This window comes from Neorhizobium puerariae (assembly GCF_042429745.1).
In the GTDB taxonomy this organism is placed as follows: domain Bacteria; phylum Pseudomonadota; class Alphaproteobacteria; order Rhizobiales; family Rhizobiaceae; genus Neorhizobium; species Neorhizobium puerariae.
Map to the genome: position 1 here is coordinate 1 of NZ_JBHMAA010000027.1, position 55206 is coordinate 55206.

The window sequence follows — 55206 nt, forward strand, 5'->3', positions numbered from 1 at the left end:
GGACTGCCCGGACCCGCCGCACCCGTCTCCAGAAGATGCCGCGCAAACGCCCCCGTATAAAGCGACGTCGCACGCCCCTCCAGATCCTCAACAAGCCCACGTAGTCCACTCGTTCCGAATTTCATGAGTTATCCCTGAAGAATTCCAGCCAAGACTGTCCTAGTTTATTTCGTATGAAATGAAAGCCGAATTTGACGATAGCGTAAATCCGCGCCGTTTTCACATTTGTTGCTGTCCCGATAGTCCGGTTTACTCAAGCCGGAGATTGCGATTTCGATCGATCGCCAATTCTCCGGCAGCGCTTGGCCGGCTCCGGCCAATGGTGTTATCCTGCCTGCAGGATCGAACTTATCCGGCCTGCCTGAACTTTTGATGTCGGCCGGGTATCGGTTGCGGATGGAGCCCCATGATGGGACCGAATATCTTGAAGTCTGCTGCTTTCGCGGTGCCGCTTGCCGGCCTGGCGCTTGTCATGGTGGCCGGGGAGAGGAGCGGCGACGAGCGTTGCGCGGGAAGCCTCGCTTTCGAGAAGTCCCTCCAGATCGTCGAAGACCGGCCCGGCGTGGTCGGCATATCCTCGAAGAACTTTCGATGGATGGACGGCTGCCGGTTCGCCATGGACGGCTATGCGGATGTCGAGACCGTCAACGGTCCGGACCGAATGGATTTCGAACTCGTGGTGGCTTTCGATCCGGGATCGCGCCGGTGGCAGCAGATCAGCCTCTCGATGACGCAATGACCGGGTCTATTCCCCTCCCGTGAAGCGGATGCGCGGCAGCCAATGGCCGATCGTCCGCATCAGGCCGGGAAAAACATTCGCGGCGCCGTCGAGGAAGGATTTTTGCACGGGATAGGCGGAATCCATGCTGCCGGCCAGATATTCGATGATCGCGGCGTGCCTTTCGTCATCCACGATGATAGTGCCTCCGCCGACGGGGTCATTGTAGGTGAACATGCCGTCCTCATCCGGATACGGGAGTTGGAAATGGACCCCCAGGAAGCTCCAGTCCCGCGGCGCGATGGAGACCAGGTCGATGGCGACGGTCCGGCGATGCCGGATGAAATCCTCGTCATAGGCATGGTTCGACGCCAGTTGATCGAAAAGGAAGACCTGCTCGACGGGATCGGCGCAGGGACCGTGCTCGCCGATATGGAGAAGATTCAGCGGAACCGAGATGACGTCCCTGAAATAGACCTTCTCGCCCGGCGCGAATGCCCTCGAGCGGGCCGTCAGGTGGTTGAGGTCGATCAGGATGCCGAGGTTTTCCGTCTCCGGCGGGATGAGGCACCAGAAGGATCGCGCCCCCGCCTTGTCGTCCATTCCGATCTGGGCATGAAGCATGTACTGGTCCGGCATGACGAAATAGGCGCCGTGCCGATCGCGCGACAGATTGAAGGCCTTCACGTCCACGCATGCGGCGTCGGTGATGCGGGCAGGCGCCGCTTCGCCGTCGATGACGACGTTCTCGACGATCCGGTGCCTGTTGTAGAGGATGAAATCCGGGCGCTTGAGCTTCTGCTTCGCAGGTCCGTGAAAGGAAAAATAATCCTGTCTGATGGGCAGGAAAGGAACCCTCCCCAGATTCAGCCAGGTGGAAAAACGCGCCTCGGCAGCCTCCGATGCCCGGATCTCGACCATGAAGCGAAGCGCTTCATCCAGCGCGGCCAGCGTTTTCTGGTGTGCCTTCGCCTCTCCCTTTTCCTGCCGCAAGGTCTTTTCCACGAGGCCGAGATTCCGGATCACGGGACGCAGGGATGCGCGCATCTTCGATATGGCGGCTTCAAGTTCCGCCGCGGCGTTCCGGATGGGCTCCAGGCTGTTTCGTTCCACGAGGGCGAGTTGGGTTTCGGAGAATTTGAGATCCGGATGGCTGCGGTAGGTCTCCAGGATTTCGTTGAGGGTCGTGTCCAGGATACTGAGGCTGGCATAGGACGTTCCGTCCGGCCGAAATGGTTCCGTCATCGTCTTGCTCCAGACAGGCGCATGCAGCACCCGTGGCTTCTTTCGCCGGCAGGCGGATAGCCCGGCTTACTTTGAAATGCTTCGATTTGAGAGATCAGGTGATGGGTGAGATGGCGGGTCGCGCCGGGACGAAACGCCCGTCGCCCCGGCGCTTTTCGCAGATGCCTGACCTGCGCCCGGTCAGCCATTGCCGAGATTTTCGTGCAACGCGGCCGTTCTGTGGCGATGCCCCCAAAGCTCATAGCCCACCACGGAAACCGCCGGGGCCAAGCTGAGGATAACCAGGCAGACCGGCATGGACAGGCCCGCCCACGAGGCCAGGAACGCCAGGAGGACTACACACGCCGTGGCCAGCAGGAGCCAGCGATGAAGCATGTCTGCGCTTTCCACCAGATAGCTGTAGAGCGCGTAAAGCCCCCCAAGGAAGATGGCGAGCGGGACCGCGACCGTCAGCAAGGTCGCCATCGGACCGATATGGGCCTTGTGCTCGATGAAGTTCGCAGCCACATGCAAGCCTGCTCCCGTGGCGACGATCGACGCGATGATCGCCATGTGCCCATATCCCCACAGGAAAGACTTCTCGCGCTTCTCCTCCAGCGCTTCAGCCGAGGGAAGCAGATAGTAGATCCACCACATGCCAAAGGTCAGTCCGATCCCGGCCAGTCCCACAAGCCCGACGCCGGGCGAGAAACCTTCGCTGTCGATGACCGCCGAAAGGGTCGCGACCGTCCCGACGATCCCTTCGCCGAGCGCGATGATCGCGAACAGGCTGTAGCGTTCGGCGATATGGTGAGGATGCCAGGGGGTGCCCCCGCTGACGCGCTCCGCGATATAGGGGCCTGTCAATTCGATGACCGCAAGGATCGCGCCGAACACCAGGCTTACACCCAGGGAGAAATCGAAGACTATCTGCGCGATCCATCCGATCTGGGCAATCGAAATCGCCGTCGCATAGGCGTGGCAGGCGCGTCCCTGATTGTCTCCCTGCCTGGCGGCGCGCAGCCACTGAAATATCATGGCAACCCGCATGATGACGTAGCCGAAGACCATCACCGAATTGTCGAGATGCTCGCCATGTTCTATGGAGGCGAACATCCTCGGTATTCCGATGGCGAGAACGAGCACGCCCATCATCTGGATCATCGTGACAAGACGATAAAGCCAGTCATCGGTATCGAACGCCGATGCGAACCAGGTGAAATTTATCCATGCCCAGCATATGGCGAAACTGCAAAATCCAAATCCCGTCACTGCCGAGAGGAAATGGCCCTCCGCCAATCCGTGCGCAAGCTGGGAGGCCGCCACCCCGAAGGCAATGACGAATGTCAGGTCGAAAAGAAGCTCCAAGGGACTGGCCACACGGTGCGGTTCGTGAGGGTCCCTTCCATTCATTCGGATCAGGTGGTGACGTATCTCTTTGGGATGATGCGGAGTGGATTTCATTCCGGGCTCACTAGGATGAGTGATTGCAAGATTTGTATCGATTACAATTTTCCGGAAGCCAGCACCAGACGCAGACCTGTCATTTGCCAGGCTGCGATGGCAGCGATCATATTGCCATGGGTCGCAGATGGCATTTGCCGGCACGTCAACGGTGCCACGAACAGGCGGCTCAGCCGCGTTCCGCCTTCGCACCACTCCTCGCCATCTCGTCCGATGTTGGCGCGGCGCCCCGCTTTCCTCGACGGCGCCGCCACAGGTGAAGTCTTTCGCCGCGGCGATTCACGAAGGGCGTGGAATCGGCGATTCTCCATGCCGGCTGGTGTCATGCGGCGGGATCATCGGGACATGGAGGGGAATTGAGGGAGATGGCGAGCGGAGAGCGATGAAACAGAGAACTACGTCTACGCTATAGCTCTACCCAACTGAGTAGCTGCTGCAGGAGGATCGTCGGACTTTGGTGGAAATCAGACCGGCAGCTTCCGGATACATATCGCTGATAGCTGCTGTTAGTTCGATGGCATCGGAAAGAAGGTTTCAGTAGCACGGCGCATGCGTTCTATGAGATACCAAACCATGATTATCCGACCTGCCGAACCTAGCGATCTGCCTACCCTCCGGGATATCTTTTTAAGGTCTCGACAAGCAGCATTCCATTGGGAGCCGTCTTATTCGTTTGATCTTGGCGATTTCGACAGCCAAACCGAAGGCGAATTTCAAATGGTTGTCCTCAATCGCGAGCTGCCCGTGGGATTTATTTCTGTCTGGGAGCCCGACTACTTTATCCACCACCTGCATGTTGATCCCCGCCTCTCGCGTCGGGGGATTGGTCGCGCTCTTCTTTTTGCGTTGCCGGGTTGGAAGATCAATCGCTACCGGCTCAAGTGCGTGTCCACCAACGAGACGGCACTCGCTTTTTATCGTGCAAACCATTTCATACAAGTCGGCGAAGGCCATGCTAATGATCAGGATTACCTTCTGCTCGAGTCTATTGGAGTTGATTGATGACCGCTGACATGGAGTCCGATTTCGAGCGTAGGAAGCGCTCCTTCGTCGTCGGTAAATCTTCAAGATATGTCAGGCAGCAGCGTGGAATCGGCAGTTTTCTATGCCGCCTGGTGAGAGTGCGGCGATCGGCGGCAATATCGGGCGATACAGGGAAAGCGGCGGTAAATGGCGGGCGGAGAGCGATGAAACGGAGAACTATGTCTACGCTATAGCCCTCCAAAATGACGCATGAAAATCCACCGGAATCCGCTGCAATCACAGCAGGTTTCCAGTCGCGTCCGTCAAGTTCCGCCTGTTTCGTATTCGGTGACGCTTCCATCGTCGCGTAGTGGGGGAGGCACGACCCGGCTCCGGTCCCTGCTGCCGTTGCTCGACCTCTGGAAGGCAATCACCGCTATCTTCCCTAATTTTCTCCGATCTTCTATATGCTTCCCCAACCACGAGTCACGGTGGGCGCATGACCGACGAAATTCTGACGATCCGGGAGGTGGCGGAACTTCTCAAGATCAATGAGAAGACCGCCTACAAGCTCGCCTCGGCAGGCAAGATTCCTGGCTTCAAGGTCGGCGGATCGTGGCGGTTCCAGCGGCAGGAAATCGCGAACTGGATAAAGCGCAAGGTAGAAGAGCAACAGGGGGGCAGCGGAGGAGCATGACGAACGAAGCCGACACATGCCGGAAATTCGTTGTGCCCAATCTGCAATCCGCCGGTTGGGATAACGACCCCCATTCCATCGCCGAACAGCGCACCATCACGGACGGCCGCGTCATTCCCGTGGGCAAGGGCTTTGTCCGCAAGCCGCCCAAACGTGTGGACTACCTGCTGCGCTACACGCGGGACTTTCCATTAGCCGTGGTCGAGGCCAAGGCCAGCTACAAATCCGCAACCGATGCTGTGCAGCAGGCCCGCAACTATGCGGAAATCCTCGGCCTTAAATACGCCTATGCCACCAACGGCGCCGAGATCATCGAGATCGACTATTTCAAGGGGACGGAAACGCGCGTCGTCGACTTCCCTACACCTGATGAGCTTTGGCGGCGCTATCAGGTCGGTAGCGGGATCGACACGCCAGAGAGCGTGAATCACCTGATCGCCCCCTACAACATGGTCGGCGGCAAACCTCCCCGATACTATCAGCAGATCGCCATCAACCGTACGGTCGAATCCATCCTCGCCGGAAAGAAGCGCCTGCTTCTGACCATGGCGACGGGGACAGGCAAGACCATAGTGGCCTTCCAGATTTGCTGGAAGCTCTGGTCGAGCCGCTGGAACAGGACCGGGGAGCATCGCAAGCCGCGTATTCTATTCCTCGCCGACCGCAACATCCTCATCGACGACCCGAAGGACAAGACGTTCACTCCCTTCGGGGATGCGCGCCATAAGATAGAATCCGGTGAGATCATCAAAAGCCGGGAAATGTATTTCGCCATCTACCAGGCACTGGCCGAGGACGAGCGCCGCGCTGGGCTTTTCCGGGACTATCCGCCAGACTTTTTCGACCTCATCATCGTCGATGAGTGCCACCGGGGGAGCGCGCGAGACGACAGTTCATGGCGCGTCATCCTTGAGCATTTCAAACCCGCCTACCAGCTTGGCATGACGGCCACGCCACTGCGCGAGGACAACCGCGACACCTACCTCTATTTCGGCAACCCGATTTACGAATACAGCCTGCGCCAGGGCATCGACGACGGCTTTCTCGCGCCTTACCGGGTGCATCGCATCGTCACCCAATGGGACGCGGCCGGATGGCGGCCGAGCAAGGATGAGGTTGACCGCTTCGGCCGCGCGATCCCCGATGACGAATACCAGACCAAGGACTTCGAGCGGATCATCGCCTTGCGCGCCCGCACGCAGGCCATCGCCCACCACCTGACCGACTTCCTCAAAAAGACCGACCGCTTCGCCAAGACCATCGTGTTCTGCGTCGATCAGGAACACGCCTCGGAAATGCGACAGGCTTTGGTCAACCTCAATGCCGACCTTGTAGCGCAGCATCCCGACTATGTGGTGCGCGTCACCGCCGACGAGGGCGCCATCGGTCGCGGCCACCTATCGAAGTTCCAGGACCTCGAAACCAAAACCCCGGTTATCCTCACATCGTCGCAACTGCTGACGACCGGCGTTGATGCGCCGACCTGCAAGAATGTCGTTCTGGCGCGCGTCGTCGGGTCTATGAGCGAGTTCAAGCAGATCATCGGGCGCGGGACGCGGCTGCGTGATGATTACGGCAAGCTGTGGTTCAACATCCTCGACTACACCGGCTCGGCGACCCGCATGTTCGCCGACCCGGATTTCGACGGCGATCCGGCCCGGATCACGGAAGAAGAGGTGAACGACGCCGGGGAAACCACCGCGACTATAGAGTTCGTCCCCGAGGGACAGGAACCGGAGCCTGCCCCGCCCGAGGAAGGCGAACCCGGCGCGATCGAACCGTCGACCGGCGAGCCGCGCAAATTCTATTTCGACGGAGGCCAGGTCGAAGTCGTGGCCCACTTGGTCCATGAGCTTGACCCGAACGGCAAGCAGCTTCGCGTCGTCAAATACACCGACTACGCCGCCGAAAGCGTTCGTTCGCTGGCGCCGACCTCCGCCGAGCTTCGCAGGCGTTGGGCCGATGCCGACCAGCGCGGCGAGATTATTGCCGCGCTGAGCGAGCGCGGCATTGACTTTGACGTGCTGGCCGAACAGACGGGCCAGACCGACGCCGACCCCTTCGACCTGCTGTGCCATCTGGCTTTCAACGCGCCGCTTCGCACCCGGCGCGAGCGGGCGCAGCGCCTCAAGGCCGAGCGCAAGGACTATTTTGAAAAATTCTCTCCTGAAGCGCGTCAGGTGCTCGACGAGCTTCTGGAAAAATATGCGGAACACGGCGACGCGCAGTTTGTCCTGCCGGACGTGCTCAAGGTTCCGCCGATCTCAACCCACGGCCAGCCCGCCGAAATCATCAAGCTGTTCGGCGGCCCCGACGAGCTTCGCCGGGCCGTAAACGACCTGCAAGGACTGCTCTATGGCACGAACTAAGAAAAAGAACGGCGCAGACGCCGCACCGATGACGACCTCCCAGATGCTCGGGAGCCTTCTCAAGTCCGCGCGCGACATCATGCGCAAGGACAAAGGGCTGAACGGCGATCTCGACCGTCTGCCGCTGCTGACATGGATCATGTTCCTCAAATTCCTCGACGACCTTGAGCAGCAACGCGAGGAGGAAACCGCGCTATCCGGCAAGAAGTTCAAGGCCGCCGTCGAGGCCCCGTATCGCTGGCGCGACTGGGCCGCCGATCCGCAGGGCATCACGGGCGATGAATTGCTTTCGTTCATCAATTCCGACGAAGCCGTGCGTGCAGATGGGACGAAAGGCCCTGGCCTGTTCGCTTATCTGCGCTCGCTCTCAAGCTCCAACGGCGACAACCGCCGCGACGTGATCGCCACCGTGTTCAAGGGTGTCGATAACCGCATGAAGAGCGGTTATCTGCTGCGCGATATTATCAACAAGGTTGGCGGGATTCACTTTACGTCGTCGGACGAGCTTCACACCCTCGGCGCGCTTTACGAATCCATGCTCCGTGAAATGCGCGACGCAGCGGGCGATTCCGGCGAGTTCTACACGCCGCGCGCCGTCGTCCGCTTCATGGTGGAAGTCACCGATCCTCGCCTTGGCGAGACCGTCCTCGACCCGGCCAGCGGGACGGGCGGTTTCCTGGTGGAAGCCTACAACCACCTTGAAAAGCAGGTGAAGACCGTCGCCGACCGCAAGCGTCTGCAAAACGACACCATCACCGGCTGCGAGCCCAAATCCCTGCCTTATCTGCTGTGCCAGATGAACTTGCTGCTGCACGGGCTTGACGCGCCGCAGATCGACTCCGGCAACGCTCTGCGCTTCAAGCTCTCGGAAATCGGCGAGAAAGAGCGCGTCGATGTGATCCTCACCAATCCGCCCTTCGGGGGCGAAGAAGAAAAGGGTATCCAGGGCAACTTCCCCGAAGACAGGCAGACGGCTGAGACCGCGCTGCTGTTCCTGCAACTCATCATGCGCAAGCTTAAACGCCAGCCGACACCGGCGGGACGCCCGGCGCGCGCTGCCGTCGTCGTGCCGAATGGAACGCTGTTCGGCGATGGCGTATGCGCGCGCATCAAGCAAGAACTTCTCAAGGATTTCAACCTGCATACCATCGTGCGGCTGTCCAATGGCGTGTTCGCGCCTTACACCCCCATCCCGACCAATATCCTGTTCTTTGACCGCGCCGGCCCAACGAAGGAGGTCTGGTATTACGAGCAGCCCTTGCCGGAGGGCCGCAAGAATTACACCAAGACCCAACCCATGCAGTTCGACGAGTTCGCGGGCTGTATGGCGTGGTGGGCAAAGCGCGAGGAGACCGATCAGGCGTGGAAGGTGCCGGTCAGGGAATTGCTGGACACGGGCTGCAACCTCGACCGCAAGAATCCGCATGCTAAGGTAGACTTCGAACACCTGCCACCGGATCAGCTTGCCGACGATATTCTAAAAAAGGAACTGCGGATCGCCGAGTTGATGGGGGAGATCAAGGCGGTGTTGGGGGCGATAGCATGATGCCGCCGTGGCCAAAAGCCCGGATGGGGGAAATCGCCCCTCTAGTGAGACGCCCTATTCTTCCCAAGGCCGAAGAACTGTACCGAGAAATCGGTATCCGCTCCTTCGGGAAAGGCGTCTTCCACAAAGCCCCAATTACCGGGCTGGACCTCGGCAGCAAGCGCGTATTCACCGTGGAGCCGGGCGACCTACTCTTCAACATCGTCTTTGCGTGGGAGGGGGCCACGGCCGTTGCCACCGAAGCCGAACGCGGAATGATTGGCTCACACAGATTTCTGACCTGCGTTGCCGATAGCGCAAAGGTTGATCCCAGCTTCCTCAAATATTGGTTCGTACACGCGGATGGGCGCGAACAATTGCTTCAAGCTTCACCGGGAGGAGCTGGCCGGAACCGAACACTTGGCACCGAGAAGCTCGCCGCAATTCACGTTCCCCTACCGCCCCTCGCCGAACAACACCGCATTGTCGCACGCATCGAGGAACTGACCGCGAAGGTGGAGGAGGCGCGAGTGTTGCGTGGGCGCGTCCTGGACGAGATGGACGCAATTCGAGCGTCCGCCGCCAATGACATCTTTTCCGATGCAAGTATGACGGGCGTTCCCATTGTCGAGTTGGAACACATCTCCGAAATTCGCGCGGGCGTCACTCTCGGCCGCAAGTTGACCGGCAAGACCATCCACCTCCCGTACCTTCGCGTCGCCAACGTGCAGGATGGGCGCCTCGACCTTCGGGTACTCAAGGAAGTCGAGATATATCCCGAGGAGCACGAGAAATGGATGCTACGCCGTGGCGATCTCCTGCTTACGGAAGGCGGCGACTGGGATAAGCTTGGACGCGGGACTGTCTGGCAGGATGAAATTCCCGACTGTATCCACCAGAACCACATCTTTCGCGTGCGCCTCGACCAGACGAGGTTCGATCCTTGGTATGTTTCTGCCCTCATGTCGTCACCGCGAGGAAAAGAGTTCTTTCAGGCGGCATCGAAGCAGACGACCAATTTGGCGTCTATCAATCAACGCCAATTGAAGTCCTTTCCCATATTTGACCTGCCTCTCGACAGGCAACGCGCGCTCGTTTCCGAACTCGACGCCCTGCAAGCCAAGGTCAATGCGGTGAAGCTGCTCCAAACAGAAACCGCCGCTGAGATGGACGCCATGCTTCCTGCAATTCTCGACAAGGCGTTCAAGGGGGAAATGTGAGGGCAACATGAGCGTCACAGCCACGCAATCCGCTCCCCTAACCGAAAAGGCTGCCCTCACAGACCTCGTGACGTGGTCGGAGAAGCGGCCCGCGTGGCAGAAGGACGCCCTTCGTCGGCTGGTCACAGGTGAAGTGCTGGACGATCAGGCGATTGCAGAACTTACGGAGCTTTGCGTTGATCCGGCGCGCACTCATACGCCGATTTCGCAATTGCACATCGTCGCCGAAACCAGTGCGGCAGAGCCAATTTCCCTTGTTTCGATAAGGAACCCCACCGCCATCAACGCGCTTGCCACCCAGCAGGAGCTATCCTTTGAGCCTTCTGGACTGACGGTGATTTACGGCGACAACGGTTCGGGAAAGTCCGGCTATGTCCGAGTCTTGAAGCACGCATGTCGGTCACGGGACGAGAAGTTCGCGATCCACAGGGACTTGGAGGACAAGACCGACACGCCTCAATCTGCCGAGATATGTTTCAGGCGGGGCGCGAACGCCGAACAATTCGACTGGACGCCTGACGGCGAGCCGCACGGCGATCTGCCATCGGTCAGCATCTTCGACTCCCGAAGCGCAAGCATCCACGTCGAAAGCACCAACGAGGTGGCCTATATCCCCCGGCCAATGCGGTTGCTGGAGGCGCTGGCCGACGCTTCCGACCGTATCAAAACAGCACTCGATGGCAAGATCGCAACGCTCAGGGGTCAGGTTCCGCTTGCGATTTCAAACCCCTCTATGAGCAGGGAAACGGCTGCCGGCAGCTACGTCTTCGGGTTGAGCGCGAAATCCAACGTCCCGCAGCTTGATAAGCTCGCCGCATTTACCGATCAGGAAACTGCCCGTCTTGCCACATTGGAAACCGACTTCGCTCAAGACCCCAAGCGCGCCGTGGCGCGGCTTGATAATCAGCGCGGGGAAGTGGAGCGTATTCAGACGACCCTCCAAGCCCTTATTGACGCTACGAACGCGGCAGCGTTCGCGGAAATCAATACGCTGCGAAAAACCCACGGCGATGCCGTGGAAGCCGCGTCGGTTGCGTCGCAGCAGCTATTCAGCGCATCGCCGCTGCCCGAGGTGGGCCAAGCCGCCTGGCAAAAACTATGGGAAGCCGCGCGCACCTACGCGGACACCGTGGCCTACCCCGGCAAGACATTCCCTTCTAGCGAACCGGACACGCTTTGCGTGCTTTGTCAGCAACCCCTCAGCGCGGATGCAATCGCGCGCCAGCAGACATTCGAGTCGTTTGTAAAAAGCTCGACAAAGGCTGACGAAGCGACGGCGCTCGCGAATCTGGACGTTGCACTTACGCAGTTGAAAGGGCGGATGCTCCGCCTTGGCGATATTCTGAAATCGAGAAAGTTCCTCGCCACCGAGATCGCCGATGCGTCGCTTGCGCAGCAAGTGCGCCGGGCCTTTGTCGTGGTGCTCTGGCGGCTTCGGGCGATGGTCAGAGCGCATGGCGAACCCAAGCCGCTTGGCGCTGATCCGCTCCAGGCGCTTGTGGCGCTTGCCGCCGATCTCAAAACACGCGCCGCGCAGCTTTCCGCCGATACGCAGAGCGACGACTACAAGAAACTGAAATCCGAATACCTTGAACTCAAGGAGCGCGCGGCCCTTGCGCCGCTGCTCCCAGACATCAAGGCGCACATCGCGCGCCTCAAGGAAATAGAGTCGATCAACACCGCGCTCAAGGCGACCGCCAAAAAGCCGATCACCGATAAGAACAAGGAACTCTCGGATCGCATGGTGACGGACGCGCTGCGCGGTCGGTTTGCGCGCGAGATCGGAAAGCTCAAGCTGTCCAGAATGCCGGTCGAGCTTCGCAAGGAGAAAGACCGGCAGGCCGTATCGTATTTTCGCGTTGCGTTGGTGGAGAATCCCAACGCCAAGGTCGGCGAGATATTCAGCGAAGGCGAGCACCGCTGCGTGGCGCTTGCCGCGTTCCTTGCCGAACTGGTCACGGCGCAGCGCTATTCCGGCATTGTTTTCGATGATCCGATGTCATCGCTCGACCACATCCACAGGGGCGCGGTTGCATCGCGGCTGGTGGAGGAAGCGGAGCACCGGCAGGTCATCGTATTCACGCATGACCTCGTGTTCCTATACGAACTTCGCCGCGAAGCGGAAAAGGCAAACCGGCCAATCGCATTTCGCAATGTCCGGCGGCAACAGGACAAGCCCGGCTACATTGAAAACGAGTTGCCGGACAAGGCGAAATCCGGGCTTGAGATGTGCAACGCACTGCGGTCATCGCTCAAAGCGGCGAAACCGTGCTTTGACAAGCTGACCGATACGCAGCGCACCATCTTTTGTAAGGGCACTATTGGTCAACTGCGCGATGCCTGGGAGCAAGCGATCTCCGACTATATCCGCCCCGTGCTTGAAAGGTTCGACAACAAGGTCAAGCCGACCTCGATGTTCAAGCTCGGCATTCTCACCGAGGACGACGTGAAGCGCGTGATGGCTGCCCAGGGAAGATTGTCCGAAGATCTTCATTCGTCGGCGCAGGCGTTGAATCCCGAAGCGGTATCGCTTGATGACCTGCTTAATGAGGTCAAGGCGCTGGAAGACTGGATTCAGTCTATCCGTGACCGCCAAAAGAATGCGGTTAAGCCTGCGTTGAATTAAGAAGCCATCGCTCAGTATAGAGACCAAAAAAGAGTAATACTATGTGTAGCGGCGAAAATCTGAGGAGACCACTGTTCCGAACTCGACATGCTTGAGAATGCGTCCGACCTCCCGCGCCGCCTTGATCGGCGCCGGCAGCTTCTGATCGAACTGCGTCGTATTCCAGTTCACCTTCGTCAGCGCGAGCACGTCCTTCGCCAGCGTCAGGATTTTGCTGTCCGAATTCTCATGGGGCACAAGGAGCAAAGGGCGCGGTACGCGCAGGCCGGGGAATGTCCCGTAGAACGGTACGCTGCCGCGCGTGTACAGTAGGCCCTTGCCGCCCAGATCGACGAATGTCCCGCGCAGAACGGGATAATTGCCATCCCGGAAGATGGCGATTGGGGAACTCTCCTGCACCCATACGAGGTCAGACATCTCGATGCCGAACTTCCCAAGGGCGGCGTCGATGCCCTCTGCCTCTTCAGGACGGAAGCGTGAGGTCTTCAGGACCACCAGCCGCGCAGGCACATGGCGGTGATGCGCTTTGTACGCCGCGATGGACTGCACCACGAGGTCTTCCGCATCTTTGGCGGTCAGATATGGATGACGCCCTCGTGTCTCCGTCTGCGCACGCGCCCCGCGCAAAATGAGACCGCGACCACGCTCATCGAACATCTGGGCGGTGCTGGTCCAGAGTTGTTGACCGTCGAGGTCACGATAAAATCCGATGCCGAGAAAGCTTGTGCGGTATTCCGCCTGATCGGGCAGCAAACGCCACGGCACTTTGCCCGCCTTGTAGAAGAGCGCGTTGAGAAGGTTCCACGCCCGCGTCGCCTTTACCTGCGTTTGGCGGTTGCTGTCGCGTTTGACCTTGCGGGGGATTTTCGCGGCATCGTCCCACGTATCCGGCCAGACGATCTGCGTCGGAACCGGCAGGTGAAGCGTCTTCGCCTTGAGCAGGTCACGGAAGTTGGTCATGTCGCCGCCGTCATCGTCGTCGTCGCTGTCTTCCTCTTCGCTCTTGGCGTTGACGAGCTTTTCGATGAGCGGAATGGGCAGCGCCAGAACAATTACGTCGGGCTTCGCGCTGCCTTCGACCAGAGCCGAAAGCTGCGACGTGATCAACTCGACGGCATGGCGGACCGCTTCATCGTGACGGCCTATGCCGGTGATTTCATTGACCTGACGCCGGGAAATAGTGGCTGTAGCCCCGTCCGGCACCTCGAACTTACAGCGGAACGGGTTCTGATTGCCCAGACCCGGAAAATCCGGGTTGAGATTGATAAGCTGCTTGTTTCCGCTTTCGATGCCGCGTCCGGTTTCTCCGAGAAATTCCGTGAACCCCGCAACGGTATCATCCGTGCCGATGACGCCAACGCGGATAACGTCGCCGGAACGCGGTTGCAACGGCCCATGCTCGCGCAAACCCTGACGCGGATCGCAATGCTGTCCGCCGTCGCCAAACTCAAGCATCGGCTCGTCGAAGACATGCGCCTTGAAAATCACCCGATGCCCCCTTCTTCAAAGAGGTCCTGCGCTTCCATCTCCTTGGCTCGCGGATCAGTCCGGTTCCATGAGGACTCCGGCACCGCCTGAGACAACTGAATCACCGGGAGGCGCTCGAATTGCAGCAATGGCGCAGGTTTGTCGGCATCGAACAGACCAACTTCGTGTTTGCCGCTCTCGACCAGCAGGTGCTGCCACATCATCATTTGGCCGCGCACGGCAGCGTTGCGTTCCAGACGCTTCTTGCCTGCCAAAAGTGCCTCTGGATAACGGTGCGGCTGAAAACCGTCTGTGGTGAAGTAAAAATCCGGGTCGATGACTACAAACCATTCATCGGCGAGACGTTCGAACCGCAGCCGCGCTGCGTGATGCCGAACGTAGCCACGGCCTTCTTTCTTCTTGCTTGCATAGGCGCTCACGACCTTGGCGGAGGTTTCATTGACATTGGACATGTAGCGGTAGCTGCGCGACTTGCCGATACCGACCGCCTTGAAATGGAACAGCCTGTCTTTGCGGAGAAAGGAAAGCTGCGCCATTGTCTGTCGCTCGACCGTGCGCCGCAACAAATCCATCATGTCGTTGATGTCGTCGCGTTCGTCGTTGAATGCGATGAGCTTGGTATCAACGGCCTCGACCTGATCGAGATCGACAATCGCGCGAGTGCCGTACTCCCTGGGGTCAAAGAAAGAGACGAAGCGCCGCTTGCGGATTACCCAGTCGAACCGGATGTTGCCCAGCTTAACCAGTTCGGGCACGGCGTCGCGCCCGCTGCCGAAGGGCGACGTTGAGATGAAGATTTCATTTGGCAACTTGACGCGCAGCAGGTTGATGATGGCGTCCTCGCCCTGATTGAGCGGCGGCAGAAAAACGCCCGGCGTGCGACGATCAATGGTGAGCGCGCCAATACGATCAGCGCAGCGCGGATCGAATAGGTCGGCCCCTTTATCGAACTTCAGGCGGCGTTCCTCACCCGTGACGCAATCGCTAACGTCCTTCCAATACGCTGTTTCATCGGACTTCCGCCAAAGAACGATGATGACGGGGATGTTGGAAGTGCGCCAGTATTTCAGATCATCCGGCTTGAGAAGGTATTCGAAGCTGTTGTCGTTTTCGCGGACATATTGGCCGCTGTCAGTGGATTTGACCTGGACACCGAGCAACTTGCCGAGTGGCGTGCCGTTCTTTGGATCGCGTAGTTCGATGATGCCGTCCGTGCCCGCTTCGAGGCGCCCACGCTGTTCATAAAGAAAGCCGGTTTCGAGAACGATCTTTTTGATCGCTGTCTCGCCCAACTCGCCCAGAACCTGGCTATCGGTGATTCTCTTCGACATGCCGCATCATATGGCGTTTCGGGGGTATTCTGAACAACTATGTTCTCGCTATGTTTCCGTATGGGACATGCCATTGGAAATGTTACAGCGCGCCGCAGATGGCTATAGCCTAAACGTAGCGCTCATCGCTCTCGGTCGTGGCCCGGCGCTAAAGCGCCGGGTCTTTGTCACTGGTGGCCCTCCAGTTCACTACGGCGCAATGTCGAAGCGCGTTCGCCTCCGGGCCGACGCGGCTGCCGCCGCGTCTCATCTGACCGCTATGGGAAGGATCGCTAAGGGCGCTGCCCTTGCGCGGCGCAAGAAAACTCTTCGGCCTTTCGCGGCATAAACGGCCCGCTCCCCGTAAACGGGTCCCCTCCATTTATTCCACGGTGCCAAAGAGTTGTCTGGCACCTTGCTACCCCGGTCTCGGCGACGGCCAGGGTTGCAGCGCAGCGCGGCGCTCCAACCCAGGACCAAGGAAACCGAAAATGACCAACGCAGCCAACAGCAATCCCCGCATCTATGTCGCCTGCCTTGCCGCCTACAACAGCGGCTATCTGCATGGAGCCTGGATCGACGCGGATCAGGACGCCGACGAGATCAGGGACGAGATTGCCGCGATGCTCGCGCGTTCCCCCGTCAAGGATGCAGAGGAATACGCCATCCACGACCATGAGGGCTTTGAAGGCGGCACCATTGGGGAATACGCCAGCATCGAGACCGTGGCGCGGATGGGCGCTTTCATCGCCGAGCATGGCGCGTTGGGCGCGGGCTTGCTGGCACAGTTCATCGGCGACATCGACCGGGCCGAAGCCGCCTTGCAGGACTGCTATCATGGCCAGTTCGCCAGCCTCGCCGATTTCATGGAGGAAGTGACCGCCGAGAGTGTCACGATCCCCGAGGCCCTACGCTACTATGTCGATTGGGAAGCAATGGCGCGCGACGCCGAAATGAGCGGCGAATTCTTCACGATAGAAACCGCGCGCGACGAGGTGCATGTCTTTTCCAGCAGGTAAGGATTGGGTTCTCCACCAAAGCGCAGGGAAGCCCACGCATTGCCTGCCGCGCCCCTGATGCAGCGACGCCGAGCTTCGACCCAGCTCGCAGAATCGCAGAAGCATTGCTAAGGAGAAAGTAGATATAAGCGTGCGCCTAGCACGAACGACGTTTCGTGCAATTCCAACTACTTTTGTAGATAGCAGTTTCGGAAACTCTCTCGCTGGGCGTTGCTCGCGCGCCCCAGTAGAGAGGTGCGCCAATGCTAAGCATTGATTGGCGTGCGCCGGTAGCTTACGGGCACGCAAAAAGCATTCCCCCCGCTGGTTTCGCATGGGAGTATCTTCGTCGCCATGAAGATTATCACCGCGACTTCCAGATAATTTCCCACGCGAAGAAACCGCCGGGGAAGCAACTTGAGACATTCTCGCAGCGCTGGGGGTTGCGATTTCCCGTGCGACCCCGAAACCCTCGCTGATCGACAATCCCTATTCTGGATTCCAAGCCTCCAGCCGCAAGCGGTTCTCCTGTCCCCGGTGCAGCATCCCGAGGGGATGACAGAACCTGTCGTGACGCTGGCGCATCTGTTCGGCCTTGACCTGCGGCACGCGGTCGATGGGTGGCATGGCATTTGGCATGTTGGCGGCGTCAGGCATCAATTCTGGCTCCCCGAGGCGGTGCCCGACGCGGCTGCCTTCTACGCTGTATCCCTTCCGATGGATTTCTTCATGGAGCTTCGCGCCCATGCCGCTCGCCGTCTCTGGCGATCCCTCAACGGGCGAGCGCCTGGCCCGGACTTCCGCACCATGCCGGCGCAGCTCCGCCGATTCCACATCCTGTCCTTGCGCGCGCTCGATGCCCGCTTGCGTGGCGAGAGCTACCGCACCATCGCGGAAGTCCTGCTCGGCTTTCGCGGGACCAAGGAGGATTGGGAGGTCGATCCGCGCAAGAACCAGGCCCGCCGTCTGGTCGCCCACGGCCTGAACATGATGAAGGGCGGTTATCGCCTTCTGCTGCACTATCCCATCAAATCGCCGACAAAGTGAGAACATCGGCCGGAATTCGCATCGCGCGCCAGAAATGTCAGCGCTCGGCCGCGACAGCCTGTTCCAAAATTCGCCGGTAGCCTTCGCGCGAAAGCCATTGGGCGCGCGCAAGGTGACTTTCCCAGCATCGCCGGGTCCGTGCTTCTTCGCCGACTGGATCGCGGTGCAGGACGATTCTCGCGACTTCCTTCCAGTCCGCGCCTTCTGCCTTGGCGTCGAGAAGGCGCAGATAGGTTACATAGTGCTGTTCGTCGTAAGGCGTGATGTCGTTTCCCGTTGGCGCGAGATCGTCCACATCGGGGTCGAGTTCGACTGGCACTGGCATGGCCGTTCCCCGTATCCGAGAGGGTTTTGTCTGCGGTGCGCCCCCGCAAACGATTCTCTCTGACTCTTGGTGATCGGGGAGTTCGAAACCGTGGTTAGACGGCCCTATGGCCTTTAGCTCGGAGAGCCTGTTGTATACGCCACAGGCTCCCCGACCATAAGATCAAGGAGTGCGGTGCCGTCACGGCCGGCACCAACCGCTAACCAGGGGTTTCGACGCCCCGGAGCAGCGCGTCTGCTCCGCGTTCAGTCTTACCCGACCCGCGCGGGAATGTCTCCGCCAATTCGGCGCGGCGAGCGACGATGCACTGAAATCTCTCGTCTTTTCGGCTCGCTACCGCTTCCCATGGGGTGCCGCCAGCGCATAGGCGCAAATGCGGCACGCTACCCGCCGCCGATCCCTCGCCATGGTTCGCCACAGCTCGCTGTCGTCGCCGACAGCCGCCTGTTCAACGAACCGGAGGTGATCCATGACCATCCGCCGCAACGCGGACCTGCCGCCGCGCCTGTTGCGCACACAGGAAGCCGCGCGCTTCCTCGGCATTTCCATCCGCACCCTTGAGAAGCATCGCACTTACGGCACCGGCCCGACCTATCGAAAGATCGGCGGCCGTGTCCTCTACGCTGTCCGCGACCTGGAAGCCTGGACTGCAAAAGGCGTCCGCAAATCCACCCGCGACAAGAACGCCAGCACGATCTTTCCCGCCCGCCCGCTAACGCCCGAAGAACGGGGCGAACGCTGAATGATGCTGCGCGCCGGCCACCGCACGCGCGCCCAAGCAATTCCCGGAGACGAACAATGACCCATCGCGCCCGTCGCGGCGCGCACGGCCGTCCGTTGCCGGACGGACCCGCGCCCTTCACCACATTGGTCGAATTGACGTTCCAGAAGCAGAAGGTCGAGCACTGGATACGGTTCGGCCGCAAGAACTATGAGCAGATCATCGACCGCCGCCGAAGCATCGTCGGCTTCGCACCGGACAGCATCTTTGCCTTCGTCCGTTGGGCGGCCGGCGAGCACGGCACGGTCATCTCGCGCATCGACATCGTGCGCGCCATCGGCCGAGGCGAGCCGTTTCAGACGTTGCCCTTCGTCCGCCCCGGAGGCGACATCCTGTTGCGCCTCGATAGCTGGCCGAAGGTCCAGCGCGCGCTTGCCGCCATCGATGCCGTGGAATCGCTCGGCCTCGATCCGGCCGACGTATCGCCGGACTATTGGCGGCACGCGCACAATCGCCTGACCGCCAATCTGGAGCCGAACGCCTACACGCCGGAGCGACATGCCACGTGGATCGGGCGGCGGAGGATCGCGCCATGACGCGCTTCGGCTACGTCATGGTGACGTATTTCGTAGCGATGGGCGTCGCCATCGCGGCGTTCGTCCCGACACCAACCAAGCTGATTTGGAACGCGACCACCAGCGCACCCATCGGCTTCTACACTGTCGAGCCGGCCGACCGGATCGTGGTGCCCGAGCTGGTCGCCGTCATGCCGCCCGAACCGCTCGCCGCCTTCATGGTCGAGCGCGCCTATGTGGGGCGCGGTGTGCCGCTGTTGAAGCGCGTCGTCGGTCTTCCTGGGCAACGTGTTTGCCGCATCGGCCGCACGATCACAGTGGACGGCATCGAGATGGGCGAGGCGCTGGAGCGCGACCGGATTGGCCGCGAACTACCTGTCTGGCAGGGCTGCCGCGTCATCGGCGACGGCGAAATCTTCCTCATGAATTGGGAAGTCCGCGACAGCCTGGACGGCCGTTACTTCGGACCCATCCCCGCAAGCTCCGTCATCGGCCGGGCGGTCCCGCTCTGGACCGATGAGGAAGGCGTCGGCCGCTACGAGTGGGGCGCGCCGACGCACTGACTTCGCGCTTCCCCCAACCAATCCCAAGGAGACTGATAATGCCCGTTACGATCTTTGAACCCACCGCCAACGGCTATGCCGGCCGCGTCCGGCTGTTCGGCATCGACGAGGCAATCGTGCTCGTCGCCATCGAGCCGAGCGACGCCGAGAACGCGCCCGCCTGGCGCATCCACCTCGACGACGAGGACGGCCCCGACATCGGCGGGGCGTGGAAACGTGTCGGCGAACGGGCGGGCGACTACATCGCCCTGGAGATCGACAGCCCGCTTTTTCCCGCGCTGTTTCGCCCGGCGCTGTTCCAGGCCGATGACGAGGGGCGGACCTTCCGGCTGTCGTGGAAACGGCTACGCCCGCGCGAAGATCGGGACTGACCGATGCCTTTCCCAGTCATCCCTTTGTTCGCGGGAAAGCCGTCTCATCCCTTCGTCCCGCTCGACGACCGGACGGCCGGCGCGTGCAGCGAAGGTCAGAGGCGGCCCCCGGCCGGCGCTTCGCGCGCACCCTTTACCGAAGCGAGCACGCTGGCAGGCTGGCGTCGTGGTGGAGACAGGGCGGCATGGCGCTGTGCCGTTCTGCTGCTGACTGGCGCACTTTCCGTCTGCGCCGGATCGGGCGTCGCGGTCGCGCAATCCGTGCCGATTGCCCGACCGGCCGCCGCCGATCCCTATGCGGATTTCATCGCCGAGGCGTCGCAGCGGTTCGGCATTCCCGAGCAATGGATTCGCGCCGTGATGCGCAGCGAAAGCGCGGGCGACGTGCGCGCGATTTCGTCGGCCGGCGCGATGGGATTGATGCAGGTGATGCCGGACACCTGGGCGGGATTGCGCGTCCGTTATCGGCTCGGCCGCGATCCCTACGACCCGCGCGACAACATCCTCGCGGGCGCGGCCTATCTGCGCGAAATGTGGGACCGCTACGGCAATGTCGTGGCGGTGCTCGCGGCCTACAACGCCGGTCCTGCGCGGTATGAAGAGCACCGTTCGACGGGGCGGCCGCTCCCCGCCGAGACGCGCGCCTACGTGGCTGCGCTCGCGCCGATTCTCGGCGGCGCGGCTACATCCGATGCACCAGCCCGGCAGCCGTCACCACCACCCGACTGGCGCGACGCTCCACTCTTCATCGTGCGCCCAAATGACGGCCGGGCGACCGCCGCGCCGTCATCCGACACGCAATCCGGCGATGCCCGCGCAACCGTTCTGGTGCACGATCCCGCCGCTACGGAGCCACAGGGCGGCAGCATTTTTATTGCCCGCGCGAACACGGCAGGCACGCCATGAGGATGGTCTTTCCGTGCTCGGTGGCATTCTTTCCAGTGTGCAGGCAAGCAGGGCTGCGCTTGACTGCATACCCGGTCGTAGAGGCAGAAAGGGTCGGAAGAGCGGAGGGCAAGATAAAGGAAACCGGCACTACGTCGGCCGGATTTCTGAAATTATTGTCGTCTGCACACTGTTTAGATGGCCCGCGAGCGGCACCATGGTTTTGGACCCCGCGTGCCGCGATCTTGCGCAATGCCTTGGCTTTGCTGGGTTTCGACCGGCACCATAGCCGCCGAACACCCGATTTTCTTGAGTTTTGGCCGGAGGCGCATCCATGAGCGCCGACGACGAAAACCGCTTCCGGCCGAAGCCCGGCCGCATCCGATCCGACGCGCCGAAGGCCGGCAAGACCAAGAGCTTTCTCACCCAAGCCAAGAAGATAGCCCGGCAGCATAGCGCCAGCCCATCCAGATCGTCGCCACGATCAGCGTCGCGCCCAGGCAAAAGCCCGGCCGGTAAGAGCGGCAAAGCCTCGCGTTCGACCAAGGGGCCGGGCCTGCAACGCGGGCGCGGTGCGGCTTTCGTTCGCGCCCGCACCCTGTCGGGCGGCTGGCGACACAGCGCGCCCGGAATGCGCCGCGTCGTCGTCAAGACCCGGTATGTCCAGAGTGCCGGCCGGAACGGCAAGTCCGCCGCCCATCTGCGCTATATCCAGCGCGACGGCACATCACGCGACGGCGAGCGCGGTCAGCTCTATTCGGCGACCGAGGACCGCGCCGATGGCAACGCCTTCGTTGAGCGTGGCAAGGAGGATCGGCATCAGTTCAGGTTCATCGTTTCGCCGGAGGACGGCGCGGACTTGACCGACCTGACAGCACATACGCGCGACCTCATGAAGCAGATCGAGGCCGACCTTGGCACGAAACTCGATTGGGTCGCGGTCAACCACTACAACACCGGCCATCCCCATGTGCATGTCATCGTCCGGGGCAAGGACGAGTTGGGCGAGAACCTTGTCATCAACGGCGACTATCTCGCCAACGGAATCCGCGAACGCGCCAGCGAACTAGCGACGCTGGAGCTTGGCCCCGTGACCGAGATCGAGCAGAGCCGCAAGCTGTCGGCCGAAATCGACCAGGATCGTTTCACCCGCATCGACCGGGCCATGACCGAGGAAGCCGACGACCGATTCCTCGACCTTCGCCATGAACCTGCCGAGCAGAGGCGGCAGTTCAATCGCACGCTGCGCCTGCGCCGTCTCGCTAAGCTGGAGAAGATGGGGCTTGCGACCGAGCACGCGCCCGGCGTTTGGGAGTTGAGCGAGCGGATGGAGCCGACCTTGCGCGAGATGGGCGAGCGCAGCGACATCATCCGCAACATGCACAAGGCGTTGAAGGCCGATGGCCTGGAACGCGATCCCATGACCTTCCATATCCATGACGGGCCGCCGGAGGCGCCCGTCACGGGGCGCATCGTCGATAAGTATCTGTCCGACGAGCTGGGCGAGAACCTGACCATCGTGGTGGATGGCATCGACGGACGAACGCACCATGTCGCCGGCATCGACCCGGCGCGCGTCGAGGATGCGCGGATCGGCAGCGTCGTCGAGATCGGCCCGCCAGACACCACGCAGCGGCCGTCCGACCGGACCATTGCCGCCATCACCGAGGATGGCGTCTATCGGCCGAGCCGCCATTTGGAGCGTGCGAAGTTCGAGGGCCGTGTTCCAGGCGGTGACTATGAGGGTTATGTCGATGCTCATGTGCGCCGGCTGGAGGCGCTGCGCCGCGCCGGCATCGCCGAGCGGATCGACGCAGGTCAATGGCGCATCCCCGAAGATTTCGAAAGCCGCGCCGTCGCGTATGACGCCGGCCGGAATCGGCAGGCCAGCGTTCGCGTCCTTTCGGTGCTCGACCTTGAGAAGCAGATCGGCGCGGACGGCGCGACCTGGCTGGACCGGCGATTGGTATCGCCTGACGCATCCGACCTTGCGCCGGCCGGCTTCGGCCACCAGATGCGCGAGGCGTTGGACCAGCGCCGCGAACATCACGTCGAGCATGGCGACGCCACTCGGCAGCAGAATGGCCGCGTCTTCTACCGGCGCAATCTGCTCGCCACGCTGCGCGACCGCGAGGTTGTCCGCGTCGGCGCGGAAATGGCCGCTAACAAGACGCTGCCGTTCCGGGCCGCCACGGACGGCGAAACCGTCAGCGGGAAGTTCACCGGCACCGTGCAGCTAACCAGCGGCAAGTTCGCCATCGTGGAGAAGAGCCACGAGTTCACCCTTGTTCCATGGCGGCCGGTGATCGACCGTCAGCTCGGCCGCGAAGTTATGGGTGTCGTGCAGGGCGGTTCGGTTTCGTGGCAGTTGGGGCGGCAGCGGGGATTGGGATTATGAGGGACCATACAATTCATGTGGTGTGACGATCATGAGTGATGCGGTGTTACCGTTCGGCTCTAGGTATCGCGGCATGATCCTGCTTTAGCGAGAGCGCTCCCTCAAGAATTATATTGAGACTAACAGCAAAGCTTTGCTCCAGATCGCGATGATCGGTCCGGGGGTTCGTCTTGGATAAAGTATCGCCGTCAAGCCCTTCGGGCAAAGAGGGCGATTGTCCCATGACAGCACCACCAGTCGCTGCAAGTCCATAGCCGTGCAGAAAATCGACCAAAGTGTTCACGGTCGATTTCACAAGCGTGTCTGGAAGACCTGCATCGACGAGCGCCGAACGAAGAGGTTCGATAGTAGCGCCGGAAGCAGCACGGGCCATCGTCGCGTTGGCAGCGACCTGTCGAATGAAAGCAGGATGGGACAGGATGAGGTCACGGTAGGCACACGCCCATTCGTTTACGCGCTCCCGCCAAGGAGCCTGGGGATCGGAGTTCAACTCCATTCGCGAGAAGACGGCACTGACAAGGCTGTTCAAGAGCGCGTCTTTGTTCGGCAAGTGGCGATAGATCGCCATCGGATCGACGCCCAACTCCGCACCTAGCTTACGCATACTCAGCGCTTCCAGCCCATGTGCATCCGTAATTCGCAGGGCGGCAGCGACAATCCTTTCCATCGTCAGGTTCGTGGCGTCGTCCCTGCGAGGTCTCCCTTTCCGGGATGCGGGGCGGGGCTTCGGCTCGCGCAAGGCTTGACACTCCTACAGCGTAGACTTATTAAATCTACGCTGTAGATTATCGTCGCAACGAGGAGTATGCAATGGCCGATGAGCGCCAAGATGCCGTCACCGGCCATGTCTTCATCGCGGTCAGCGTGGATGGCTTTATCGCTCGTATAGGCGGCTCTATCGACTGGCTGGAGCCAGCCTCTTCCGAGCCGTCGCGCGAAGCCGTCAGTGAGGACTATGGCTACACTAGTTTTCTGGCGGCGATGGATGGCATCGTCATGGGGCGCGGCACCTTTGAGAAGGCGCTGACATTCGGCGCATGGCCCTATACGAAACCAGTGATCGTCCTAAGCAGCACACTCTCAGATCGGAATCTTCGGCCTGATCTGAATGGAAAGGTTCGTATCGCGAACCTCTCACCCGGCGAACTCTTTGCCGAGTTGTCGGGCAATGGATGGCGTCGCGCCTATATAGACGGCGGGAAGGTCATTCAGGGTTTCCTGCGCGCTGGATTGATCGCGGACCTCGTGATGACGCGGATTCCAATCCTCATCGGCGACGGCATTCCACTGTTCGGGTCACTGCCGGCCGACACCCATCTCAGACACATCGAGACCAGGGCGTTCGCGTCCGGTTTCGTTCAGTCGAAATACGGTGTCGATCCAGCTCACCCGTAAAACCGGGAAGACCGCAATATCCTCCCGGGAGGTTTGTGCTGATCGTCTCGAAAATTCTGGCTCTCTGGTTCTCGCCAGTATGATGTGAGGACGCCGTGCGTCGCAGGTCTTCTTCAACGATTGGAAACGAGCGCCAACCATCGGCTTTGCTTGGTAAGCGCATCCCGATGGCCTCGTTGATCCAGACGCTCGCCGTCGCGGAATATCTGAACTTCCGTCACGCCGCGACCGCGCTCGGCGTCAGCCTGTCGAGCGTCAGCGCCCGAGTGAAGACGCTGGAGGAAGACCTTGGCGTCCTCCTGTTCGAGCGCCATGCCAGGGGCGTCCGTCTGACGGAGGCCGGGCGTCTCTTCGTTAAACGGGTGGCGGCCGGCGTCGATCAGCTCGACCATGCCGTGAAGATGGCCGGTATGGCCGCATCGGGAGAATGCGGCCGCCTTCGCATCGGCGTCCATGCCCTCATCCCTCATAGCTTTGTTGCCGAACTGATCGAGCGATACCGGGAAGACTATTCCGGCATCGAAGTCGAAATCACGGAGAGCAGAGCGCGCGATGCGGTGATGCAGCTTCGCACCGGCCGGCTGGACATCGTATTCGTGGCCGGGACGCCCGAGCTACCCGACTGTCATTCCCGGCGGATATGGAGCGAACCGCTCGTCGCCGTTCTGCCGGATCGGCATCAGCTTGCCGACCGCTCCGCCGTCACTTGGGCCGATCTTGCAGGGGAGACGTTCCTTGTCCGCTATGGTGGCACCGGGCCGCAGGTTCACGACCATATTGTCCTACGCCTTGCTGGACGCTGGCCTGCTTCCTCTATTCACCGCTTCGACGTTGAGCGCGGCACGCTGCTGTCCATGGTCGGGCAAGGCTTCGGCATCACCATCGTTGGGGCTGCCACATCGTTCTTGACGACCTCCGGTGTGGTCTTCCTTCCCATCGCGGACGAACCGGAGCCGGTTCCTTTCTCGGCGGTATGGTCGCCGTCCAATCGCAGCGCCACGCTGCGAAATCTGCTCGCCCTCGCAAACAAAATGGGCCGGTCGATCTAGGCTGATTAAGACCCCGCCATTCGTCTCGGCCGGCCCCATAGCGGCAACGACGCAAGGCGCCGCCAAGCCGTCACGCATGGGGAAAAAGCGCTCCGGTCATGTGGTCGATAAACACGCGCAAGCGAGGCGACACGAGACGGTTGGACGGCCACAGGATGCTGAACTGCCCCGGATCAGCAAGATGGGCGTCGAGAACCGTATGGAGCAGGCCGGCGTCCACGGCATCCCTCGCCAGGAAATCCGGCATGTAGGCGATTCCCAAACCGGAAATCGCCGCCCCACGCAAAGCCTCCATGTTGTTGCAGGTCAGAGGCGATGGACGACGGAAGGGATCGACCCCATCCGCATTCGTGAGTTGCCACGCCTGGAGCTTGCCCGAAGTCGGGAAGCGGAATCGAAGACAATCGTGCCTTTCCAGATCGCTGGGCGATTGCGGAATGCCGTTCCGCTCCAGATAGGATGGAGACGCGCACAGGACGAAGCAGAACGGCCCGAGACGGCGCGACATCAGGCTTGAGTCGGTCAGTGCCCCGCTGCGGATCACCGCATCCAACCCTTCTTCGACCACATCGACGAGGCGATCATTGAAGTCGATGTCCAGCTCTATGTCGGGATAGCGCTGGCGGAACTCCGGGATCACCGGCAGCAGAAAACGGTAGCCGATTGTCGGCACGCTTACGCGCAGCCGACCGCGTGGAGCGCGCGTCGCATTCGATAGCATGGCTTCGGCATCGCGCAGGTCGTCGAGGATGCGACGACAGCGCTCGTAGAACGCAGCACCTTCCTCCGTCAGCGAAATGCGCCTGGTCGTGCGGTGAAAGAGCCTAGCTCCAACACTCTCTTCCAGCTTGGCGATGTTCTTGCCGACAGCGGAGGCGGATATGCCGAGCGCGCGGCCGGCGGCTACGAAGCTCAGATGCTCCGCTGCCTGCACGAATGCCACGATGCCGCTCAAACTCTCCATATCAATATATTAGGGAGTTTTTCTCCGCAATCAATGGAGCCACAGGCCGTTTATCGCGGTTGTATTCCGCGATAAATCCAGCTTGGCGGCTGGATGAGTGTCTGCGTCGCTCTTTCCAGACAGCGATGGAGAACCGCGCATGGCCGCTGCGATAGCTGAAACCCCCACCGGCAAGATGCCGATCCTGATGGCGGTCTGCCTCGCTGCGCTTGTTCTCCCTCTCAGCTTTTCCGGCGGCGCGGTCGCAACACCGGCGATTGGGGCCGATCTCGGCGGAAGCCCGACTGCGCTGAATTGGATCACCAACGCATTCATGCTCACGTTCGGCAGCTCGCTCATGGCGGCAGGGGCGTTGGCCGACCAGTTCGGCCGCAAGCGCCTTTTCATGACGGGTATAGTCGCGTTCGCGGTTCTCTCCCTTGCGTTGAGCCTTGCCCCCTCCATCCTTGTCCTCGACATTCTTCGCGCAGGACAAGGTTTTGCGGCGGCTGCCGCGCTCGCAGGCGGAACGGCCGCGCTCGCGCAAGAATTTGAGGGAGACGCGCGGACGAGAGCGTTCAGTCTTCTCGGCACGACCTTCGGCGTAGGGCTGGCCTTCGGACCTCTTCTGGCCGGCTTCCTGATCGAGCTTTTCGGCTGGCGGGCAATATTCCTGTCGGGAACGATTATCGGTGCGCTCTCGCTGCTTCTGACAGCCAAGAGGATGCGGGAGAGCCGAGACCCCGATGCAATCGGTCTCGACCGTTCCGGCGCATTGACCTTCACGGGAACGCTGACGCTGTTCACCTATGGCGTCATCGAAGCGCCCGAGATCGGCTGGAGCCACCCGATTGTCGTTCTGGCGCTGCTCGGTGCAGCCGCAATGCTCGCTGCCTTCGTCCTCGTCGAAACGAGATCGGCGCGGCCGATGCTGGACTTGTCTCTCTTTCGCTATCCCCGCTTTGTCGGCGTGCAGGTTCTGCCTATCGCCACATGCTACTGCTATGTCGTCCTTCTGGTCCTGCTGCCTTTGCGCTTCATCGGCGTCGGCGGACTCAACGAGGTTGATGCGGGCCTGCTGCTCATCGCCCTGTCCGCACCGATGCTGGTCGTGCCGCTCGTGGCATCCTACCTCGTCCGCTGGTTCTCTGCGGGCGTTCTTTCCGGCACCGGCCTCATGCTGGCCGCAATCGGGCTGTTTTGGCTCGGCCGCGTCGATCCCGCATCCAGTGGCATGGCCGTTGTCCTCCCGATGCTCCTCATCGGCGTTGGAACCGGCCTGCCGTGGGGACTTATGGACGGGCTTTCCGTCAGCGTGGTTCCCAAGGAACGCGCCGGCATGGCGACCGGAATTTTCAGCACGACACGGGTGGCGGGAGAAGGCGTCGCATTGGCAATAGTCAACGCCATCCTCGCCGGCCTTGCGAAAGCCCGGCTAGCCGCCGTGATCCCACAGCACGGCGAGGAAGTTGCGAAAGCTGCCCAAAGGCTCGCGATGGGCGATGTCCGTGGGGCATCAACGGTCCTCCCGAACCTGACGGAATCGGAAATCCACGAGAGCTATGCCGTCGCCTTTCAGCATTTGAGCATCGTGCTCATCGCCATCACCGTTATCTCCGCGCTTGTCATCTTCGCACTCCTTGGCCGAGCAGAAGCGAAAACAAGCGAGGCGGGCGGCGAAGCATTCAAGCCCAATCAATCAACGGCAAGGACGGAACCCTAACCGCCCGCTCGCCCTATCATCGCGGCCTTTGTCGCGCAGTAACCGAACCAGGGAGAAATCGCATGGCCCGAATAGCGCTATCCCGAAGGACGGTGTTGATCGCAAGCCTGTTTGCGCCAGTGTTGGCGAGTGCCGACGAGCACGCGGCCAATGCGTTGCGGAGGCCGGCACCTACGCCCGAATGCGACGATGACGACATGACACCGGAGCAATCCGCAGGTCCATACTACAAGCCATCCTCACCGTTGAAAGACGACTTCACAGCCGACGCGTCGGAAGGGCGGCCATTCCTGCTCGGAGGAACCATATCCGATAGCGCCTGCAAGCCTATGTCCGGCTGCATGATCGAGTTCTGGCAAGCCGACCAGCGCGGCAACTATGACAATCATGGTTTCCGCCTACGCGGCCATCAATTCACCGATGCGGAAGGGCGCTATATGCTCCAGACGATTTGGCCAGGGCTTTATCCGGGCCGGACACGTCATATCCATGTCCGAATCCGACCAGCCTCCGGCCATCTGCTGACCACGCAGGTTTACTTTCCTGACGAGCCGCGAAATCGGAGCGACTTCCTCTTTCGCCCCGAACTTCTGATTCAATTCAACGAAGAAGCGCGCGCAGGCCGCTTCGATTTTGTCGTCTAGGTATGGACGATGCGGCGGCGCTCAGCTCCTACGGTTGATCGTCAGTGGGGAACGCAGACCCGGCTAGGGTCGCGCATTCCCCTCGCGTCGCTCATTCAGACACTCGCGGTCGCCGAATATCTGAACTTCCGCCATGCCGCGAACGCGCTCGGCGTCAGCCTGTCAAGCGTCAGCGCCCGTGTGAAGACGCTCGAGGAAGACCTTGGTGTTCTGTTGTTCGAGCGCCATGCGCGAGGCGTCCGGTTGACGGAGGCGGGGCGTCTCTTCGTCGAGCGGGCAGCGGCAGGCGTCGATCAACTCGACCATGCCGTGAAGACGGCTGGCATGGCAGCGTCGGGAGAGTGCGGTCGTCTTCGCATCGGCGTTCACACAATCATCCCCGGCAGCTTCCTCGCGGAACTGCTTCAACGATACAGGGAAGACCATCCCTCCATTGAGATCGAGATCATGGAGGGCACGGCCCGCGATGCGGTCATGCAGCTTCGCGCCGACCGGCTGGACATCGTATTCGTGGCCGGCACGCCCGAGCTTCCCGATTGCCACTCCCGTCAGATATGGAGCGAACCGCTCGTCGCCATCCTGCCCGACCGGCATCCGCTGGCCGAGCAATCCGCCGTCACCTGGGCCGAGCTTGCAGGCGAGACCTTCCTTGTCCGCCATGGCGGGACCGGGCCGCAGGTTCACGACCACATCGTCCTACGCCTTGCCGGCCACTGGCCTGCGCCGTCGATCCTCCGCTTCGATGTCGGGCGTAGCACGTTGCTGTCGATGATTGGCCAGGGCTTCGGGATCACCGTCGTTGGCGCGGCCTCAACTATTCTGACACCCTCCGGTGTCGCCTTCGTGCCCGTCGCGGACGAGCCCGAGCCAGTTCCTTTCTCGGCCGTGTGGTCGCCGTTCAATCGCAGTGCCGCGCTGCGAAATCTGCTCTCCCTTGCCGCCGAGATAGGCCGGTCAAGCCGGGCGGATTGAGTCTTCCCGCGATTCGGTTCCGCCTTCCAGCAAAGGCACCCGCACAGCCGGCCGGTTTGCCGTAACCCGTCCTATTCGCCGCCGATAGTATCCGGCAGCCCTCCGGCATCCTCTTTCCTATTGCCTGTCCAATAATTGCCTACTCTCTGATCGGCTCCGTCTCTTTTCCGACTGGAGCCCGTATGCGCGGAGGCCGAATCCTATGGGGTCAGATCGCCGTCGTCTTCACCATCGTTTTGGTGACGACCTGGGCGGCGACGCAGTGGACGGCGTGGCGGCTCGGCTTTCAGGCGCAACTTGGCAATCCATGGTTCGAGCTGACCGGCTGGCCGATCTACTATCCGCCCGCACTGTTCTGGTGGTGGTATGCGTTCGACGCCTACGCGCCTTCGATCTTCATCGAGGGCGGCGGCATCGCGGCGTCGGGCGGCCTCATGGCCATAGCCGCAGCCATCCTCATGTCGATCATTCGGGCGCGGGAAGCCCGGAACGTCGCGACCTATGGTTCGGCGCGATGGGCGGAGGACAAGGAAATCCGCACCGCCGGACTGCTCGGCCCCGATGGCGTCGTGCTCGGCCGCTACGACCGGGACTACCTCCGCCACGACGGGCCGGAACACGTCCTATGTTTCGCGCCGACCCGCAGCGGCAAGGGCGTCGGCCTCGTCGTCCCCACACTCTTGACCTGGCCGGGAAGCTGCATCGTCCACGACATCAAGGGTGAGAACTGGACGCTGACAGCCGGCTTCCGGGCAAAGCACGGCCGCGTCCTCTTGTTCGACCCGACCAACGTCAAATCCTCCGCCTACAATCCGCTGCTGGAGGTGCGGCAGGGCGAGTGGGAAGTCCGCGACGTGCAGAACATCGCGGACATCTTGGTTGATCCCGAAGGTTCGCTCGACAAGCGCAATCATTGGGAAAAGACATCTCATTCGCTTCTGGTCGGCGCGATCCTGCATGTCCTCTATGCCGAACCCGACAAGACGCTGGCGGGCGTCGCCAACTTCCTGTCCGATCCCCGTCGCCCGGTGGAGGCGACCTTGCGGGCGATGATGGACACGCCGCATCTGGGCGAAGCGGGTGTTCATCCTGTCATCGCATCATCGGCCCGAGAGCTGTTGAACAAGTCCGAGAACGAGCGCAGCGGCGTGTTGTCCACGGCGATGTCCTTCCTGGGATTGTATCGCGATCCTGTCGTGGCGCGCGTGACGGCGCGTTGCGACTGGCGCATTGCCGATCTTGTCGGGAGCAAGAAGCCGGTCAGCCTTTACCTTGTCGTGCCGCCATCCGACATCAACCGCACCAAGCCGCTCATTCGACTGATCCTCAACCAGATCGGCAGGCGGTTGACCGAGGAATTGCATACGTCCGGCAAGCGCCATCGCCTGCTGTTGATGCTGGACGAGTTTCCTGCGTTGGGGCGGCTGGATTTCTTTGAATCGGCGCTCGCCTTCATGGCCGGTTACGGCCTCAAATCCTTCTTGATCGCGCAGTCGCTCAACCAGATCGAACGCGCTTATGGGCCGAACAACGCGATCCTCGACAACTGCCACGTTCGCGTGGCGTTCGCCACGAACGACGAAAGGACGGCGAAACGGATCAGCGATGCGCTCGGCACCGCAACCGAGATGCGCGATTCCACCAACTATGCCGGCCATCGTCTCGCGCCGTGGCTCGGGCATCTCATGGTCTCGCGACAGGAGACTGCCCGGCCGCTCATGACGCCCGGAGAGATCATGCAGCTTCCGCCAACCGAGGAAATAGTCATGGTCGCCGGAACGCCGCCGATCCGGGCTGCGAAGGCTCGCTACTTCGAGGACGCGCGGTTTCAGGAGCGCATCCTGATCCCGCCCGATCCGGCGACCAAACGCGCCGCTGCCAACCCATCGTCCGACGATTGGTCGAGCCGCGTGGTGACGGCAGTAAAGGCCGCGCCCACGACGACCGCGACCAGCGGGACCCAGGGCGACCCGGACAATGCCGGCATCCGCCGCGAGCCGGAATTGCCCGAACAAGAGGAAATCGTCGCGCCACAGCGTCCGCCGGAACAGGAGTTCGATTTGCTGGATGACGAGCCGGACGTTGACGCGGCCAAGGCTCGCGCCATGCGTTCGCGTATGCAGACGGTGGCGCGGCAAGCGTCGCTGGACCCCGGCGACGGCATCGAGCTTTGAAGGACGCGCCGATGACCAGCCGAACCCGCATGAACGTCTATTTCGATCCGGACTTGCTCGCGCAGGTCGAGGCGCTGGCGCTGCGCCGGCAAGTGTCGAAGTCCGCCATCGTCGAGGCGGCCGTCGCATCCTTCCTGTCGGGCGACAGCGCGGATCGGCTGGAAGCGGCCATGTCGCGCCGCCTCGACAAGCTCGGCCGCCAGATCGACACGCTCGACGAAGATCTCGCCGTGCTCGGCGAGACCGTCTCGCTGTTCGTCCGCATCTGGCTTGCCTCCACGCCGCCGCTGCCGGAGAGCGCGCAAGCCTCTGCCCGTGCCAAGGGTGCCGAACGCTTCGAGGGCTTCATGCAGTCGCTCGGCCGGCGTCTGGCGACCGGCGACAGGTTCCTGAAAGAGTTGTCGCGCGATGTCGATTCGCTTCAAGATAATCCATCACAAGATCAGCGTGAGACGGATGGCGAACATCCGTGAATATTCAACCCATCCTATTCGCCGCCGATGGCCGCCGATCACCGTATCCTCTTCGATAGTTGTTGAATAGGCCCGATTTCAGGCTCTTTTAATCGACCCCGTTGCGGGGACCATTTGTCGAGCCCCGTCAGGAAACGGGGCCGAGATGACTGCCACTCACCACAAACCGGAAGCGATCCAGCGCGGCGCACGCATGTTGCGCACCGCGCTCGGCGCGGCCATCGCGCGGTATCTCGAAGACCCGGCCGTGGTCGAGGTCATGCTGAATCCCGATGGCCGGATTTGGGTGGACCGGCTGTCCGAAGGGCTGGCCGACACGGGCGAGATGATGTCGCCCGCCGATGGCGAACGCATCGTGCGCCTGGTCGCCCACCATGTCGGCGCGGAGGTTCATGCCCGCGCGCCGCGTGTCTCGGCCGAGTTGCCCGAGGGCGGCGAGCGGTTCGAGGGGCTGTTGCCGCCCGTGGTCGCCGCCCCGACCTTCGCCATCCGCAAGCCCGCCGTCGCGGTGTTCACGCTCGACGACTATGTGGCGGCCGGCATCATGACCGCCGAACAGGCGGAAACGCTGCGCGCCGCCGTCGCATCCCGAGCCAACATCCTCGTGGCGGGCGGCACCAGCACCGGCAAGACCACGCTGACCAACGCGCTGCTCGCCGAGGTGGCGAAGGGCGCGGATCGCGTCGTCATCATCGAGGACACGCGCGAGCTGCAATGCCGCGCGAAAAACCTCGTCTCCATGCGGACGAAGGACGGCGTCGCCACGCTCTCCGATCTTGTTCGGTCCTCGCTGCGCTTACGTCCCGACCGCATTCCCATCGGCGAGGTTCGCGGCGCGGAGGCTCTGGACCTTCTGAAAGCGTGGGGCACCGGCCATCCGGGCGGGCTCGGCACCATCCATGCCGGCTCCGGCATCGGCGCGCTCCGCCGCCTTGAACAGCTCATCCAAGAGGCTGTCGTCACCGTCCCGCGCGCCCTGATCGCGGAGACCATCGACCTTGTTGCCGTCCTTTCCGGGCGCGGTTCCGCGCGCCGGCTGGCCGAACTCGCCCGCGTCGAAGGGCTCGGCCCGGACGGCGACTACCGCATCACCCTCGCAACCCCCACCAGCACAGGAGAACCAACATGATCCGCACGCTTTCGCGCGGCTGCCGCACTATGGCGATCGCAGCCGCAACCGTTTCCATCAGCATGATGCTCGCCCCGGCGGCTCACGCTTCGGGCTCGTCGATGCCATGGGAAGCACCGCTGCAATCCATCCTCGAATCCATCGAGGGGCCGGTCGCCAAGATCATCGCCGTGATCGTCATTATCGCCACCGGCCTTGCGCTGGCCTTCGGCGATACGTCGGGCGGCTTCCGCCGCCTGATCCAGATCGTTTTCGGCCTGTCGATTGCGTTCGCCGCGTCGAGCTTCTTCCTGTCGTTCTTCTCGTTCGGCGGCGGGGCGCTCGTTTGATGGCGGCCGTCCTCGAACAACTCGATGCGGTGCCGGGATTCACTGTCCCGGTTCACCGGGCGCTGACCGAGCATATCTTGCTCGGCGGCGCTCCGCGCTCCATCGCCATCATGAACGGGACGCTGGCCGGGGCCGTGGGCCTCGGCCTGCGCCTCTGGCTGGTCGGCCTCGCCATCTGGGCCATCGGCCATTTCGCGGCCGTATGGGCGGCGAAGCGCGACCCGCTCTTTGTCGAGGTCGGGCGGCGGCACCTTCGCATCCCCGGTCATCTGGCGGTGTGAGGGCACGGCCATGATGAACCTCGCCGAATATCGCCGCTCGGCTTCCCGCCTTGCCGATTATCTGCCCTGGGTGGCGCTCGTCGCCGAAGGCATCGTTCTCAATAAGGACGGCAGCTTTCAGCGCAGCGCACGCTTTCGTGGCCCCGATCTGGATTCCGCCGTCGCGGCTGAACTGGTCGCCGTCGCCGGCCGTATCAACAACGCCTTCCGCCGCCTCGGATCGGGCTGGAGCATCTTCGTCGAGGCGCAGCGCAGCGAAGCCGCGACCTATCCCGACAGCGTCTTTCCTGATCCGGCGTCGGCCGTGCTCGACGCCGAGCGCAAGGCGGCTTTCGAGGAAGCCGGCACGCATTTCGTGTCGGGCTACTATCTGACCTTTCTCTATCTGCCGCCGGCCGAGGACGCCGCGCGCGCCGAGACATGGCTTTACGAGGGCCGCGAGCAATCCGGCGTCGATCCGCATGAAGTGCTGCGCGCCTTCATCGACCGCACCGACCGCGTGCTGGCGTTGCTCGACGGTTTCATGCCGGAATGCCGCTGGCTCGATGACAGCGAGACGCTGACCTATCTCCATTCCACCATCTCGACCAACCGGCATCGCGTCCGCGTTCCCGAGACACCGATCTATCTCGACGCGCTGCTCGCCGACCAGCCGCTGACAGGCGGGCTTGAACCGCGCCTTGGCGACCAGCACCTCCGCGTCCTGACCATCATCGGCTTTCCGACCGCGACGACGCCCGGCCTGCTCGACGATTTGAACCGGCTGGCCTTTCCGTATCGCTGGAGCACGCGCGCGATCCTGCTCGACAAGACCGACGCCACCAAGCTGCTCACCCGCATTCGCCGCCAATGGTTCGCGAAGCGGAAAAGCATCGCGGCAATTTTGAAAGAGGTGATGACGAACGAGGCGTCCGTTCTCGTGGACACGGACGCGGACAACAAGGCAGCCGACGCCGATATGGCCCTGCAGGAGCTTGGGGCCGATGTCGCCGGCATGGCCCATGTCACGGCCACCATCACCGTATGGGATGCCGACCCGCGCCTCGCGGACGAAAAATTGCGGATGGCCGAAAAGGTCATCCAGGGCCGCGATTTCACGGCCATGGTCGAGACGGTCAACGCAGTTGACGCATGGCTCGGCAGCCTGCCCGGACACGCCTACGCGAACGTCCGGCAGCCGCCCATCAGCACTTTGAATCTCGCCCACATGATCCCGCTTTCAGCGGTGTGGGCGGGGCCGGAACGGGACGAGCATTTCGGTGCGCTCCCTTTGCTCTACGCCAAGACCGAAGGCTCCACCCCGTTCCGGTTTTCTTTGCATGTCGGCGACGTGGGGCACACCCTTGTCGTCGGCCCGACCGGCGCGGGTAAGTCGGTCCTCCTGGCTTTGATGGCGCTCCAGTTCCGGCGCTACGAGGGTAGCCAGGTCTTCGCCTTCGACTTCGGCGGCAGCATCCGCGCCGCGTCGCTCGCCATGGGGGGCGACTGGCACGACCTTGGCGGCGGACTGACCGAAGGTTCGGACGCTTCGGTGTCGCTCCAGCCGCTTGCCCGCATCCACGACACCTATGAACGCGCCTGGGCCGCCGACTGGATCGTCGCCATCCTCATGCGCGAAGGCATCGCGATCACGCCCGAGGTGAAGGAGCACCTTTGGACCGCGTTGACCTCGCTCGCCTCCGCGCCGGTCGAGGAACGCACCATCACTGGCCTCGCGGTGCTGCTGCAATCCAACGACCTGAAACAGGCGCTCCGGCCCTATTGCGTCGGCGGTCCCTATGGCCGGCTGCTCGACGCGGAGACCGAGCACCTTGGCAGTTCGGACGTGCAGGCGTTCGAGATCGAGGGCCTTGTCGGCACGGGCGCAGCGCCGGCCGTGCTCGCCTACCTGTTTCACCGCATCGGCGACAGGTTGGACGGCTCACCGACGTTGCTCATCATCGACGAGGGTTGGCTTGCGCTGGACGACGAGGGATTCGCCGGCCAGCTTCGCGAATGGCTGAAAACGCTGCGCAAGAAAAACGCCAGCGTCATCTTCGCCACGCAAAGCCTGTCCGACATCGACGGCAGCAACATCGCGCCCGCGATCATCGAAAGCTGCCCGACGCGGCTTCTGCTCCCTAATGAGAGGGCCATCGAGCCGCAGATCACGGCCATCTATCGTCGCTTCGGTCTCAATGACCGGCAGATCGAAATCCTCGCGCGGGCGACGCCGAAACGGGATTACTACTGCCAGAGCCGCAGGGGAAACCGCCTGTTCGAGCTGGGCTTGTCCGAAGTCGGCCTAGCGCTCTGCGCTGCATCCGCCAAATCCGACCAGACCTTGATTGCGCAGATCGTCGCCGATCACGGCCGCGACGGCTTCCTCGCCGCTTGGCTCGCAGCCCGCGATGTCGGCTGGGCCGTCGATCTTCTCCCGAACTTCCCGACGCTCATTCCCCACACCGAAAAGGAGTCCCAACCATGACCATTCGTCGTTTCCGCCCGCGTGCCGTTCTCCTGGTCGCGACCGTGCTCGCCGCGCCGGTCGCGGTGTCGCCCATGTTCATCACGCCCGCGTCGGCACAATGGGTCGTGTTCGATCCGAGGAACTACGTCGAAAACGTCCTGTCGGCGGCGCGATCCCTGGAGCAGATCAACAATCAGATCACCTCGCTCCAGAACGAGGCGACCATGTTGATGAATCAGGCCCGCAATCTGGCGAGCCTGCCGTTCTCGTCGCTCCAGCAGCTCCAGCAATCCGTTCAGCGCACGCAGCAGCTTTTGAGCCAGGCGCAGAATATCGCCTTCGACGTGCAACGGATCGACCAGGCGTTCCAGCAGCAATATGGCAACGTCTCGCTGTCCGCGACCGACCAGCAACTTGTCGCCAATGCCCGCACGCGCTGGCAGAACACCGTAGGCGGCTTGCAGGACGCGATGCGTGTCCAGGCCGGCGTCGTCGGCAACATCGACTCCAACCGCACGCAGATGTCGGAGCTTGTCGGCCAGAGCCAGTCAGCGACCGGCGCGCTCCAGGCGACACAGGCCGGCAACCAGCTTCTCGCCCTCCAGTCGCAGCAGCTTTCCGACCTTGTTGCGCTTCTCGCCGCCAACGGCCGGGCCGGCGCGCTGACCGAGGCCGAACGCGCTGCCGCCGCCGAACAGGGACGCGAGCAGCGCCGCCGCTTCCTGACGCCCGGAAGCGGCTACCAGCCCGGCAACGCGCAGATGTTCAACAACGGCAATTGAGGGCGCGGCCATGGACGGCAAGATGCTGGCCCGGCTGGGCGCTATCGTATTCGTCGCCGTCGCCATCACCGCGACGGCTGTCGAGATGACCCGCAAGGAAGACGCGCCGGCAGAGACGCCGGCGCGGCTTCTCCAGTCCGAACGCGATCCGCTGCGCGAGGGGCAGCGGCGGTGCCAGCAGCTTGGACAGCAGGCCGCGAACGACGCCGAATGCCTGCGTGTCTGGGCCGAAACCCGTGACCGTTTTCTCGGCCGGACGCCTGCGCCCGCATCGCCATCCTCCAGCGAACGGCGGTGACGCATGGGCGGCGCGGGCGTCATCGACAACTTTCTCGGCACCTTCACCCACTACATCGACAGCGGGTTCGGGCTTCTCGGCGGCGAGGTGGCGTTCATCGCCACCACGCTCATTGTCATCGACGTGACGCTTGCCGCCCTGTTCTGGAGCTGGAGCGCGGATGACGACATCATAGCGAGGTTGGTGAAGAAGACGCTGTTCGTCGGTGTCTTCGCCTATCTCATCGGCAACTGGAACAACCTCGCGAAGATCGTTTTCGACAGCTTCGCCGGCTTGGGACTGAAAGCCTCCGGCACGGGTTTCACCGCGCAGGATTTGATGCGGCCGGGAAAGGTGGCGCAGACCGGATTGGACGCCGCCCGGCCGCTGCTCGATTCCATTTCCGATCTCATGGGCTGGATCGCGTTCTTCGAGAACTTCATCCAGATCGCATGTCTGCTGTTCGCTTGGGCGCTCGTCATCCTCGCCTTTTTCATTTTGGCCGTGCAGCTCTTCGTGACGCTGATCGAGTTCAAGCTGTCCACGCTCGCCGGCTTTGTCTTGATCCCGTTCGGCCTGTTCGGGAAGACCGCCTTCATGGCTGAGCGCGTGCTTGGCAACGTGATTTCCAGCGGCATCAAGGTTCTGGTGCTCGCCGTCATTGTCGGCATCGGCTCGACACTGTTCGAGCAATTCACGCAAGGTTTCGGCGGCCAGACGCCGAGTATCGACGACGCAATGGCCATCGTGCTCGCGGCGCTGTCGCTCGTTGGCCTCGGCATATTCGGACCCGGCATCGCTTCCGGGCTTGTCAGCGGCGGCCCGCAGCTCGGCGCAGGCGCGGCGATAGGCACGGGCCTCGCCGTTGGCGGCGTAGCGCTTGCCGCAGGCGGTGCGGCCGGGCTTGCCGTGAAGGGAGGGGCCGCCGCGCTGTCGGGCGGAGCCGCTGCCGTGCGCGGTGGAGCCACCGCAACCGGCGCGGCCTCCGCCGCCTACAGTCTCGGCTCGCTCGGTCAGTCCGGCGCGGCTGGCGTCGCTTCCGGCATGGGCGGCGTGGCGCGTGCGGCAGGCTCCGCCGCCATTTCGCCCCTCAAGCGCGCGGCCGCACGGGCTACCGAAAGCGTCAAGTCCAGCTTTTCCGATGGCGTGAAGGCCGGGTTCGGCGCGACCGGCGGCACATCCCCCACGGGATCGGCTGGCGGCTCAGCCGAAGCCGCGTCCGCACCCTCTCAACCCACCGGCACGCCACCCGCCTGGGCGCAGCGAATGCAGCAAGGCGGGCACGTGGGCCATGCCGTCCAGACTGCCGCACACGCCGTCCGTTCCGGCGACAGCCACGGCTCCGGTTCTTCCGTCAACCTCTCCGAAAGTGACCGCACATGAGCATCTTCAAACGACCCGCCGTGCATTACGGCAAGACCCCACAACCCGAAACACCATACCAACGCGCCGCGCAGGTTTGGGACGAGCGGATCGGCTCGGCCCGTGTGCAGGCGAGGAACTGGCGCACCATGGCGTTCGGTTCCCTGGTCCTCTCGGCCGGCTTCGCCTCTGCGCTTGTCTGGCAGTCCGCGCGCGGAACCATCGTGCCCTGGGTGGTGCAGGTCGATCGGCTCGGCCAGGCGCAGGCGGTCGCGCCGGCCACCGCCGACTATCGCCCGACCGACCCACAGGTGGCATGGCATCTCGGCCGCTTCATCGAGCAGGTCAGGAGCATTCCCGCCGATCCGATCATTGTCCGGCAGAATTGGCTTCGCGCCTACGAGTGGACGACGGATCGCGGCGCGGCGGCGCTCAATGATTATGCCCGCGCCAACGACCCGTTCACCAAGGTCGGCAGGGAGCAGATCGCCATCGAAGTATCGAGCGTCATCCGCGCCTCGCCGGACAGTTTTCGCGTCGCTTGGACCGAACGCCGCTACGAGAACGGCCAGCTCTCCACGACCGAACGATGGACCGCGATCCTGACCATCGTGATCCAAACGCCGCGCGATGCCGACCGGCTCCGAGCCAATCCGCTCGGCATCTACGTCAACGCCATCAACTGGTCGCGGGAGATGAGCCAATGAGGACGATCCCCCACACCTCCGCCATTGCAGCCGTCCTGGGCTCAGTGACCATGCTGGCCGGTTGCGCGACCTACAAGCCGCCGCAGATCGGCTATGACGCCAGCGTGCCGCCGTTGCCGGCCGTGCCTGCGGCCGTCACCGACGACCGACCGCGGCCGCTACATGTCCCGCCCGCCTGGACGGTCGCGCGCGGCGGCACGGCTGCCGGCACGCCGACCGCGCGCGTCGAGAACGCCAACGCGGCCGCGCGCGTGCAGCCGCGCCGTGAAGGCTATTACAACGCCATCCAGATTTATCCGTGGAGCGAAGGCGCGCTCTATCAGGTCTATGCCGCGCCGGGACAGATCACCGACATCGCCCTGGAGCCGGGCGAGAGCCTGACCGGCGCCGGGCCGATCGCGGCTGGCGATACGGCCCGCTGGATCATCGGCGACACGGAATCCGGTTCGGGCACTACGCGTCGCGTCCATATCCTCGTCAAGCCGAGCCGGCCAGACATCACGACCAACCTCGTCGTGACGACCGACCGGCGCACCTACATGCTCGAGCTGCGTTCCGGCGAGAATCCCTATATGCCCGCCGTCGCATGGGCCTATCCGCAGCCGCCAGCCGGCCAGCGCCAGAGCGTGCCCGCCACTCCGATCATCCCGGCCGCAACCGCGCGCAATTACCGCTATGGCCTGACCGGCGACAATCCGCCGTGGAAGCCGGTCGCCGTCTATGACGACGGCAGGCGCGTCTATGTCGAGTTTCCGCGCGGCATCGTGCAGGGCGAAATGCCGCCCATCTTCGTTCTCGGCGCGGACGGCGAGGCACAGATCGTCAACAGCCGCATCCACCAACACATCCTGATCGTGGATCGCCTGTTCGGCGCGGCCGAGCTGCGCCTTGGCAGCGGCGACCGCCAGCAGACCGTCAGGATTGTCCGCACGGACGGGAGGCCATCGTCATGACCGATACCGAAACCAGCACCGCGCCCATGCGGCTTCGTGCGGAGCCGCCGCGCGTCACCCGGCTTTCGCGCAAGGTGCTCGCCAGCGTGGCAGCCGTCGCCCTGGTCGGCATCGGCGGCGCGCTGATCTATGCGCTCCAGACCCGCGACGGCGGCACGGGCGGCGAAGAACTCTACTCGACCAGCAACCGGCAAACCGCCGATGGGCTCGCGGGCCTGCCGCGCGACTATACCGGCCCGGTCCTGGGGCCGCCGCTGCCGGGCGACCTCGGCCGTCCTATCTTGGGCGCGCAGAACAGAGGCCAGCCCGTCGCGCCGCCGACGATGACGACGCCCACGGTGGACGCGGCGGAGCGGCGCCGCTTGGCCGAAGAGGAAGCCGCGCGTGTCAGCCGCGTGTTTTTCCAGACCGAGGCGCGCACCGGGAGCCCGGCCGGAGCGCCGGGAGGCTCGACCATGCCCGGCCTCGACCTCGCGGGCCTGACAGGGCAGCCCGGCCAGCAGACCGCGCAGGACCGGCAAGCCGCCTTTCTCAATGCGCCAGTGGATCGGCGCACCACGGCGTCGGATCGCGTCATGCCGCCGGCATCGCCCTTCGTGCTCCAGGCTGGAGCCGTCATCCCGGCCGCGCTCATCACCGGCATCCGCTCCGATCTTCCGGGGCAGATCACCGCTCAGGTGACACAGCACATCTATGACAGCCCGACTGGCAGCCTGCTCCTGATCCCGCAGGGCACGCGCATCATCGGCCAGTATGACAACAACGTGCAGTTCGGGCAGCGCCGCGTGCTGCTCGTCTGGAACCGCCTCATTCTGCCGAATGGCCGCTCCATTGTGCTTGAGCGGCAGCCGGGCGCGGACAGCCAGGGCTATGCGGGGCTTGAGGATGGTGTCGATTATCATTGGTGGGATTTGGCCAAGGCCGCCGGCCTTTCGACGCTGCTCTCGGTAGGGGCCGAACTTGCCGTCGATGACGATGACCGTCTGTTGAGCGCCATCCGCAATGGTGGCCAGGACACCATCAACGACGCCGGCCAGCAGATCATCCGCCGCCAGCTCAATGTCGCGCCGACGCTGACCATCCGGCCGGGCTTCCCGGTCAGGATCGTTGTCACGCGCGATTTGATTCTCGAATCCTATCGAGGTTGACCATGGCAAAGCTGAAACTCGGCCCGATCCCCGACGACAAGCCCGTTAAGGTCACGGTGGAGCTGCCCGCGCCGCTCCACCGCGATCTTATCGCCTATGCCGAAGTCTTAGCTCGCGAAACGGGCCAGCCGGTCGCCGACCCCTTGCGCCTTATCGTGCCCATGCTGGAGCGATTCATTGCCACGGATCGGGGCTTCGCCAAGTCGCGGCGGCAAGCGAGGCCAGTCGTGAAATCATCATCTTAAAGGGCCGATGTAGAACGCTGGACGGCGGTTCGTGCGATCAGTCGAACTTCACTAGGTTAAGCGCCGGAAGCGGTCCACCGGGGAACTGGACGAGGCGTCCGCCGACCGAGATCGGCCCGAGGTCGATGCCGAAGAAGCCGAGCCGATCGATCAGCGCACTGACCTCGGCCTTCGATCCGGCGTCATCGCCGGAATAGAACAGCACACGGCGGCCACCTTCGGCGCGCGGATCGCCCGATAGCAGGTGCGGTTGCAGGTGATTGAAGGCTTTGACTACCCGCGCGCCGGGCACGAGGCCCGTGAAGACTTCGCTAGAAAGCCGGCCATTGAGTTCGGCGGGCTTGAACAGCGGCGCTTCGATCGGATTGTTGGCGTCGATGACGATGCGGCCGCTGAAGTCTGGCAGCCCCGCGAGCGCGGCCGGAAGCTTCGACCAGTTGACTGCGACGAGCACGATATCCTTCGACGCCGCTTCCTCACGGGTGCCGGCCTCGATGCTCGGGCCGATGGCGGCCACCACATCCTTCAGGCTATCCGGGCCACGGCTGTTGGAAAGCGTGGCGCGGATGTTGTTGTTGGCAAGAGCCGTTGCGAAGGCGCGGCCGATATTGCCAGCGCCGATGATGCCGATGCTGTTCATGGCAGAGTCCTTTCAGGGGTTCGAGTATCAGGAGGATCAGGCAGTCAGACCGCCATCGGCCACGATGTCCGCGCCGGTGACGAAGGCCGCATCGGGGCTGGCGAGGAAAGCGACGACGCTGGCGATCTCGGCGGGTTGGCCATATCGGCCGATTGCCATGCCGGGGCCGACGATGGCAGCGACAGGGCCGTCCGCCGGGTTCATGTCGGTATCGGTCGGGCCGGGATGGACCGTGTTGACGGTGATGCCCTTGGGACCGAGGTCGCGCACGAGGCTCCGATTGAAGCCAGTGATCGCGCCCTTGGTCAGCGTATAGACCGAGGCGGTCGGGAACGCTGCATAGCGCGTCATGGACGAGCCGATATGGATGATGCGCCCGCCCGGCGTCATGTGCCGCACTGCCTCCTGGGTGGCGACGAACACTCCGGTGACGTTGACGGCGATCATCCGCTCATAGTCTTCGAACTTGAAGTCCTCGATCGGGGCGTTCACCGCTACACCGGCATTGTTGACGAGGATGTCGATGCCGCCGAAGGCCGAGACGGTCTTCGCTACGGCCGCGCGCACCGCTTCGGGGCTGCCGGCGTCCGCCGCGATGGCGAGAGCCTTGCCACCGGCTGCCTCGATGTCGGCGACAACCTGGGCGGCCTTGTCGGGCGAGGCACTGTAGGTGATTGCGACCGCCGCTCCATCAACGGCAAGTTTCTTCGCGATGGCTGCCCCGATCGAGCGCGAGCCGCCGGTGACAAGGGCAACCTTGCCGGTCAGGGGATGGGTGGGATTGGTCATTGTCTTCGCTCCGTTTGCGTTTCGATGGAACGAAGATGCCCCGTTTATTTCCTTTCGATTAGTCGGTAATCTTTTGATCTGATCTCAAGCAATCGTTGAAAGAAGCATGGAGACGCTGGCCAATCTCGAAAGCTTCGTCAAAAGCGCGGAAACCTCCAGCTTCTCGGAGGCGGCGCGACGCATGGCGCTTACCCCGGCCGCCGTCAGCCGCAACGTGGCGATGCTGGAGCGGAACCTTGGCGTGCGGCTGTTCCAGCGCTCCACCCGCAAGCTCGTGCTGACCGAGGCTGGCGAACGCTTCCTTCTGTCGATCGGCGGCAATCTCGACGCCCTACAAGCGGCTATCGCCGATGCCTCGTCCGGTGCATCCGAGCCGGCGGGCGTGCTGAAGGTCAGCCTCAGCCCCACCTTCGGCGTCACCCACATCCTGCCACTGCTGCCGGAACTCTTGCGCCGATACCCGCTCATCCGGCCGGAATGGCATTTCGAGAACCTCCCGGTCGATCTTGTCGCCGAGGGTTATGACGTAGCGATCGGCGGGGGCTTCGATCTTGCTCCGGGCATCGTCGCCCGGACGTTGGCACCCGCCCACATCGTCGCCGTGGCGTCGCCTGCCTACATGGCGGAACGCACGCCCCCGACCGACCCCGCAGGGCTTTCGCAATTCGACGGGATCGTCATGCGCTCGCTCAGGACCGGCCGCATCCGTCATTGGGCAATGCGGAATGCGGCGGGTGCCGAAATGATGGCGACGTTGCCCGAAACGATCGTCGTCAACGACCCGGCGGCGATGCGCGAAGCGGCAAGGCTCGGCCTCGGTGTGGCGATGCTCGCTGTGCCCGATGTCCTGCCGGAGCTTGAGAACGGCAGCCTCGTGCGCCTCCTGCCGCATTGGTACTCCGATGCGGGGGCGATCTCGATCTATTACGCCTCGCGCACGCTCCTGCCGGCGAAAACGCGAGCCTTCGTCGATCTGGTTGCGGAGGCGTTCAAACGGGACCGCCTGGCCGAACGATTTGCCGGAAGCGTAGGGTAGCTCCTCTCTGCAAACCCGTCTGTCGCGAAAATCCGTCTTCGCATCACCAATAGCAGGGGGTGCCGCCAGCGTGTAGCCGCAAATGCGGCACGCTACAGGCCGCCGATTGCCCTCCAAGGTTCGCCTAGTTCCGGGCTTCCAGCCGCCCGGAATCCAGCAACGAACCACGGAGGATTCAATGTGCGCGAAGCGCCGTCGCGTCCGAAAAGGACGCCCTCGACAGCCCATTCCGAAGACACTCCCCGATGACCTCTACGACTATGGCGACGATCCCGCGCCGCGCTTCGGTGCGCCGCGCGGAAGCCCGTTCCATATCGTCGATGTCGAGAAACTGCCCGTCATTGACGACTGGCCGGAAAACGTGCCGATCACCGAGGAAGAGATCGACATCTTCGAGCGCTACTTCGGCGATGTGCTCGACCGGCTGTTCGGCCCAATCGGCGATCCCGAAACCGGCTTGCATAACTTATCAGCAAATGATAAGGAAAAGCCATGAGCGAGGGTCGCGATCCGAGCCTCGACACGCTTCTGGACCTCGACGGCCAGGTGCTCGTTGTCGATCCCGAGGGCGGCCATTGGGTGAAATTCGTTGTCACCCGCGTTCCGGCTACGCCGGAAAAGCCGCACGGCCTCGACTACTCGCTCACGCTTCACGGGCCTTCGGGCGAACGGCTGGTCGGCTTTGACAACGCCCATCCAGTCGGCCGGGGCAGGCGCGGCGAGCCGCTGGACCATCGGCACCGCCTCCAGACCGTGAAGCCATACGCCTACGGGGACGCGGCCACGCTGCTGGCCGACTTCTGGCAAGCGGTGGACGCGGTGTTGAAGGAGCGAGGCGTGCTATGACTACCCTGAAAGTCGGGATTGCCGACTACGAAGAAATGAAGGCCCGCACCATGCGGATTGCGCGCGGCGAGGAAAAGCCTGCGCCGGGCGATCCGAAGGTGTGGTTCACTTCCACGAAATCCTTTGCCCAGGTTCTCTCCACCGAGAACCGCGCGCTGCTGCGCATCATCGTGGCGAAAGCGCCGGGCTCGCTGGAGGAACTGGCCGAGATCACCGGCCGGGCCATATCCAACCTGTCGCGCACCTTGAAGACGATGGAGAGCTATGGGCTTGTCCGCTTGGAGAAGGGACAGGGCCGCAAGCTCGCGCCCAAGGTGGTGCATGATCGGGTGGAGTTGGTGTTGCCCTTGATCGAACGCGCCGAGCCCCGGAAGGCGGCGGGAGGCCGGCGATGAACATCCAGAGCCCTCATGTCGCTACGCGCGCCGCGCTCTATCTCCGCGTCTCCACGCCTCGACAGGCCGAACATGCCGTGTCGATCCCCGACCAGCGCAAGCAGGGCGAAGCCTATTGCGAGCAACGCGGCTACCAGCTTGTCGAAACCTTCGTGGAGCCGGGCAACAGTGCCACGAACGACCGCCGGCCCGAGTTCCAGCGCATGATCGAGGCCGCGACCGCCAAGCCAGCACCGTTCGATGTCGTCGTGGTGCATAGCTTCTCGCGCTTCTTCCGCGACGAGTTCGAGATGGAGTTTTATTACCGCAAGCTGGCGAAGAATGGCGTCAAGCTGGTTTCGATCACGCAGGAGCTTGGCGATGATCCGATCCACGACATGATGCGGCGGATCATGTCGCTCTTCGACGAATATCAGTCGAAGGAGAATGCCAAGCACGTCCTGCGCGCCTTGAAGGAGAATGCCCGGCAAGGCTTCTGGAACGGCTCCCTGCCGCCCATCGGCTACCGTGTGGTCGATGCCGAGCAGCGCGGCGCGAAGATCAAGAAGAAGCTGGAAATCGACCCGCTGCACGCCGACACCGTGCGGCTGATCTTCCGCCTTGCGACGGAAGGCGACGGCGCGTCCGGTCCCCTGGGCGTCAAGGCCATCGTCAACCATCTGAATAAGAACCGCATCATGACCCGCAACGGCGGACGTTGGGGCATCGGCCAGCTTCACCGCGTCCTGACGCGGCGCACCTATGTCGGCGAGCATCAGTTCAACATGCGTTCCAAGCGCAAGGAGCTGAAACCCGTCGAGGAAATCGTCACCGTCCAGGTGCCGCCGCTGATCGACCTTGAGACCTTCGAGGCCATCCAGCAGCGCTTGCAAGCCCGCAACCCGAAGGTGACGCCGCCGCGTGTGGTCGGCAGCCCGAACCTGCTCACCGGCATCTGCTATTGCGGCAACTGCGGCGGGGCCATGACGCTGCGCACCGGCAAGAACGGCCGCTACCGCTACTATGCCTGCTCCATCAAGGCACGGCAGGGCGAGACCGGCTGCAAGGGCCGGGCGATCCCCATGGACAAGCTGGACCGCATGGTGGTGACGCACCTTGAGGAACGGGTGCTCGACCCCGAGCGGATCGAAGTCGTGCTCGCCTCGCTGCTGGATCGCCGGCAGGAAGGCGTCGAGCGGCGCAGCCAGCATATCGGGGAGCTGCGTCAGCGCGCGACCGAGGCCGACCACCGGCTCAACCGCCTTTATGACGCCATCGAGGCGGGTTCGCTCGATCCGGCCGAATCCGCCCTAAGCGAGCGCATTGCCGGTCTCACGGCGATTCGGGATCAGGCGCGGGCCGATGCGGCTCGGATCGAAGCCATGCTCCAAAGCTCGACGCATAACGCCCTTACAGGCGCAGCGGTGCGGGAATTGGCGACCGAGGCGCGCAGCCGGCTCCGGTTCGGAGAGGGCGGCTATCGGCGGGATCACGTTCGGGCGTTCGCGCAGCGCGTCGAGGTCGCAGACGACGCAATCTACATCAAAGGCAGCAAAGGCACCCTGTTGAGGACGCTTGTGGCCGCAAAAGGCGGGAAATCGGCGGGAATCGGCGTTCCCGGTTTTATACCGAAGTGGCGGACAGAGAGGGATTCGAACCCTCGATACGCTTTCACGTATACACGCGTTCCAGGCGTGCGCCTTCAACCACTCGGCCACCTGTCCTTGAAGCAAGGGCTGCGTCCAGTTGGGCGACGCAGCGGTCGGGCGCGATATATACCGATCAATTCCGAAGGATCAACCGGAATCTGAACGATTTTTGACAACGGTTGCAAAAGCCTGCCGTCTCGTTGCCAAGTGCCGGCGTTCGGCCTATCTCTTCAAGGGCGGATGAGCCCGGCAGGGCCGCCGGCGGTATATGTGGAACGGTTGGCGAGATGAGAATCATCCGGGGTATCTTCCGTATGCTGAGCGCGCTTGCGCTCATCGCGGCGATCGTGGCCGGCACGCTGGATTCCATCCAGTCCGTTTCCGCTTCCTCCGTCGTCCTGACGAGCCTCGGCAACGCCTGGCTCAATCTCGATCCGGAAAGCCTCGCGCTCGCCGAGATCTCCGCCGAAACCTACATCAGTCCCGATATCTGGCGTCCCTTCGTGGCGCCTGTGCTCGCTCAGCCGGCTTTCGCTGCGTTTCTGGCTCTGGCGCTCCTCTTCTGGATGGCAGGCTATCGCAGGCCGCATTTTGCCGGGCGGTTCTCCGCCTGACGGGATGATCTCCGCGGGGAGGCGCGGATATTGCCTGTCTGCCCGCCAGCCGATTGCCGGAAAAAGACGCGTCAAGCCGCCGATTTATGCAGTCGTCTCTCCTCTTTGTGCAAGTTTTCGGCAGCCCGGCCGTTCTTTACCAGTTGAAAAAAATCTCGTGAATTTTTCTAAAACCCGTGCAAGAGTAACCGGAGCCGGACCTTCGCAAAAATTGAAGGCAGGTGGCCGCAGGAGTGCCCGGGGAACGGGCTTGCGGGAGGACCGAAACAGCTAAAAAACAGGGCTGAACGAATGAAGAAAACCCTTTTGAGCCTCATCGCCTTGGCTGCCATGTCGGCAACGGCGCTTGCCGCGGAGGTCAAGCCCGCGCTCGTCTACGGCACCGGCGGCAAGTTCGACAAATCCTTCAACGAGGCCGCCTTTGCCGGCGCCGAAAAGTTCAAGAAGGAAACGGGGATCGACTACCGGGATTTCGAGCCCACCAACGACACGCAGGGTGAGCAGGCCATCCGCAACTTCGCGAGCCGCGGCTTCAACCCGGTCGTCGCCGTCTCCTTTGCCTGGACTTCCGCCATGGAAAAGGTCGCCGCCGAATTTCCGGACACCAAGTTTGCGATCGTCGATTCCGTCGTCGACCTGAAGAACGTCCGTTCCATCCTCTACAAGGAAGAGGAAGGCTCGTATCTCGTCGGCCTTCTCGCCGGCATGGCGTCCAAGACCGGCAAGGTCGGCTTCGTCGGCGGCATGGATATTCCGCTGATCCGCAAGTTCGCCTGCGGATATGTCCAGGGCGTGAAGGCCGCCAAGCCCGGCGCACAGGTTTTCCAGAACATGACGGGCACCACCGGCGCGGCCTGGAACGACCCGGTCCGCGGCGGCGAACTCACCAAGAACCAGATCGACCAGGGCGCGGACGTCATCTATGCGGCCGCCGGTGCGACCGGTCTCGGCGTTCTGCAGACGGCGGCCGACAACAAGAAGCTGTCGATCGGCGTCGACTCCAACCAGAACCATCTGCATCCGGGTTCGGTTCTCACCTCCATGGTCAAGCGCGTCGACCTCGCCGTCTACAGCGCCTTCAAGGACACCAAGGACGACAAGTTCACGTCCGGCATCCAGGCGCTCGGCGTCAAGGAGGACGGCGTCGCCTATGCGCTCGACGACAACAACAAGTCGCTGGTCACGCCGGAAATGCAGGCTGCCGCCGAAAAGGCCAAGGCGGACATCATCTCCGGCGCCGTGAAGGTGCACGATTACATGTCGAACAATTCCTGCCCCAACTAAGGGATTGATCTGGAGGGCGCGTGGCGGCGCAAATCGCCACGCGCCCTTTCATATCAGGTGGAAGGGCGAGCCATTGAGCCTCGAATCTGCGAAGGAGCCCGCGATCGAGCTTGTCGGCATCGACAAGAAATTCGGCGCGGTGCACGCGAACAAGAATATCAACCTGACCGTCGCCAAGGGATCGATCCACGGCATCATCGGGGAAAACGGTGCCGGCAAGTCGACGCTGATGTCGATCCTCTACGGCTTCTATCATGCCGATCAGGGGGAGATCCGCATTTCCGGCAGGCCGATCACCATCCGCGACAGCCAGACGGCGATCGCCGCCGGCATCGGCATGGTGCACCAGCATTTCATGCTGGTGGAGAATTTCACGGTGCTGGAAAACGTGATGCTCGGCGCCGAGGGCGGCCAGTTGCTGCGCAAGGGCGTCGCAAGCGCCCGCGGGGAACTGAAGCGCCTGGAGAATGACTACGGGCTGGAAGTCGATCCCGACGCGGTCATCGAGGAATTGCCGGTCGGCAGCCAGCAGCGCGTCGAAATCCTGAAGGCGCTCTATCGCGGCGCTGAAATCCTGATCCTTGACGAGCCGACGGGCGTGCTGACGCCGGCCGAGGCCGATCACCTTTTCAAGGTGCTGCGGGTGCTGCGCGACCAGGGCAAGACGATCATCCTGATCACCCACAAGCTGCGCGAGATCATGGCGATCACCGACACGGTTTCCGTCATGCGGCGCGGCGAGATGGTCGCCACCCGCAAGACCGCCGAGACGACGGTGGAGGAGCTTGCCGAACTGATGGTCGGCCGCCGCGTGCTGCTGCGCGTCGAAAAAGGCGAGGCCAATCCGGGCAAGGTCCTGCTTTCCGTCCGGAACCTGACGGTGAGGGACAGCCGCGGCGTCACCATGGTGGACGACGTCTCCTTCGATGTTCGCGCCGGCGAGATCGTCGGCATCGCGGGTGTGGCGGGCAACGGCCAGTCGGAGCTTCTGGAAGCGATCGCGGGCATCCGCAAGCCTGCTTCCGGCGAGATCTTCATCGACGGCAAGCCGGTTGCCGGCATCGATCCGGCCGGATTGCGTGATCTCGGCCTCGCCCATATCCCGGAAGACCGGCATCACATGGGCCTGGTCCTGAAATTCGAGGAATACGAAAACTCTATCCTCGGTTATCACCGCGACGCGCGTTACGGCCGTGGCGTGCTGCTCGATCTCGACGCCATCCGCAGGCAGGCCGAGGAAAAGATCGCCAAATACGATATCCGCCCCCCGAACCCGCGGTTGAGGACGGCGAATTTCTCCGGCGGCAACCAGCAGAAGATCGTCGTGGCGCGCGAGATAGAACGCGACCCGAATGTCCTGATCATCGGCCAGCCGACGCGCGGCGTCGACATCGGCGCGATCGAGTTCATCCACAAGCGCATCATCGAGATGCGCGACGCCGGCAAGGCCGTGCTTCTGGTTTCCGTGGAGCTCGACGAGATCAGGTCGCTCTCCGACCGCATCCTGGTGATGTTCGCGGGCAAGATGGTCGGCGAGAAGTCCGGCGAGGCCGGCGAGCAGACGCTGGGCCTGATGATGGCCGGGATTGCTGCATGACCCGTAAAGGATCGATCTGTTTGAACCATGACATGACCAGGGCCTCGAAGGCGGCAGGGCGGGCGAGGGGAGAAGCATGAGCACCGCGTCGGTTCCGCTTCCCGCTTGGATCAATTACGGCCTCATCCCGCTCCTCAACCTCATCCTTGCCTTCTTCTTCTCTGGACTGGTCGTGTGGGCGATCGGTGAAAATCCGTTCGAGGCGCTGCAGCTGCTGTTGATCGGCGCGCTCGGCCGTGGCGAGGGCATCGGCTTCACGCTGTTCTACACGACGAGCTTCATCTTCACCGGCCTTTCGGTGGCCGTCGCCATCCATGCGGGCCTGTTCAACATCGGCTCGGAAGGACAGGCCTACCTCGGCGGGCTGGGTGCAGCGCTCGTGGCGCTCTCACTCGACAGCTACGTGCCCTGGTACGTCACCATGCCGTTCGCGGTGATCGGCGCGGCCCTGTTCGGCGCGGCCTGCGCAGCGATTCCCGCCTGGCTGCAGGCCAAGCGGGGAAGCCACATCGTCATCACCACGATCATGTTCAACTTCATCGTTTCGTCGCTGATGAACTACGTGCTGGTGCGGGTGCTGATCGTGCCCGGCAAGATGGCGCCGGAAACCCGCACGTTCCTGCCGGGTGGGCAGTTGCCGAAGCTGGACTGGTTGATCGCCATGTTCGGCGGCAAGCTGGGTGCTGCGCCGCTGAACTTCTCGTTCCTGATCGCGCTCGTCATGTGCTTCCTCGTCTGGCTGCTGATCTGGCGCACCAAGCTGGGTTACGAGATGCGCACGCTCGGCATCAGCCCGAGTGCGGCGAGCTATGCCGGCATTCCCTATGCGAAGATCGTCATGATCACGATGCTGATCTCCGGCGGGCTGGCGGGTATGATGGCGCTGAACCCGGTCATGGGCGCGTCCGCCCGCCTGCAGATCGAATTCGTCGGAGGCGCCGGCTTCGTCGGCATCGCGGTGTCCCTCATGGGCCGCAACCATCCGGCCGGCATCATTTTCGCGGCCCTGCTCTTCGGCATCCTCTACCAGGGCGGGGCCGAGCTTTCCTTCGACATGCCGAAGATCACCCGCGACATGATCGTGGTCATCCAGGGCATGGTGATCCTGTTCGCGGGTGCGCTGGAATACATGCTCCGTCCGGCCATCGTCCGGTTCTATCAGCAGGTCGCCGGGAAATAGGCTCATGGATTATTTCGATATTTTCATCAGCATCCTCGGTTCTGCGATCCGCCTGTCGATCCCGCTTCTGTTCACCGCGCTCGCCGGCCTGTTTTCGGAACGCGCCGGCATTTTCGACATCGGGCTGGAAGGCAAGATGCTGGCTTCCGCCTTCGCATCCGCCTGCGTGGCCTATTGGACCGGCAATGCCTGGCTTGGCCTCCTCGCCGGCATCGGGATCGCGATCGTCTTTTCGTTCGTGCACGGTTTTGCCTCGATCACCAATCGCGGAAACCAGATCGTCTCCGGCGTGGCGCTGAACTTCGTGGCGGCCGGACTGACGATCGTGCTGGGCCAGGCCTGGTTCAATCAGGGCGGACGGACGGGGCAGGTGCCTCCCGAGGGCAGGTTTTCGGCCATCGTCCTGCCCGGCGCGGATGTGGTGCGCGACATACCCGTCATCGGCCCTCTTTATGCCAACGTGATCTCCGGCAACAACATCCTGACCTATATCGCGTTCCTCATGGTGCCGATCTCCTGGTGGGTGCTCTACCGGACCCGCTTCGGCCTTCGGCTGCGCGCCGTCGGCGAAAACCCGGGCGCGGTGGATACGGCCGGCATCTCGGTCACCTGGCTTCGGTACCGCGCGCTGGTCGTGACCGGTTTCCTCGCCGGGTTCGCCGGCACCTATCTGGCGATCGCCCAGTCGGCCGCCTTCATCAACAACATGTCGGCCGGCAAGGGCTATATCGCCCTTGCGGCGCTGATCTTCGCGAAGTGGAAGCCGGTGCCGGTCATGCTGGCCTGCCTGCTCTTCGGTTTCCTCGATGCCTTCGCGAACTTCATGCAGGGCAAGTCGGTGCCGCTGGTCGGGGAAGTGCCGGTGCAGATATTCCAGGCTCTGCCCTATATCCTGACCTGCGTGCTGCTCGCCGGTTTCATCGGCACCGCCCGCCCGCCCAAGGCCGGCGGCGTCCCCTATACGAAGGAACGCTGAGATGTCCGCGCAATCGTCGCAGAAAGAGCTGTTCGAGGCCGCCCGCGAGGCGATGGGGAAAGCCCACGCGCCCTACTCGAAGTTTCCGGTGGGGGCTGCGATCCGCGCCGACGACGGCAAGGTCTATCCGGGCGCCAATATCGAGAACATCTCCTTCCCGCAAGGATGGTGCGCCGAACCGACGGCGATCGGTGCGATGATCATGGGCGGTGGCAGGAAGATCGTCGAGCTCGCCGTTATTGCCGAGAAACTGCCCCTCTGCACGCCCTGCGGCGGCTGCCGGCAGAAGATCTCCGAATTCGCCTCCGCCGATACCCGGATCTACCTCTGCGATGACGCGGGGGTGCAGAAAACCGTCACCATGGCGGAGCTTCTGCCCTATGCTTTCGAAACGGATGTGATCGGGTGACGAGATGAAGGATATCATCGACCTTCTGGTTGACAGGCTGGGTGGCCTGGTGCCGCGTCGCGCAATCGTCCTCGGCTCCGGCCTGGGCTCGCTGGTCGGCGAGGTCCGCAGCCAGGTCCGCATTCCGTATGGAGAGCTGGAAGGTTTTCCGGTGAGCGCGGTGACCGGCCATGCGGGGGAACTGGTCGCCGGTTATCTCGGATCGGAACCGGTCATCATGCTTTCCGGTCGCGCCCATTATTACGAGCATGGCGATGCCAAGGCGATGCGCTTTCCGATCGAGGTGATGAAAGGCCTCGGCGTGCAGTCGTTGATATTGACGAATTCCGCAGGGTCGCTTCGCGAGGATATGCCGCCCGGCTCGGTGATGCAGATCACCGACCACATCAACTATTCCGGCACGAATCCGCTGATCGGCGAGAGGGGCGACAGCCGCTTCGTCGGCATGACCAGCGCCTATGACGCGGACCTTGCGCTTGCCATGAGGAATGCCGCGGGCCGCAGCGGCATTCCGCTGTTTTCCGGCGTCTACATGTGGTTCTCCGGCCCGAGCTTCGAAACGCCGGCTGAAATCCGGATGGCGCGCATCCTTGGCGCCGATGCTGTCGGCATGTCGACTGTGCCGGAAGTCATTCTCGCCCGCTATTTCGGGCTGCGGGTCGCGGCCGCCTCCGTGATCACCAATTTCGGCGCCGGCATGACCGGTGCGGAGTTGAGCCATGAGGAGACCAAGGACATGGCCCCGGTCGGCGGGCAGCGTCTGGCCGCCATCCTGAAAGAAATGTTGGCCTGATTACACGATGTATTTCAAGCGGATACGTCCCGTGTGGCGATGTGGCCGCCGGCTGCGGGTTGCATCTAATCGTTTGAACGATAAATATGGCGGCTAACTCAAGCCGGGGAGGCTACACATGGAACTCCTGAGCCCACGCGAAGCGGCAGCCTTCGCGCTCTCGCTTCTCGACCTGACGAACCTGCGCGACGATTGCGACGAGGCTGCGATCGAGAAGCTGTGTCTTCGCGCGCAGACGCATTACGGCCATACGGCCGCCATCTGCATCTGGCCGCGTTTCGTTGCCCATGCCCGCAAGATCCTGGGGCCTGAACATGCGGTGCGCATCGCGACCGTCGTGAATTTTCCTTCCGGAGACCTGCCGGTTCCAGCGGTCGTGCAGGAAACCCGCCGGGCGATCGAAGACGGTGCCGACGAAATCGACATGGTCATCCCCTATCGCAAGCTGATCGCCGGCGACGAGGCGGCGGTGACCGAAATGGTGGAGGCCGTCCGCG

At 62.8% G+C, this 55206-nt stretch carries 55 protein-coding genes, 1 tRNA gene and 1 pseudogene (1 of these 57 only partly in view); 47 read left to right on the top strand and 10 right to left on the bottom strand.

The annotated features are described in order from the left end of the window. Positions 1 to 406: 406 nt before the first annotated feature. Positions 407 to 739 carry a hypothetical protein gene (locus ACFFP0_RS22420; RefSeq protein WP_377264434.1) on the top strand — a complete coding sequence of 111 codons (333 nt, stop codon included), beginning with the start codon at positions 407 to 409 and terminating at the stop codon, positions 737 to 739. 6 nt (positions 740 to 745) lie between these two features. On the opposite strand, the gene ACFFP0_RS22425 is transcribed toward ACFFP0_RS22420, so the two are convergent. Together ACFFP0_RS22425 and ACFFP0_RS22430 are read right to left on the bottom strand one after the other, a co-directional pair. After that, positions 746 to 1963 (bottom strand): hypothetical protein, encoded by a 1218-nt coding sequence (locus ACFFP0_RS22425; RefSeq protein ID WP_377264435.1) that lies wholly within the window; start codon positions 1961 to 1963, stop codon positions 746 to 748. A 180-nt stretch (positions 1964 to 2143) separates the two neighbouring features. Next, a complete protein-coding gene (locus ACFFP0_RS22430; protein WP_377264436.1) occupies positions 2144 to 3322 on the bottom strand; it encodes a low temperature requirement protein A in 1179 nt (392 codons plus the stop codon). Between the two features lie 657 nt (positions 3323 to 3979). Between ACFFP0_RS22430 and ACFFP0_RS22435 the strand changes: the two genes are divergently transcribed. The 6 genes from ACFFP0_RS22435 to ACFFP0_RS22460 all read left to right on the top strand — a co-directional run bounded on the left by ACFFP0_RS22435 (position 3980) and on the right by ACFFP0_RS22460 (position 12806). After that, positions 3980 to 4408: a GNAT family N-acetyltransferase gene (locus ACFFP0_RS22435; protein ID WP_377264437.1), complete on the top strand. Its 429-nt coding sequence runs from the start codon at positions 3980 to 3982 to the stop codon at positions 4406 to 4408. A 460-nt stretch (positions 4409 to 4868) separates the two neighbouring features. Then, positions 4869 to 5066 (top strand): helix-turn-helix domain-containing protein, encoded by a 198-nt coding sequence (locus tag ACFFP0_RS22440; RefSeq protein WP_026606172.1) that lies wholly within the window; start codon positions 4869 to 4871, stop codon positions 5064 to 5066. Beyond that, positions 5063 to 7435, top strand: coding sequence for an EcoAI/FtnUII family type I restriction enzme subunit R (hsdR, locus tag ACFFP0_RS22445; RefSeq protein WP_377264438.1), 2373 nt, complete (start codon positions 5063 to 5065; stop codon positions 7433 to 7435). Before ACFFP0_RS22440 ends, hsdR begins: the two co-directional genes overlap by 4 nt. Then, a complete protein-coding gene (locus ACFFP0_RS22450) occupies positions 7422 to 8981 on the top strand; it encodes a type I restriction-modification system subunit M (RefSeq protein WP_377264439.1) in 1560 nt (519 codons plus the stop codon). Before hsdR ends, ACFFP0_RS22450 begins: the two co-directional genes overlap by 14 nt. Further along, complete coding sequence (locus ACFFP0_RS22455; protein ID WP_377264440.1) at positions 8978 to 10180, top strand: restriction endonuclease subunit S; 1203 nt, start codon at positions 8978 to 8980, stop codon at positions 10178 to 10180. Before ACFFP0_RS22450 ends, ACFFP0_RS22455 begins: the two co-directional genes overlap by 4 nt. A 7-nt stretch (positions 10181 to 10187) precedes the next feature. After that, on the top strand, positions 10188 to 12806 hold the full coding sequence (locus ACFFP0_RS22460) for an AAA family ATPase (protein ID WP_377264441.1): 2619 nt from the start codon (positions 10188 to 10190) through the stop codon (positions 12804 to 12806). 39 nt (positions 12807 to 12845) lie between these two features. On the opposite strand, the gene ACFFP0_RS22465 is transcribed toward ACFFP0_RS22460, so the two are convergent. Together ACFFP0_RS22465 and ACFFP0_RS22470 are read right to left on the bottom strand one after the other, a co-directional pair. Further along, complete coding sequence (locus ACFFP0_RS22465) at positions 12846 to 14294, bottom strand: argonaute/piwi family protein (protein WP_377264442.1); 1449 nt, start codon at positions 14292 to 14294, stop codon at positions 12846 to 12848. Further along, positions 14291 to 15625, bottom strand: coding sequence for a DUF4365 domain-containing protein (locus tag ACFFP0_RS22470; protein ID WP_377264443.1), 1335 nt, complete (start codon positions 15623 to 15625; stop codon positions 14291 to 14293). The genes ACFFP0_RS22465 and ACFFP0_RS22470 overlap by 4 nt, the downstream gene beginning before the upstream one ends. 470 nt (positions 15626 to 16095) lie before the next feature. On the opposite strand from ACFFP0_RS22470, the gene ACFFP0_RS22475 reads away from it, so the two are divergent. The 3 genes from ACFFP0_RS22475 (at position 16096) to ACFFP0_RS22485 (ending at position 17649) form a co-directional block, all read left to right on the top strand. Then, positions 16096 to 16623: an antirestriction protein ArdA gene (locus tag ACFFP0_RS22475; RefSeq protein WP_377264444.1), complete on the top strand. Its 528-nt coding sequence runs from the start codon at positions 16096 to 16098 to the stop codon at positions 16621 to 16623. Positions 16624 to 16865: 242 nt separating this feature from the next. Then, entirely contained in the window at positions 16866 to 17081 is a 216-nt protein-coding gene (locus ACFFP0_RS22480) for a transcriptional regulator domain-containing protein (protein WP_377264445.1), read from the top strand. 76 nt (positions 17082 to 17157) lie between these two features. Further along, the gene (locus tag ACFFP0_RS22485) at positions 17158 to 17649 is read left to right on the top strand and encodes a DUF2285 domain-containing protein (RefSeq protein WP_377264446.1); all 492 of its coding nucleotides are present in this window, start codon (positions 17158 to 17160) and stop codon (positions 17647 to 17649) included. A gap of 37 nt (positions 17650 to 17686) precedes the next feature. Here ACFFP0_RS22485 and ACFFP0_RS22490 read toward each other — a convergent pair whose 3' ends face one another. Beyond that, complete coding sequence (locus ACFFP0_RS22490; protein ID WP_377264447.1) at positions 17687 to 17974, bottom strand: DNA -binding domain-containing protein; 288 nt, start codon at positions 17972 to 17974, stop codon at positions 17687 to 17689. Between the two features lie 469 nt (positions 17975 to 18443). Between ACFFP0_RS22490 and ACFFP0_RS22495 the strand changes: the two genes are divergently transcribed. The 6 genes from ACFFP0_RS22495 (at position 18444) to ACFFP0_RS22520 (ending at position 23487) form a co-directional block, all read left to right on the top strand. Further along, on the top strand, positions 18444 to 18716 hold the full coding sequence (locus ACFFP0_RS22495) for a helix-turn-helix transcriptional regulator (protein WP_377264448.1): 273 nt from the start codon (positions 18444 to 18446) through the stop codon (positions 18714 to 18716). 56 nt (positions 18717 to 18772) lie between these two features. After that, positions 18773 to 19291: a DUF2840 domain-containing protein gene (locus ACFFP0_RS22500; RefSeq protein ID WP_377264449.1), complete on the top strand. Its 519-nt coding sequence runs from the start codon at positions 18773 to 18775 to the stop codon at positions 19289 to 19291. Further along, complete coding sequence (locus ACFFP0_RS22505) at positions 19288 to 19833, top strand: S26 family signal peptidase (RefSeq protein WP_377264450.1); 546 nt, start codon at positions 19288 to 19290, stop codon at positions 19831 to 19833. Before ACFFP0_RS22500 ends, ACFFP0_RS22505 begins: the two co-directional genes overlap by 4 nt. Positions 19834 to 19871: 38 nt before the next feature. Continuing rightward, complete coding sequence (locus ACFFP0_RS22510; protein WP_377264451.1) at positions 19872 to 20204, top strand: DUF736 domain-containing protein; 333 nt, start codon at positions 19872 to 19874, stop codon at positions 20202 to 20204. 3 nt (positions 20205 to 20207) lie between these two features. Beyond that, the gene (locus ACFFP0_RS22515; protein WP_377264452.1) at positions 20208 to 21110 is read left to right on the top strand and encodes a lytic transglycosylase domain-containing protein; all 903 of its coding nucleotides are present in this window, start codon (positions 20208 to 20210) and stop codon (positions 21108 to 21110) included. An 871-nt stretch (positions 21111 to 21981) separates the two neighbouring features. Beyond that, positions 21982 to 23487 carry a DUF3363 domain-containing protein gene (locus ACFFP0_RS22520; protein WP_512699796.1) on the top strand — a complete coding sequence of 502 codons (1506 nt, stop codon included), beginning with the start codon at positions 21982 to 21984 and terminating at the stop codon, positions 23485 to 23487. A gap of 46 nt (positions 23488 to 23533) precedes the next feature. On the opposite strand, the gene ACFFP0_RS22525 is transcribed toward ACFFP0_RS22520, so the two are convergent. Further along, positions 23534 to 24154, bottom strand: a complete 621-nt coding sequence (locus tag ACFFP0_RS22525; protein ID WP_377264453.1) for a TetR/AcrR family transcriptional regulator — start codon at positions 24152 to 24154, stop codon at positions 23534 to 23536. Between the two features lie 143 nt (positions 24155 to 24297). Here ACFFP0_RS22525 and ACFFP0_RS22530 point away from each other — a divergent pair, with 143 nt between their 5' ends. Together ACFFP0_RS22530 and ACFFP0_RS22535 are read left to right on the top strand one after the other, a co-directional pair. Beyond that, a complete protein-coding gene (locus ACFFP0_RS22530; protein ID WP_377264454.1) occupies positions 24298 to 24882 on the top strand; it encodes a dihydrofolate reductase family protein in 585 nt (194 codons plus the stop codon). A gap of 167 nt (positions 24883 to 25049) precedes the next feature. Next, on the top strand, positions 25050 to 25931 hold the full coding sequence (locus tag ACFFP0_RS22535; protein WP_377264455.1) for a LysR family transcriptional regulator: 882 nt from the start codon (positions 25050 to 25052) through the stop codon (positions 25929 to 25931). Between the two features lie 70 nt (positions 25932 to 26001). Here the strand turns inward: ACFFP0_RS22535 and ACFFP0_RS22540 are convergent, their stop codons facing one another. Beyond that, entirely contained in the window at positions 26002 to 26895 is an 894-nt protein-coding gene (locus ACFFP0_RS22540) for a LysR family transcriptional regulator (RefSeq protein ID WP_377264456.1), read from the bottom strand. Positions 26896 to 27034: 139 nt separating this feature from the next. Here ACFFP0_RS22540 and ACFFP0_RS22545 point away from each other — a divergent pair, with 139 nt between their 5' ends. The 16 genes from ACFFP0_RS22545 to ACFFP0_RS22620 all read left to right on the top strand — a co-directional run bounded on the left by ACFFP0_RS22545 (position 27035) and on the right by ACFFP0_RS22620 (position 42522). Next, positions 27035 to 28597, top strand: a complete 1563-nt coding sequence (locus tag ACFFP0_RS22545; protein ID WP_377264457.1) for an MFS transporter — start codon at positions 27035 to 27037, stop codon at positions 28595 to 28597. 62 nt (positions 28598 to 28659) lie between these two features. Beyond that, entirely contained in the window at positions 28660 to 29241 is a 582-nt protein-coding gene (locus ACFFP0_RS22550; RefSeq protein WP_377264458.1) for a dioxygenase family protein, read from the top strand. A gap of 9 nt (positions 29242 to 29250) precedes the next feature. Then, positions 29251 to 30213, top strand: a complete 963-nt coding sequence (locus ACFFP0_RS22555; protein WP_377264459.1) for a LysR family transcriptional regulator — start codon at positions 29251 to 29253, stop codon at positions 30211 to 30213. A 182-nt stretch (positions 30214 to 30395) separates the two neighbouring features. Continuing rightward, positions 30396 to 32387 carry a conjugal transfer protein TraG gene (locus ACFFP0_RS22560; RefSeq protein ID WP_377264460.1) on the top strand — a complete coding sequence of 664 codons (1992 nt, stop codon included), beginning with the start codon at positions 30396 to 30398 and terminating at the stop codon, positions 32385 to 32387. Between the two features lie 11 nt (positions 32388 to 32398). Continuing rightward, positions 32399 to 32860 (top strand): ribbon-helix-helix domain-containing protein, encoded by a 462-nt coding sequence (locus tag ACFFP0_RS22565; protein ID WP_377264461.1) that lies wholly within the window; start codon positions 32399 to 32401, stop codon positions 32858 to 32860. A gap of 145 nt (positions 32861 to 33005) precedes the next feature. After that, the gene (trbB, locus tag ACFFP0_RS22570; protein WP_377264462.1) at positions 33006 to 33989 is read left to right on the top strand and encodes a P-type conjugative transfer ATPase TrbB; all 984 of its coding nucleotides are present in this window, start codon (positions 33006 to 33008) and stop codon (positions 33987 to 33989) included. Then, positions 33986 to 34318, top strand: a complete 333-nt coding sequence (locus tag ACFFP0_RS22575) for a TrbC/VirB2 family type IV secretion system protein (RefSeq protein WP_377264463.1) — start codon at positions 33986 to 33988, stop codon at positions 34316 to 34318. The genes trbB and ACFFP0_RS22575 overlap by 4 nt, the downstream gene beginning before the upstream one ends. Next, a complete protein-coding gene (locus ACFFP0_RS22580; protein WP_264812132.1) occupies positions 34318 to 34599 on the top strand; it encodes a VirB3 family type IV secretion system protein in 282 nt (93 codons plus the stop codon). Before ACFFP0_RS22575 ends, ACFFP0_RS22580 begins: the two co-directional genes overlap by 1 nt. A 10-nt stretch (positions 34600 to 34609) precedes the next feature. Further along, on the top strand, positions 34610 to 37066 hold the full coding sequence (trbE, locus tag ACFFP0_RS22585) for a conjugal transfer protein TrbE (RefSeq protein WP_377264464.1): 2457 nt from the start codon (positions 34610 to 34612) through the stop codon (positions 37064 to 37066). Then, complete coding sequence (gene trbJ, locus ACFFP0_RS22590) at positions 37063 to 37830, top strand: P-type conjugative transfer protein TrbJ (RefSeq protein WP_377264465.1); 768 nt, start codon at positions 37063 to 37065, stop codon at positions 37828 to 37830. The genes trbE and trbJ overlap by 4 nt, the downstream gene beginning before the upstream one ends. A gap of 10 nt (positions 37831 to 37840) precedes the next feature. Continuing rightward, positions 37841 to 38128 (top strand): putative entry exclusion protein TrbK-alt, encoded by a 288-nt coding sequence (gene trbK-alt, locus ACFFP0_RS22595; protein WP_377264466.1) that lies wholly within the window; start codon positions 37841 to 37843, stop codon positions 38126 to 38128. Positions 38129 to 38131: 3 nt separating this feature from the next. After that, a complete protein-coding gene (gene trbL / locus ACFFP0_RS22600) occupies positions 38132 to 39490 on the top strand; it encodes a P-type conjugative transfer protein TrbL (RefSeq protein WP_377264467.1) in 1359 nt (452 codons plus the stop codon). Continuing rightward, positions 39487 to 40176, top strand: a complete 690-nt coding sequence (trbF, locus tag ACFFP0_RS22605) for a conjugal transfer protein TrbF (protein ID WP_377264468.1) — start codon at positions 39487 to 39489, stop codon at positions 40174 to 40176. The genes trbL and trbF overlap by 4 nt, the downstream gene beginning before the upstream one ends. Continuing rightward, positions 40173 to 41129 carry a P-type conjugative transfer protein TrbG gene (gene trbG, locus ACFFP0_RS22610; RefSeq protein ID WP_377264469.1) on the top strand — a complete coding sequence of 319 codons (957 nt, stop codon included), beginning with the start codon at positions 40173 to 40175 and terminating at the stop codon, positions 41127 to 41129. The genes trbF and trbG overlap by 4 nt, the downstream gene beginning before the upstream one ends. Next, positions 41126 to 42277, top strand: coding sequence for a TraB/TrbI/VirB10 family type IV secretion system protein (locus ACFFP0_RS22615; RefSeq protein WP_377264470.1), 1152 nt, complete (start codon positions 41126 to 41128; stop codon positions 42275 to 42277). Before trbG ends, ACFFP0_RS22615 begins: the two co-directional genes overlap by 4 nt. 2 nt (positions 42278 to 42279) lie before the next feature. Then, entirely contained in the window at positions 42280 to 42522 is a 243-nt protein-coding gene (locus tag ACFFP0_RS22620) for a DUF2274 domain-containing protein (protein ID WP_377264471.1), read from the top strand. A 37-nt stretch (positions 42523 to 42559) separates the two neighbouring features. Here the strand turns inward: ACFFP0_RS22620 and ACFFP0_RS22625 are convergent, their stop codons facing one another. Together ACFFP0_RS22625 and ACFFP0_RS22630 are read right to left on the bottom strand one after the other, a co-directional pair. Beyond that, positions 42560 to 43162, bottom strand: coding sequence for an NADPH-dependent F420 reductase (locus ACFFP0_RS22625; protein ID WP_377264472.1), 603 nt, complete (start codon positions 43160 to 43162; stop codon positions 42560 to 42562). Positions 43163 to 43198: 36 nt separating this feature from the next. Next, on the bottom strand, positions 43199 to 43951 hold the full coding sequence (locus ACFFP0_RS22630) for a 3-oxoacyl-ACP reductase family protein (RefSeq protein WP_283740067.1): 753 nt from the start codon (positions 43949 to 43951) through the stop codon (positions 43199 to 43201). Positions 43952 to 44057: 106 nt separating this feature from the next. Between ACFFP0_RS22630 and ACFFP0_RS22635 the strand changes: the two genes are divergently transcribed. The 5 genes and pseudogenes from ACFFP0_RS22635 to ACFFP0_RS22655 all read left to right on the top strand — a co-directional run. Further along, the gene (locus tag ACFFP0_RS22635; protein WP_377264473.1) at positions 44058 to 44987 is read left to right on the top strand and encodes a LysR family transcriptional regulator; all 930 of its coding nucleotides are present in this window, start codon (positions 44058 to 44060) and stop codon (positions 44985 to 44987) included. Positions 44988 to 45165: 178 nt separating this feature from the next. Beyond that, positions 45166 to 45483: a hypothetical protein gene (locus ACFFP0_RS22640; protein WP_377264474.1), complete on the top strand. Its 318-nt coding sequence runs from the start codon at positions 45166 to 45168 to the stop codon at positions 45481 to 45483. After that, a complete protein-coding gene (locus ACFFP0_RS22645; protein ID WP_377264475.1) occupies positions 45480 to 45833 on the top strand; it encodes a toxin-antitoxin system TumE family protein in 354 nt (117 codons plus the stop codon). Before ACFFP0_RS22640 ends, ACFFP0_RS22645 begins: the two co-directional genes overlap by 4 nt. Then, positions 45830 to 46228 (top strand): HVO_A0114 family putative DNA-binding protein, encoded by a 399-nt coding sequence (locus ACFFP0_RS22650; RefSeq protein ID WP_377264476.1) that lies wholly within the window; start codon positions 45830 to 45832, stop codon positions 46226 to 46228. Before ACFFP0_RS22645 ends, ACFFP0_RS22650 begins: the two co-directional genes overlap by 4 nt. Then, positions 46225 to 47265: pseudogene (locus ACFFP0_RS22655) on the top strand (recombinase family protein); the annotation flags it as partial. The gene ACFFP0_RS22650 and the pseudogene ACFFP0_RS22655, both read left to right, overlap by 4 nt. Positions 47266 to 47841: 576 nt before the next feature. Here the strand turns inward: ACFFP0_RS22655 and ACFFP0_RS22660 are convergent. Continuing rightward, positions 47842 to 47931 (bottom strand) — tRNA-Ser (locus tag ACFFP0_RS22660). Positions 47932 to 48143: 212 nt separating this feature from the next. Here ACFFP0_RS22660 and ACFFP0_RS22665 point away from each other — a divergent pair. The 8 genes from ACFFP0_RS22665 to deoC all read left to right on the top strand — a co-directional run. Then, a complete protein-coding gene (locus tag ACFFP0_RS22665; RefSeq protein ID WP_377264477.1) occupies positions 48144 to 48470 on the top strand; it encodes a hypothetical protein in 327 nt (108 codons plus the stop codon). A gap of 291 nt (positions 48471 to 48761) precedes the next feature. Further along, entirely contained in the window at positions 48762 to 49754 is a 993-nt protein-coding gene (locus tag ACFFP0_RS22670; RefSeq protein ID WP_377264478.1) for a BMP family lipoprotein, read from the top strand. 73 nt (positions 49755 to 49827) lie between these two features. Next, on the top strand, positions 49828 to 51351 hold the full coding sequence (locus ACFFP0_RS22675; protein ID WP_377264479.1) for an ABC transporter ATP-binding protein: 1524 nt from the start codon (positions 49828 to 49830) through the stop codon (positions 51349 to 51351). 76 nt (positions 51352 to 51427) lie between these two features. Beyond that, positions 51428 to 52531 (top strand): ABC transporter permease, encoded by a 1104-nt coding sequence (locus ACFFP0_RS22680; RefSeq protein ID WP_377264480.1) that lies wholly within the window; start codon positions 51428 to 51430, stop codon positions 52529 to 52531. A gap of 4 nt (positions 52532 to 52535) precedes the next feature. Then, positions 52536 to 53507 (top strand): ABC transporter permease, encoded by a 972-nt coding sequence (locus ACFFP0_RS22685; protein WP_377264481.1) that lies wholly within the window; start codon positions 52536 to 52538, stop codon positions 53505 to 53507. Between the two features lies 1 nt (position 53508). Further along, positions 53509 to 53916, top strand: coding sequence for a cytidine deaminase (locus ACFFP0_RS22690; protein ID WP_377264482.1), 408 nt, complete (start codon positions 53509 to 53511; stop codon positions 53914 to 53916). 4 nt (positions 53917 to 53920) lie between these two features. Next, positions 53921 to 54709, top strand: a complete 789-nt coding sequence (locus tag ACFFP0_RS22695; protein ID WP_377264483.1) for a purine-nucleoside phosphorylase — start codon at positions 53921 to 53923, stop codon at positions 54707 to 54709. A gap of 118 nt (positions 54710 to 54827) precedes the next feature. After that, on the top strand, positions 54828 to 55206 hold the start of the coding sequence (deoC, locus tag ACFFP0_RS22700) for a deoxyribose-phosphate aldolase (protein ID WP_377264484.1). Its footprint extends 392 nt past the window's final position; the window shows 379 of its 771 coding nt (coding positions 1-379); it begins with the start codon at positions 54828 to 54830; the stop codon falls past the right edge of the window.

Excerpts from the sequence above, each read along its gene's own strand:
- ACFFP0_RS22500 (WP_377264449.1), top strand. The coding sequence starts at position 18,773 with ATGACCCATCGCGCCCGTCGCGGCGCGCACGGCCGTCCGTTGCCGGAC.
- ACFFP0_RS22555 (WP_377264459.1), top strand. The coding sequence starts at position 29,251 with ATGCGGCGGCGCTCAGCTCCTACGGTTGATCGTCAGTGGGGAACGCAG.
- ACFFP0_RS22550 (WP_377264458.1), top strand. The coding sequence starts at position 28,660 with ATGGCCCGAATAGCGCTATCCCGAAGGACGGTGTTGATCGCAAGCCTG.
- ACFFP0_RS22665 (WP_377264477.1), top strand. The coding sequence starts at position 48,144 with ATGAGAATCATCCGGGGTATCTTCCGTATGCTGAGCGCGCTTGCGCTC.
- ACFFP0_RS22635 (WP_377264473.1), top strand. The coding sequence starts at position 44,058 with ATGGAGACGCTGGCCAATCTCGAAAGCTTCGTCAAAAGCGCGGAAACC.
- ACFFP0_RS22485 (WP_377264446.1), top strand. The coding sequence starts at position 17,158 with ATGACAGAACCTGTCGTGACGCTGGCGCATCTGTTCGGCCTTGACCTG.
- ACFFP0_RS22580 (WP_264812132.1), top strand. The coding sequence starts at position 34,318 with ATGGCGGCCGTCCTCGAACAACTCGATGCGGTGCCGGGATTCACTGTC.
- ACFFP0_RS22575 (WP_377264463.1), top strand. The coding sequence starts at position 33,986 with ATGATCCGCACGCTTTCGCGCGGCTGCCGCACTATGGCGATCGCAGCC.
- ACFFP0_RS22420 (WP_377264434.1), top strand. The coding sequence starts at position 407 with ATGATGGGACCGAATATCTTGAAGTCTGCTGCTTTCGCGGTGCCGCTT.
- trbL (WP_377264467.1), top strand. The coding sequence starts at position 38,132 with ATGGGCGGCGCGGGCGTCATCGACAACTTTCTCGGCACCTTCACCCAC.
- ACFFP0_RS22520 (WP_512699796.1), top strand. The coding sequence starts at position 21,982 with ATGAAGCAGATCGAGGCCGACCTTGGCACGAAACTCGATTGGGTCGCG.
- trbB (WP_377264462.1), top strand. The coding sequence starts at position 33,006 with ATGACTGCCACTCACCACAAACCGGAAGCGATCCAGCGCGGCGCACGC.
- ACFFP0_RS22670 (WP_377264478.1), top strand. The coding sequence starts at position 48,762 with ATGAAGAAAACCCTTTTGAGCCTCATCGCCTTGGCTGCCATGTCGGCA.
- ACFFP0_RS22650 (WP_377264476.1), top strand. The coding sequence starts at position 45,830 with ATGACTACCCTGAAAGTCGGGATTGCCGACTACGAAGAAATGAAGGCC.
- ACFFP0_RS22490 (WP_377264447.1), bottom strand. The coding sequence starts at position 17,974 with ATGCCAGTGCCAGTCGAACTCGACCCCGATGTGGACGATCTCGCGCCA.
- ACFFP0_RS22530 (WP_377264454.1), top strand. The coding sequence starts at position 24,298 with ATGGCCGATGAGCGCCAAGATGCCGTCACCGGCCATGTCTTCATCGCG.
- ACFFP0_RS22625 (WP_377264472.1), bottom strand. The coding sequence starts at position 43,162 with ATGAACAGCATCGGCATCATCGGCGCTGGCAATATCGGCCGCGCCTTC.
- ACFFP0_RS22685 (WP_377264481.1), top strand. The coding sequence starts at position 52,536 with ATGGATTATTTCGATATTTTCATCAGCATCCTCGGTTCTGCGATCCGC.
- ACFFP0_RS22425 (WP_377264435.1), bottom strand. The coding sequence starts at position 1,963 with ATGACGGAACCATTTCGGCCGGACGGAACGTCCTATGCCAGCCTCAGT.
- trbG (WP_377264469.1), top strand. The coding sequence starts at position 40,173 with ATGAGGACGATCCCCCACACCTCCGCCATTGCAGCCGTCCTGGGCTCA.
- ACFFP0_RS22515 (WP_377264452.1), top strand. The coding sequence starts at position 20,208 with ATGCCTTTCCCAGTCATCCCTTTGTTCGCGGGAAAGCCGTCTCATCCC.
- trbF (WP_377264468.1), top strand. The coding sequence starts at position 39,487 with ATGAGCATCTTCAAACGACCCGCCGTGCATTACGGCAAGACCCCACAA.
- ACFFP0_RS22495 (WP_377264448.1), top strand. The coding sequence starts at position 18,444 with ATGACCATCCGCCGCAACGCGGACCTGCCGCCGCGCCTGTTGCGCACA.
- trbK-alt (WP_377264466.1), top strand. The coding sequence starts at position 37,841 with ATGGACGGCAAGATGCTGGCCCGGCTGGGCGCTATCGTATTCGTCGCC.
- ACFFP0_RS22535 (WP_377264455.1), top strand. The coding sequence starts at position 25,050 with ATGGCCTCGTTGATCCAGACGCTCGCCGTCGCGGAATATCTGAACTTC.
- ACFFP0_RS22480 (WP_377264445.1), top strand. The coding sequence starts at position 16,866 with ATGCTAAGCATTGATTGGCGTGCGCCGGTAGCTTACGGGCACGCAAAA.
- ACFFP0_RS22560 (WP_377264460.1), top strand. The coding sequence starts at position 30,396 with ATGCGCGGAGGCCGAATCCTATGGGGTCAGATCGCCGTCGTCTTCACC.
- trbJ (WP_377264465.1), top strand. The coding sequence starts at position 37,063 with ATGACCATTCGTCGTTTCCGCCCGCGTGCCGTTCTCCTGGTCGCGACC.
- ACFFP0_RS22620 (WP_377264471.1), top strand. The coding sequence starts at position 42,280 with ATGGCAAAGCTGAAACTCGGCCCGATCCCCGACGACAAGCCCGTTAAG.
- ACFFP0_RS22695 (WP_377264483.1), top strand. The coding sequence starts at position 53,921 with ATGAAGGATATCATCGACCTTCTGGTTGACAGGCTGGGTGGCCTGGTG.
- trbE (WP_377264464.1), top strand. The coding sequence starts at position 34,610 with ATGATGAACCTCGCCGAATATCGCCGCTCGGCTTCCCGCCTTGCCGAT.
- ACFFP0_RS22680 (WP_377264480.1), top strand. The coding sequence starts at position 51,428 with ATGAGCACCGCGTCGGTTCCGCTTCCCGCTTGGATCAATTACGGCCTC.
- ACFFP0_RS22505 (WP_377264450.1), top strand. The coding sequence starts at position 19,288 with ATGACGCGCTTCGGCTACGTCATGGTGACGTATTTCGTAGCGATGGGC.
- ACFFP0_RS22460 (WP_377264441.1), top strand. The coding sequence starts at position 10,188 with ATGAGCGTCACAGCCACGCAATCCGCTCCCCTAACCGAAAAGGCTGCC.
- ACFFP0_RS22525 (WP_377264453.1), bottom strand. The coding sequence starts at position 24,154 with ATGGAAAGGATTGTCGCTGCCGCCCTGCGAATTACGGATGCACATGGG.
- ACFFP0_RS22435 (WP_377264437.1), top strand. The coding sequence starts at position 3,980 with ATGATTATCCGACCTGCCGAACCTAGCGATCTGCCTACCCTCCGGGAT.
- hsdR (WP_377264438.1), top strand. The coding sequence starts at position 5,063 with ATGACGAACGAAGCCGACACATGCCGGAAATTCGTTGTGCCCAATCTG.
- ACFFP0_RS22640 (WP_377264474.1), top strand. The coding sequence starts at position 45,166 with ATGTGCGCGAAGCGCCGTCGCGTCCGAAAAGGACGCCCTCGACAGCCC.
- ACFFP0_RS22440 (WP_026606172.1), top strand. The coding sequence starts at position 4,869 with ATGACCGACGAAATTCTGACGATCCGGGAGGTGGCGGAACTTCTCAAG.
- ACFFP0_RS22450 (WP_377264439.1), top strand. The coding sequence starts at position 7,422 with ATGGCACGAACTAAGAAAAAGAACGGCGCAGACGCCGCACCGATGACG.
- ACFFP0_RS22690 (WP_377264482.1), top strand. The coding sequence starts at position 53,509 with ATGTCCGCGCAATCGTCGCAGAAAGAGCTGTTCGAGGCCGCCCGCGAG.
- ACFFP0_RS22510 (WP_377264451.1), top strand. The coding sequence starts at position 19,872 with ATGCCCGTTACGATCTTTGAACCCACCGCCAACGGCTATGCCGGCCGC.
- ACFFP0_RS22470 (WP_377264443.1), bottom strand. The coding sequence starts at position 15,625 with ATGTCGAAGAGAATCACCGATAGCCAGGTTCTGGGCGAGTTGGGCGAG.
- ACFFP0_RS22615 (WP_377264470.1), top strand. The coding sequence starts at position 41,126 with ATGACCGATACCGAAACCAGCACCGCGCCCATGCGGCTTCGTGCGGAG.
- ACFFP0_RS22475 (WP_377264444.1), top strand. The coding sequence starts at position 16,096 with ATGACCAACGCAGCCAACAGCAATCCCCGCATCTATGTCGCCTGCCTT.
- ACFFP0_RS22540 (WP_377264456.1), bottom strand. The coding sequence starts at position 26,895 with ATGGAGAGTTTGAGCGGCATCGTGGCATTCGTGCAGGCAGCGGAGCAT.
- ACFFP0_RS22455 (WP_377264440.1), top strand. The coding sequence starts at position 8,978 with ATGATGCCGCCGTGGCCAAAAGCCCGGATGGGGGAAATCGCCCCTCTA.
- ACFFP0_RS22645 (WP_377264475.1), top strand. The coding sequence starts at position 45,480 with ATGAGCGAGGGTCGCGATCCGAGCCTCGACACGCTTCTGGACCTCGAC.
- ACFFP0_RS22545 (WP_377264457.1), top strand. The coding sequence starts at position 27,035 with ATGGCCGCTGCGATAGCTGAAACCCCCACCGGCAAGATGCCGATCCTG.
- ACFFP0_RS22630 (WP_283740067.1), bottom strand. The coding sequence starts at position 43,951 with ATGACCAATCCCACCCATCCCCTGACCGGCAAGGTTGCCCTTGTCACC.
- ACFFP0_RS22565 (WP_377264461.1), top strand. The coding sequence starts at position 32,399 with ATGACCAGCCGAACCCGCATGAACGTCTATTTCGATCCGGACTTGCTC.